The organism is Methylobacterium sp. Leaf125 (genome assembly GCF_001423085.1).
In the GTDB taxonomy this organism is placed as follows: Bacteria; Pseudomonadota; Alphaproteobacteria; order Rhizobiales; family Beijerinckiaceae; genus Methylobacterium.
Genome location: NZ_LMNU01000008.1, coordinates 1 through 57249 on the forward strand (window position 1 = coordinate 1; position 57249 = coordinate 57249).

The following is a 57249-nucleotide window of genomic DNA, read 5'->3' on the forward strand; positions in this document are numbered from 1 at the left end:
CGCTTGCGCCATCACGCGCAGGCTGCCTAACCTCTCACCCCAGATGGACCAGAGCCTCCGCTCCTGAACACCGCTGAATGTCCCAAATCATCTGACGACGGACAGGCATGACCAAGCGTCTGGAGTATCTCCTCACAAATAAGCCTCAGATCGTTTTGCTCTCGTCTCCCGGCTTCAACACCCTGAACACGGGCGACCCGAACGTCTCCAACTCCGAGCCGGCGATCGGAGATTACATCATCGCGCAGATCGACACCGAGCTGAAGAAGATCCGCGCCGCTGGTGTCTGGGCGATCCTATCCACCCTCTATCCAACGCTCGGGTTCAACTGGGCCACCACGGACTACCGCTATGCGGCCCTGACCCGGATCAACACGTGGATCAAGGCGCAGGCCGGCCGCGACGGCGTTGCGGCGATCATCGACTGTGATGACCTCCTCGCCCCCGGCGGCATCATCGACCAATCGATGTTTTGGACCGACGTTGGGTCGAAAATCCACCTGAACACCAAGGGTGCGCTGCTCGTCGGTATCAAGAAGTATGCACCCGCCATCGCCGCCTGCGTCTCGGCCGGTAGCGCCTTCAACCAGGACCCTACCGTGTCGTCGCTTCTGCCTGTGTCGGATGGTCAGATGCTCGGCTCGGGTGGTGGACGGTCTGGCGCACAGACGGGAGCCGTAGCCACGGACTTCATCGTCCGTAAGAGCACCTCGGTTCACACCGTCACGCCTAGCAAGATCGGGACGGCCGGGATCACAAAGCAACTGCTTACGGTGGTCCCGACAGGGGCCGGCAACACGTCGCTCCAGCTTATCCAGTATGAGTTCCCGCGCATCACCCTACGGCCGGCGTCGGAACTCACGCCTATCGACACCCGGTGGACCAATCCTGTCGCGCCCAACGGCGGTGTTATGCCGGTCGCGGGTGACTGGCTTCGAGCGCACATCCTGGCTGAGTTCGCGGGCGACGCCCCCGAACTCTCGACGCTCAATGAGCTGGATCTCATCGTCTACGACACCTCAGCAGGGTCGAAGACGATCCTCAGCCAGAACCGGGCGTTCTGGCAGTCGAACGGGGACAGCGCCGATCCGAAGAGCATGAACGCCCCCTCGACGGCCGAGCTGGGCGGCACGGCGCGTAAGCACTGGTTCTCGACGCCGCCTTTGCAGATCCCGGCGGGCGTCAATCCGGACCTGATCGAGGTGGTGTTCCTCAACTACATGCGGGCGCCCGAAGGAGAGGCGCGGGGCTACACAGTGACCTTCGAGCGCCCCATCCTCCGCAAAATCTCGGATCCGCGTCCGGCCTGGGGGTACTGACGGCCGAAGTCCCGGACTTTGGTCTCTCTCAAAATGCCTTCGATCTTGACCTAAACCGGCGGCAAGCCGTCCCGAGGTGACTATGACCATCATCACCGAACACACCGACGGCCAGCGCGTCACGGAGGATGGCCACGGTGTACGGTTCATCCTGCCGGCACGTCGGCACGATCGCCCGGTGACACGAGGCGTCTGCACTGACCGGCTGTTCAACGGTCGGAAGGTGCGGACCTTCAGCATCCAAGCCGGTGATGTGTCCTCGGAGGAGGCGCGAAACTATGCCGGCCGCCTAGAGGACGCGCCGGCTCGGGCGATGGCGGTGTTCGACACGAGCAAGGCCGACGTGCGCGGGCCTGGCCAAAAGTTGCGGGCCAGCTTTACGGTGAACGTGCGGCCCGGCCTACTCATGACGCACGATTGGTGCGGGATCTGCCAGTACAACGCGCGTCCCAACCCTGCAGAGCGTTGGCGGAACCCACCCTTCGCGATCGGCATGAAGCCGAGGGGCCGGAACTCTCGGGAGGAAGTGTTCTACGTCGACCTGGCGACTTTCCCGACCGCCGGCTCACAGGAGCAAGGGCGCCACGTCGACCTCGGGCCGAAGGCCATCGTTCCGTTCAAGCGAGATCGCCCCTACGCCTTCGAGATCGAGTTCATGGACGGGGCTGGCGGCGACGGCCTGCTAAAGGTCAGCGTCGATGGCTCACCCATCGTCGATTACGTCGGCCCGACTGGCTACGCCAACTATGCGGGGTGTTTCTTCGCCTACGGGCTCTACCGCTCCTGCTGGTGTCCCGGCTGTGAGGGGCTGACTGCGAATTTCGAGCACGTCACCGAGGGCGCTGTCAGCTAGAGCGAGGGGTGTCCCTGCAGGGGATCAATCAGGCACGCAGGCCGCATTCTCGGTGATAATATCGTTGTGGCGAAGACGGCACCTGAGCGCCTGCGGCTTCGCTGGGTCGGATAGCCCACTGAACTCTCGTTTCTGCGACCGTGTTTTAGGACGGAGGGGCAGATCAGGCGCAGTGGAGTGGCCAAGTGGCTCGATACTTCTTTGACATCCACAACGGCGACGAATTTTTCCGAGACCCAGAAGGCATCGAATGCAGCGATGCTGGCAGCATTCGAACCGAGGCGATGCGCACGCTTCCAGAGATTGCTCGGCACACGATCTTGGCCAGGAAAGCCGATGTCCAAGCGCTGACCATCCTTGTCCGAAATCAGGATCAGCGAACCGTCTACGCGGCAACGCTGACCTTTTCCGGTCTTTGGGTCGATGAGCCATTAGGAAGTTAGGTCAGGTCTATGGCCTAGCCATTGACATCGCGATCCGCTGCAACCCTGCAGTCGAGCCGTATGCGGCTACGACCTGAAAGCCAATTCAAGGGCTCTTCACGCGCCGTGCAGTGATGACATTTGAACCTGCGCGCAGTGCCATTCGATTTTGCGCGCTACACTTCGCGTGGAGCGGCTCCCCGGCGCCCGGCGGGTTCTGGGCGAATCTTCCCGCCGGCACCTCCGTCACCCTGTTCGTGGCCGGGTTGCTCGCCATGCTGCTGCCGGCGGCCCTCGGCTGCGTCCGGCGCGGCTGGTTCGACCTCCTGACCGCCGTGCCGGGGATGCCGGTCTATTTCCTGCTGATCAGCCTCGCGGCCTGGTCGGGGCTGTACGAACTCGTCCGCGCGCCGAACCGCTGGAACAAGACCGAGCACGGCCTCGCCCGCACCTCCCGGACCGGCGCGCTGCGTCCGCAGTGAGGGCGATCCGGCTCAGCCGAGCTCCAGCGCCGCGAGCGTGTCGGCCACCTGCCGGCGTGCCTCCCCCGCCAGCGGCAGGATCGGCCGCGGCGGCACCGTCCGGCAGAGGCCGAGGAGATCGGCGCAGGCATAGATCACCCGCAGGCTCGAATAGGTCCGGAACAGGCCCCAGAGCGGCTCGAGCCGGGCGTTCAGGCGCTGCGCCTCGGCGGCGTCCCCGGCCTCGACCGCCCGGACGATCGCCAGGGCGGGCTGCGGGAACAGCCCGGCGAAGACACTGTACCAGGCCTCGCCGCCCGCCAGCAGGGCCGCGAGCGCGTTCCAGTCGCCGCTATAGCCGAGGGAGAACCCGGCCGGCACCACGGCGCGCAGCGTGTCGAGATGCTCCGCCGCCCCGGCGGGCTCGGGGGACGGGCTCTTGATCGCGACGATGCCCGGAACCTGGGCGAGGCGACCGACGAGGGCCGGGGTGAAACGGAAATGGGTGGTGCCGGGATTGTCGTAGAGGCAGAGCGGCAGGCCGGATTCCCGCGCCACCGTTTCGCAATGCACGAAGACCTCGTCCTCGGTGAGCGGCGTGTAGGACATCGCCGCCAGGAGCCCGGCCTCGGCCCCGGCGCCCTTGGCGTCCTGGGCCATCCGCACCGCCTCGTCGGTGCGCAGGGCACCGACCCCGACGAGGATCGGCACGCGGCCCGCCACCGCCGCGACGGCGGCCTCCACGGCCCGGCGGCGCTGGTGGCGCGCCAGGAACGCATAGGTGCCGGTACTGCCCAGCAGGCCGATCGAGCCGACCCCGGCGGCGGCCAGGGGCTGCAGGAGGGCCTGCAGGGCGCCGAGGTCCACCTGACCGTCGGCGTTCGAGGGCGTGATCGGGAAGGCCGACAGGATGGGCATGGTCGCTCCGGGGCGGACGGTTCGGGGAGGCATCGGACCCCGTCCTCGTCAGGGCCGACGGCCCGGGGCCGCGTGGCGCCCGGAGCGACCCGACCCTTACGGCATCCTGCCTAAAGCATCGTCTGTCCGACCGCATCTCCCTGCCCGGAGCATCTCCTTGCCTAGAGCATCTTTCTGCCTAGAGCATCTCCTTGCCTAGAGCATCTTGGCGAGCTCGGCCGCCGCCTCCTCGGGCGGGCGGGCGAGATTGAGCGCGTTGAGGAAGCGGTTCTGGCCATTCATCACGTAGACCAGGGCGGTGTGCTCCATCGTGTAGTCGCCGTCCTTGGTCGGCACCTTGCGGACATAGGCGCGATAGGCCTTCACCGCCGCGTTCACCTCCTCCGGCGAGCCGGTCAGGCCGACGATGCGCGGGTCGAAGCTCGCCAGGTAGGTCTTCAGGGCCGCGGGGGTGTCGCGCTCGGGATCGACGGCGATGAACAGCGCCCGCACGTCCCGCCCCTTCGGCCCGAGGGCCTGGAGCACGTCGCCGATCTGCTGCAGCGTGGTCGGGCACACGTCGGGGCAGTGGGTGAAGCCGAAGAACACGAGATGCGTCCGGCCCGCATAGTCGCGCTCGGTGACGCGCTGCCCGTCCTGGTTGGTCAGGGTGAAGGGGCCGCCGACGCTGCTCGTCCCGGCCTCCTGGGTCTTGGGCGCCAGCACCACGAAGGCGGCGACGCAGAGCCCCACGAGGCCGACCGCGAAGGCGAGGAGGGGCAGGAGCGTGCGACGCATGGGAAACGGCCTTGCGGTCCAGGGATCTGGCGGCTTCAGACCATAGGCGCCGCCGCCCGGCAATCCACCAAACCGTCGCCGGTCCGGGCCGGGACAGCGCCGATACGGCGGCGGAACCTCCGGCCGCCACCTCAGCCCGGCTGCGGCTTGTCCGCGCCGGGCTTCGTCTTGGTCCGGCTCCCTGCGGCCCGACTCCCGGCCAGGGCCGCGCTCTCGCGCCGGATCGGGCGGGCGATCGGGCAGGCCTCCTGCACGAAGCCGTTGAGCGTGTTGAGGAGGTTGTCCTCAACCTGCCGGTAGAACACGAACTGCCCGCGCTTCTCACCCGCGATCAGCCCGGCCGATTCGAGCACCGAAAGGTGCTGCGAAATCGAGGGTTTCGACATGGAGAAGCGTCCTGCGATCTCCCCCGCGCTGAGCTCGGTATGGGCGAGGTAGGCCAGGATTTTCCGGCGCACGGAGGACGACAGGGCTTCGAAGACGCGCTGCATGGTTTCTCGGACAGCTGAAGGCGCACCGGGTCACGGGGCCCCTCCATTTAGGCGATAAGCTAACCGTTGACAAACTCTGCGATTTGATAATTAGGTAATTCACTAAATAAAGCAGGGAAGCGTCATGGCATGTCTCTCCACCCCACGGCTCCGCATCGATTCCGCGACCTCCGCCACCGAAGGGCACGTGGCCTGGGCTCCTGCTCGCTCCCTCTGGGTCGGCGGCATGACTCTGGCGACGCTCGTCCTCGCCCCGCTCTACGTCACGCCAAGCGCGGTGGCGCTGTTTCTCGTCACCAGCGCGGTCACGCTCTGCGCCGGACATTCCATCGGGCTGCACCGTCTGCTGATCCATCGCAGCTTCTCGGCACCTCTCTGGGTCGAGCGCGCGCTCGTCTATCTCGGCACGCTGGTGGGCATGGCCGGCCCGCTCGGCATGGTGCAACTCCACGACACCCGCGACTGGGCCCAACGCCAGGCCGCCTGCCATCCGCTCCATGCGCACCGAACCACGCTGCTGCGCGATGCCTGGTGGCAGATGCATTGCCGCCTCGTGCTGACGCATCCTCCGCGCTTCGCGCCGGAAGACCGGCTGTCCCGGGACCGCGTTCTGGCCTTTCTGGAAGCGACATGGATGGCTCAGCAGCTACCCTGGGCGCTCCTGTTCTTCTGGATCGGTGGCATGCCGTGGCTGGTCTGGGGCGTGCCGGTGCGAATCGGCGTGAGTCTGACCGGACATTGGCTCGTCGGCCATCTCACCCACCGACGGGGGCCACAGGGCTGGGTCGTCGACGGCGCGGCGGTCCAGGGCCATGACCTGCCGGCGGCCTCGCTCGTCACCTTCGGCGAGGCTTGGCACGGCAACCACCACGCCTGGCCGGACTCGGCCCGGCTCGGGTTGGAGCCCGGCCAGCACGATCCGGGCTGGTGGCTCCTCCTGACTCTGCGGCGGCTGGGGCTGGTCTGGGACCTCAAGCAGCCGGCCGACCTGGAGCCGCGCACCGGCCTGCGGCGGGTCGCGCCGGCGGGCGCAACCCGCTAAGACGAGCCCCGTGCCTTCAGATCGCCAGCTTGTCGGGCTCGATCACCGCGAGGGCCGCCGTGGCGCCCAGGCGGCGCAGCGCCTCGCCCACCATAAGGAGCGCCGGTCCCTCGTGGCCCGAGGCCTCGACGCGGTCGGCAAGGTCGGCGGCGCTGGCTTCCACCACGTGCTGGTTCGGCCGGGTGGCGTTGAAGACGAGGAGGGCCGGGGTCGTCGGCGCGAGCCCCTCGGCGATCGCCCGCTCCAGCAGAACGCCGAGGGTCTTCTTGGGCATGTAGACTACGGTGGTGACGCTCGGATCGGCCAGCGCGCCCCAGTTCAGGTCCTCGGGCAGGGCCCCGCGCCGGTCGTGGCCGGTGACGTATTGCAGCCGCCGCGCCGCGTCGCGGTGGGTGAGCGAGACGCAGAGCGAGGCCGCCGCTCCCTGGGCTGCGGAGACGCCCGGCACCACGCTGACGGGAATGCCGGCCGCCTGGCAGGCATCGATCTCCTCGCCGGCCCGGCCGAACACCAGGGGGTCTCCTGATTTCAGGCGCACCACCTGCTTGCCGGACTTGGCGAGCTGCACCATCAGCGCGTTGATGTCGTCCTGCCGGCAGGACGGACCGTGCCCGGTCTTGCCCACCAGCATGGTCCGGGCCTCGCGGCGGGCGTAGTCGAGGATCTCGGGCGCCACGAGGTCGTCGTACAGGATGACGTCGGCATTGCGCAGGGCCCGCAGGGCCTTGAGGGTGAGGAGTTCGGCGTCGCCCGGTCCGGCACCCACGAGGGTCACGGCCCCGCCCTTCGGGGCGGATTCGGTCTGTCCCAGAAGTTCGGCGAGGTCCCGGTCCGTCGGCACCCGGTCGGGCTCGGCGAAGGCGCGATCCGTGAAACGCTCCCAGAAGGCGCGACGGTCCGAGAAGCCGTGGAAGCGGCTCGTGACCTCCTCGCGCCAGTCGCGGGCCGCGCCGATCCAGGCCTTGAACCCGCGCGGCAGCATGCCCTCGATCCGCGCGCGCACGGTCTGCCCGAAGACCGGGGCGGCGCCCTCGGTGGAGATGCCCACCACCATGGGCGAGCGGTTGACGATGGCGCCGAACTTCACGTCGCAGAGATGCGGCCGGTCGACCGCATTGACGATGGCGCCGGTCGAGCGGGCGGCGGCCACGAAGGCGACGCAGTCGTCCTCGTCCACCATGGCGCCGATGCAGAAGGCGGCGCCCGCGAGGTCCTCGGGCTGCCACTGGCGCAGGTGCAGGGCGACGGAGCCCGCGACGATCTCGGCCGGCACGGCGCGAAGCTCCTCGCTGGGCTCGGGCGCGTAGACGTCCACGTGGGCCCCGGCGGCGGCGAGCAGCTTCACCTTCCAGGGGGCACCCCCGTTCGAGCCGGCCAGCACCGCCCGCTTGCCGTGCAGCGGTACGAAGACGGGCAGGACGGCCAGGGGCTCGAGGCCGGCCTGGGCGCCGCCACGCGGTGTTTCAGAGCCGGCGGGCCGGGTTTCGCGGGGGATGCGGGGCGTGCTCATGAGGCTCGGAGATGGGGGTCGATTTGGCCGAAAGTGAGCCTATGCGGCGTTGCGCGCAAGCGTCTCGGGCAGCAGCTTGCGGATCTCTGGGATGCACGAGCCGCAATTCGTGCCGGCCTTGCAGGCCGCGCCCACCGCCTCGACGGTGCCGGCCCCCGCGGCGATGGCTCCCGTGATGACGTCGAGGCCGACGCCGTGGCAGGCACAGACGGTGGGCCCGGCCGAGGCGGTCTCGGCCCGGCCCGTCAGGAGGGCGCGTCGCGCCGAGGCCGTGGGCTCCAGCTCCGCGAACAGGGCCTTGGCCTCGTCCCAGCCCGGGCGGGCCTCGGCGGGGCCGAGGGCCAGGCATGCGACGAGGCGGCCGGCCTCGTAGACGGCGCAGCGGTAGCGTCCGCGGGCGTGGTCGGCGTATTCGGCGAGCTCGTGGCCCTGGAACAGGCCGCGCATCATCAGCGCCACGGCGCGGGAGCTCTCCTGCGTGGCGAATTGCAGGCCCGAGCCGCCCGCGATCGTGGCGCGGGCCCACCACCAGCCCTCGGGCAATCCCTGCGCGCCGCGGGTCAGTAGGAAACCGCGGTTGCGATAGGGCACCGGCGCGATGCCGACCGGGGTCGCCTTCAGCTCGGGCTGGCCCGAGACCGGATCGGGTACGCCGCGCACCAGGGCGCCGACGCGGGCATCCGAGGCGGTGGCGGCGCTCCAATGGAAGGCGGCGAACAGGTTGCCCGGTCGGACCGCGTCGGTGACCATCGCCTCCAGGGTCGCCGTGCCGTGCGGCGTGCTGAGGCGGGCGAGATCCCCCTCCTTCAGCCCCAGCGCAGCGGCGTCGTCCGGGTGGATCTCCACGAAGGGCAGCGCACGGTGGGCCGAGAGGCGCGGGCTCTTTCCCGTCCGCGTCATCGTGTGCCAGTGGTCGCGGACCCGGCCGGTGTTGAGGACGTGGGGGAAGGCCTCGCTCACGCCCTCGGCGAGGGCGGGGGCCTGCACGGCCACGAAGCGGGCGCGCTTATCGAAGGTGTAGAACTGCCCGTCGGCGAAGAGCCGGGCGCGTGCCTTGCCGCGCTTCGGCAGCGGCCATTGCAGGGGGGCGGTCGTCGCATAGGCCGCATCGGCCATGTCGCTGACAGCTCCGAGGTCGAAGTCGCGGGTGCCGTTGTTCTCGAAGGCCGAGAGACCGGCATGCTCGCGGAAGATCGCGGCGGTGCCCGAATAGGCGAAGGCCTCGCCGTGGCCGAGGCGCTTGGCGACGTCGCAGATGATCTGCCAGTCGGCCCGAGCCTCGCCGGGGGCTTTCAGGAAGCTGCGCTGGCGCGAGATCCGGCGCTCGGAATTCGTCACCGTGCCGTCTTTCTCGCCCCAGGCCAGGGCCGGGAGCAGCACGGTCCTGCGTCCCGTCGCCCGGGCGCTGTCGCTGTCGGCCACCGCCTCCGAGACGACGTAGAGGTCGAGGGCCTTCAGGCTCTCGCGGATGCGGTCGGCGCGGGGCATCGACACGATGGGGTTGGTGCCCATCACCCACAGGGCCTTGATCTTGCCGCGCTCGATGGCCTCGAACAGGGCGACCGCCTTCATGCCCTCGCCCGTGATGATGTTGGGGGCCGACCAGAAGCGGCGGACCCGGTCCACCTCCTCGGGAGTGAAGTGCATGTGGGCGGCCAGCATGTTGGCCAGTCCGCCGACCTCGCGCCCGCCCATGGCGTTGGGCTGGCCGGTGAGGGAGAACGGCCCCGCACCGGGCAGGCCGATGCGGCCGGTGGCGAGGTGGCAGTTGATGATCGCGTTGCCCTTGTCGGTGCCCTGCGCCGACTGGTTCACCCCCTGCGAGAAGGCGGTGACGACGCGCTTCGTCCGGGCGAAGAGCTCGAAGAACCGGGCCACGTCGGCTTCCGACAGGCCCGTGGCGGCGGCGGTGGCGGGAATCGTCGGCGCGAGGGCCCGCGCCCGCTCCAGGGCGCCGTCGAAGCCGCTCGTGTGGTCGAGGACGAAGCGGTAATCGAGGGAGCCGGTGCTGGCGAGGTGCACCAGCAGGCCCGCGAACAGGGCCGTGTCGGTGCCGGCCTTCAGGCCGAGGAAGAGGTCGGCCTCCGCGCCGGTCTGGGTGCGCCGGGGGTCGATCACCACCAGCTTGGTGCCGCGTTTCGCCCGCGCGTCGATCATGCGGCGGAACAGGATCGGGTGGCACCAGGCGGTGTTCGAGCCCACCAGGACGATGAGGTCGGCCTCCTCCAGGTCCTCGTAGCAGCCCGGCACGGTGTCCGAGCCGAAGGCGCGCCGGTGGGCGGCGACCGCGCTCGACATGCACAGGCGTGAGTTGGTGTCGACGTGCGGCGTGCCGAGGAAGCCCTTCGCGAGCTTGTTGGCGACGTAGTAGTCCTCGGTCAGCAGCTGGCCCGAGAGGTAGAACGCGATCGCGTCCGGCCCGTGCTGCTCGGCGATCCGGCGCAGGGACCCCGCCACGGTGCCGAGGGCCGATTCCCAGCTCGCGCGGAGGCCGTCCACCTGCGGGTGGAGCAGGCGGTTGTCGAGGGAGAGCGTTTCGCCCAGCGCCGAGCCCTTGGAGCAGAGCCGGCCGAAATTGGCCGGGTGGGCGGTGTCGCCCGCGATGGCCGCGCCCCCCTGCCCGTCCGGCGTGGCGAGCACCCCGCAGCCGACGCCGCAATACGGGCAGGTGGTCTTGACGGGGGCGGCCGGTGCCTGGACGTGCGCGGTCATGGCGGAATCCTCGGCGAAGTGCGGGGTCGTGGGTCGGAGCAAGAGTCGGGCCCGGGGCGCGGGGCGGGACCTGGGGCGGGACCTGGTCCACCCGCTCCGTGACCCGTCTCCCGTGCGGAGGACGCGCGCCTCAGGGCACGCGCCTCAGGACACGCGCCTCAGTACACGTCGGCCTGGTAGCGGCCGGTCTTCTTGAGGTGGGCGAGGTAGGCCACGGCCTCGTCGGGGTTCTTGCCCCCGAACTGGCCGGCGACGTCGATGATCGCCCGCTCCACGTCCTTGGCCATGCGCTTGGCGTCGCCGCAGACGTAGAAATGCGCGCCGCCCTCGAGCCACTTCCAGAGTTCCGCGCCGTTCTCGCGCATGCGGTCCTGGACGTAGGTCTTCTCGGTGCCGTCGCGGGACCAGGCCAGCGACAGGCGGGTGAGCACCTTGCGGTCCTTCAGGGCGTTGAGCTCGTCCTTGTAGAAGAAGTCGGAGGCCTGCTTCTGGTGGCCGTAGAACAGCCAGTTGCGACCGGGCGCCTGCGTGGCGTCGCGCTCGCGCAGGAAGGCGCGGAACGGTGCGATGCCGGTGCCGGGCCCGACCATGACGACGTCCTTCGACAGGTCCTCCGGCAGGGCGAAGCCGTGCGCCTTCTGCAGGTAGACCTTCACCGTCCTGCCCTCGGGGATGCGCTCGCCGAGATGGGTCGAGGCGACGCCGAGGCGCAGGCGCGAGCGGTGGCTGTAGCGCACCGCGTCGACGGTGAGCGAGACCCGGCCCGGATCGGCCTTCGGCGAGGACGAGATCGAGTAGAGCCGCGGCTGCAGCTCGTCGAGCGCCTCCAGGAACACCTCCGCGTCGGGGCGCGCCCCGGGGAACTTGTGGAGCGCGCCCAGCACGTCGAGATGGGCGGCGTCGCCGTCCGGGTCCTCGCCGGCGGCGAGCGCCTGCGCCTTCCGGCGGGCCTCGCCCGAGGTGAGCAGCGAGAGGAGCTGGTAGAGCCCATCCGGCGCGCCGCCCAGGGCGTAGTCGGTCAGCAGCCGGTCGCGCAGGGTCCTGCCGCCGATCCTGCGCTCGGGCCGGGCGCCGAGCTCGGCGATCACCGCGTCCACCAGGGCCGGGGCGTTGGCGGGGAACAGCCCGAGGGAATCGCCGACCGCGTAGTCGATCGGCGTCCCGGTGAGATCGATCTCGACGTGCCAGGTCTCCTTCTCGCCGCCCGGCGCGTTGAGGCGCGTGCGCGAGACGAAGGTCGCCTCCACGGGGTTCTCCCGGCAGAAGCCGAGGGGGCCGAGCGCGGGGGCCGCCTTGGGCGCGGCGTCCTCGGCCTTCTTCGGCGCGGCGCCGCCGGCGGCACCGAACTCCTCCTCGAGCTTCTTCAGCATCCGGAGCGTGTCCTTGCCGCCGGGCTGGCAGAGGTTCAGGCGCTCCTCGTTCCTGAGGAAGATCGCGTTGGCGTAGTCGGCGCAGTTGTAGCCGCACTGGCCGCAATCCTGCTGCGCCATGGCGGCCATCAGCTTCTGCGCCTCCGGCCGTTCCTTGGCCATCTCCATCCGCTCGGGCAGCGGCAGGGAGGGGTCGTGCCAGGGGGCATCGTCGTTGTCGGCGAGCGCCGGCCCGCCGGCCGGCGCGTCGCCCGGCGCCAGGGCCGTGGCGCCCTCGACCGCGGGGCCGAGGAGCGCGGCGAAGTAGCCCGAGAGCCAGGCACGCTGGTCCGGGTCGAAGGGGGCGGTCTCGGGGATGAGGACCAGGGGGGGCGTGACGTGCTCGCTCATGCGGCGGCCTTCAGGACGGGTTGCTCTTCGGCGATGTTGCGCAGCGACTCGGGGCCGGTGCGGCTGGTGAAGGCCTGGAAGCTCTCGGCGGGGCTCGTCCGCCGGGCGAGGTAGCTGCGCAGCAGCGCCTCGATGCGGGCCGGGCAATCCTCGGCCTTCACGGCCTTCCAGATCTCGGTGCCGATCTTCGGCGCGTCGCCGAAGCCGCCACCGACGACGATGTCGTAGCCCTCGACGGTGTCGCCCTCCTCGGAGACCACGACCTTGGCGCCGATGAGCCCGATGTCGCCGATGTAGTGCTGGGCACAGGAGTGATGGCAGCCGGTGAGGTGGACGTTCACCGGCACGTCGAGCTCCGTAAGGTTCGCCTCGATGGTGTCGGCGATGATCAGGGCGTGGCCCTTGGTGTCGGAGGCGGCGAACTTGCAGCCGCGGCTGCCCGTGCAGGCGACGAGGCCGGCGCGGATGCTGGAGGCCTCCGTGGTGAGCCCGAGGGCGGCGACCCGTGCCCGGACCTCGGCGACCTTGGCATCCGGGACACCGGAGAACAGGAAGTTCTGCCACACGGTCATGCGGATGGCGCCGTCGCCGCATTCCACCGCGATCTTGGCCAGATCCCGCATCTGGTCGGTGGTGAGCTTGCCCACGGGCAGGACCACGCCGATCCAGTTGAGACCGGGCTGCACCTGTGCGTGCACGCCCACATGGGCGAAGCGGTCCATCGCCCCGCGCGGGGCGACGTGGGCGGGATCGACCCGGTCGAGGGTGCGGCCGAGCACCTCCTCGACGGCGGCGAGGTACTTGTCGAAGCCCCAGGCGTCGAGGACGTACTTCATCCGGCTCTTGTTGCGGTTGGTCCGGTCACCGTTCTTGATGAAGACCCGCAGGATGGCGTCGGCGACCCGGTTGCAATCCTCCGGCCTGAGGACCACGCCGGTGTCGCGGGCCAGATCCCGGTGGCCCGAGATGCCGCCCAGCACGAGACGCATCCACACGCCCGGGGCGACGCTCGCCCCCTCCAGCACCCGCACGGCCTGGAAGCCGATGTCGTTGGTCTCCTCCAGCACCGGCATCACGCCGCCGCCGTCGAAGGCGACGTTGAACTTGCGCGGCAGGCCGAACAGCGAGCGATCGTTGAGGATGTGGTTGTGCCACGACTTGGCCAGCGGGCGGGTGTCGAGCAGCTCCTGCGCGTCGATGCCGGCCACCGGCGAGCCCGTGACGTTGCGGATGTTGTCCGCCCCCGCGCCCCGCGCCGTGAGGCCGAGGTCGATGAGCCCGTCGAGGAAGGGCTGGCCGTGCTCGGGCGTGATTTCGCGGACCTGCAGGTTGGCGCGCGTGGTCACGTGGGCGTAGCCGCCCCCGTGGGCGTCGGCCAGGTCCGCGATGCCGGCGAACTGCCAGTAGTGCAGGATGCCGTTGGGGATGCGCAGGCGGCACATGTAGGAATTCTGGGCCGGCGCCACCCAGAACAGGCCGTGGTAGCGCCAGCGGAAATTGTCTTCCGGCTTCGGCGCCTTGCCGGTGGCGGCCTCCGCGATGAGGCGGTTGTGGCCGTCGAAGGGGTTCTCCGCGCGCTTCCACTTCTCCTGCTCGCAGAGCTTGCCCCCGGCCTTGATGGTGGCGTCCTGCGCCTTGACGTGGATCGCGTCCGGGCCGATGGGCTCGGCCGGCGGGGCGGCGCCCGGTGCGGCGGCGAGGCCGCCGGTCATGCGGGCGGCACTGATCCCGGAGGCGAAGCCTTCGAGGTAGCGCTTCTGCTCGGCGTTGAATGCGTCAGCCATGGGTAGCCTCCTCACGCTGCGAGGGGTTGGGATGCGGGCGCGGGGCGCCCGAACAGGAGGTCGTCGCGGTGCTCGGCGATCGAGGCGCCGGTGCGGATCAGCTCCTTGCACCAGCCCTGCTCGGCGATGTCGCCGACGAAGACTGCCCCGAGGAGCCGGTCCTCGGCGACGACGAGCTTGCGGTAGAGGCCGAGGCCGGGATCCGACATCAGCACGGTCTCGGCTCCCTCGGGCGCCTCGATCTGGCCGGCGGAGAACACCGGCAGGCCCGAGACCTTGAGGCTGGTGGAGAGGGCCGTGCCGAGGTAGCTCGCCGCCTCGCCGACGAGGTGGCGGCTCAGGGCCTCGGCCTGCTCGTAGGCGGGCTCGACGAGGCCGTAGACCTGGCCCCGGTGCTCGGCGCATTCGCCCAGCGCGTAGATGCGGGCATCCGACGCCTGCATCCGGTCGTCGACCAGGATGCCGCGCGCGGTCTCGATCCCGGCATTCTGGGCCAGCGCCACGTTGGGCCGCACGCCCACCGACAGCACCACGAGGTCGGCCGGCAGCACGGTGCCGTCGGACAGGATCAGGCGCTCGACCCGGCCCTCCCCCTCGACCGACGCGGTGTCGGCCTTGAGCAGCACCTTGACCCCGCGCGCCTCCATGGCCCGCTTCACCAGGCCGGCGGCGGCGTGGTCGAGCTGGCGCTCCATCAGGCGGTCCATGACGTGCAGGAGCGTGGTGTCGACGCCGAGCCGCGCGAGACCGACGGCGGCCTCCAGGCCGAGGAGCCCGCCGCCGATCACGATGGCGCGCGCGTGCTCCACCGCCGCCTGGCGGATGGCGGCGACGTCCGCGAGGTCGCGGAAGGTGAGGACGCCGGGCAGCTCCATGCCGGGCTTCGGCAGCCGGATCGGCAGGGAGCCCACCGCGAGGACGAGCTTGTCGAAGGGCAGGACGTGGGTCTCGCCCACCATCACGAGGCCGTTCTCACGGTCGATCTCGGTGACCGGCGCGCCGGTGATGAGGCGGATGCCGTGGGCCTCGTACCAGTCGAGGCCGCGGAAGGCGCAGCCCGCCTCGTCGACCTCGCCTCCCAGCAGGGAGGACAGCAGCACGCGGTTGTAGGCCGCCCGCGGCTCCGCCCCGACGACGCTAACGTCGTACAGGCCCGGCGCCCGCTCGGTCAGGCGCTCCAGGAAGCGCAACGACGCCATGCCGTTGCCGATGACCACCAAACGCTCCTTCATCGCCAGAGCCCGTTCCTCAGGCCGCGATGGCGGGCTTGGCGTGGCGCGCGTAGAGGAATTCGAGCACCTCGGCGCGGGCATGCGTGTAGGTCGCGTCCTCCACCAGATCGAGGCGGCGGCGCGGCCGCTCCAGGTCGACCCTCAGGATCTCGCCCACGGTGGCCGAGGGGCCGTTGGTCATCATCACGATGCGGTCGGAGAGGAGCACCGCCTCGTCGACGTCGTGGGTGATCATGATCACGGCGTTCTTCAGCCGGGCATGGATGTCCATCAGCGAGTCCTGGAGATGGGCGCGGGTGAGCGCGTCCAGGGCCCCGAAGGGCTCGTCGAGGAGCAGCACCTTCGGCTCCATCGCCAGGGCGCGCGCGATGCCGACGCGCTGCTTCATGCCGCCCGAGATCTCGCTCGGGCGCCGGTCGGCGGCGTGGGTCATGTTCACGAGCGACAGGTTGTGGTCGATCCAGGCGTTGCGCTCGGCCTTCGACTTCTTGCCCTTGAAGACCTTGTCGACGGCGAGCGCCACGTTCTCGCGCACGGTGAGCCAGGGCAGCAGCGAGTGGTTCTGGAACACCACGGCCCGGTCGGGGCCGGGGCTGTTCACCTCCTTGCCTTCGAGGAGGACGCCGCCGGTGGAGGCCTTGAGCAGGCCGGCCACGATGTTGAGCACCGTCGACTTGCCGCAGCCCGAATGCCCGATCAGCGAGACGAACTCGCCCTTGTCGATCTTCACGCTAACGTCGCGCAGGACCTCGTTGGTGCGGCCCGCGCGGGTGAAGCTGATGCCGACGTTCTCGATGCTGAGATAGCTCATGGGAATCCCTCCTCAGGCGGTCGCGGTGCCGCGGGTGACCAGGGTGCCGACGAAGGCGACGAAGCGGTCGAGGATGAAGCCGATGACCCCGACATAGACGAGGGCGACGATGATCTCGGAGATGTGGGAGGAGTTCCACGCGTCCCAGATGAAGAAGCCGATGCCGACGCCGCCGATGAGCATCTCGGCCGCCACGATGGCGAGCCAGGACAGGCCAACGCCGATGCGCAGGCCGGTGAAGATGTAGGGGGCCGCCGAGGGCAGCATGATCTTGGCGAAGAACTCCAGCGGGTTCAGGCGCAGCACCGCCGCCACGTTGCGGTAGTCCTGCGGGATGTTCCGGATGCCCACCGCCGTGTTGATGATGATCGGCCAGATCGAGGTGATGAAGATCACGAAGATCGCGCTCGGCTGGCCGTCCCGGAAGGCGGCCAGCGAGAGCGGCAGCCAGGCCAGCGGCGGGATCGTGCGCAGCACCTGGAAGATCGGGTCGAGGCCGCGCATGGCCCATTCCGACTGCCCGATCAGGGTGCCGGTGAGGATGCCCGCGACGGTGGCCAGGGCGAAGCCGAGGGCCACGCGCTGGATGCTGGCGGCGATGTGCCAGAACAGGCCCTTGTCGGTGCCGCCGTTGTCGTAGAACGGGTGGGCGATGATGTCCCAGGCCTCGGTGACGACGCGCGAGGGCGGCGGCAGGCCGGCGCCGGGACGCGAGCACAGCATCTCCCAGATCACCAGGAACGCGATCAGCACCACGACGGGCGGGATCAGGTTTTTGGCCAGGTTCTTCCCCACGCAGTTCAGGGTGGCCATCGTGACCAGGGGCGCCCGCTTCGGCTTGGCTGACGCGGCGACGCCCGGGCCGGCGGCGATGGTGGGGGTGTTGGCCATCACGCGATCCTCTTGATGCCGAGGCTGGACAGGTAGGCGGCGGGATCGGCCGGATCGAAGACCTTGCCGTCGAAGAAGGTCTCCTTGCCGCGGGAGGTGGAGGCCGGGATCGCGGTGACGCCGAGGGCCTTGGCGGCCTCGCGCCAGAGGTCCTCGCGGTTCACCTTGGCGATCAGCGCCTTGGTGTCGGTCTGCGCGTCGAACTTGCCCCAGCGGATGTCCTCGGTGAGGAACCAGAGGTCGTGCGACTGGTAGGGATACGAGGCGTTGTCGTTCCAGAACTTCATCACGAAGGGGCTGTTCTCGACCACGCGGCCGTCGCCGTAATCGATCGTGCCCTTGATGCGCCCGGCGACGTCCGCCACCGGGACGTTCATCCACTGGCGCTTGGCCGCGATGGCGGCGACCTCGTCCTTGTTCTCCGGCTTGTCGCACCATTGCTGCGCTTCGAGCACGGCCATCAGCAGCGCCCGGGTGGCGTTGGGGTACTTCTCCGTGAAGGAGGCCCGCATGGCGAAGGCCTTCTCCGGGTGGTCCTTCCAGAGCTCGCCCGTGGTGAGCGCGGTGTAGCCGAGGCCCTGCTGCACCAGCTGGGCGTTCCACGGCTCGCCGACGCAGAAGCAGTCCATCGTGCCGACCTTCATGTTCGCCACCATCTGCGGGGGCGGCACGACGATGGTCTCGATATCCTTGTCCGGGTCGATGCCGCCGGCGGCCATCCAGTAGCGGAGCCAGAGGTCGTGGGTGCCGCCCGGGAAGGTCATGGCCGCCTTCACCGATTTGCCGGCGGCCTTCTTCTTCTCGACCGCCGCCTTGAACACCTTCGCGTCCAGGGCGACCTTCTGGTCGAGGTACTCCTTGGCCACCGAGATGCACTGGCCGTTGCTGTTGAGCCGAGCCAGGATGTGCATCGGCACCGGGACGTTGTTCTGCGTCACTCGTCCGGCCGAGATCAGGTAGGGCATCGGCGTCAGGATGTGGGCGCCGTCGATGCCGTTGCCCTCCGAACCGAGCACGAGGTTGTCGCGGGTGGTGCCCCAGGAGGCCTGCTTGAGCACCTCGACGTCGGGCATGCCGTGCTTGGCGAAGAAGCCCTTCTCCTTGGCCACGAAGAGCGGGCTCGCATCGGTGAGGGCGATGAAGCCGAGCTTGGCCCCCTTCACCTCGGGGCCGGCGCCCTGCGCGAAGGCGCCGCCCGGCAGGGCTGTGCGGGCGAGCGCTGCCAGGGACAGGCTCGCGGCAGCGCCCTTCAGCAGATCACGGCGGTTGTTGCGGAAACCGTCAGTCATCGAACCCGACATCCTCGAAAGCAATGAGCATCCGCCAAAGAAAAAACCGCCGACCAAGCACATCCATCGAACGCAAGATCTGCGTTCCGTGGGGGACTCGGGTCAGCGGCTCTGCCGACGGATAAGGCTCGTCATCGTTGGCGAGCCCGCGATGCCCTGCACGGGGCGTGCCAAGTCCGGCCGGCCGGCCGGATCAACGCGCTGCGGTTCCCTTCGGAATCGTTCCAAGCTGTTCGTCGGGCAGGCTTTTCGCGTGGATGCCTCACCGCGCGGCGGCGCGCGCCAGGCCCGTGGGTGCGTCCCAGACCGCCCGGGACCGGCCAGTCCGGGGGTATGCCTGCCGCATCGCGCGCCGCCGACCGCACTGCACAATCCGCGGGCAGTCTGCCGGTGCGGACAGCAGCCCCGTCGCTCAGTCCGCCAGCGCTGCCGCGTAGAGGTCGGGCCGGAGGATCGCCCGCGCGCGCTCGGCCAGGGCCGGGTTGGGCACGATCTGCCCGGCGGCCCCCATCTGCTCGAGGATCCAGTCGGCCTGGTCGGGCCGCGGCGGCTCGGCCTCGGCGCCGAACACGACGAAGCGCGCCGCGCGCGACTCGGTCCCGTCCGCATCGCGCACCACGGTGCCGGCCAGGGCCCGGCGGATGAGGCCCGGATCGATCCCGAGATGGCTCGGATGGGCGAGCAGGCTCGCCAACTCGCCCCGGTTCTCGGGGGCCGCGCACCAGCGCCCGGCCCGCCGCACCGCCCGGACCAGGGCGGCGCTCGTCTCCGCCGCATAGGCCGGCAGGGCCAGCACCTTTTCCGGGCAGTCCGGCGCCAGGTCGCAGCCGAGGGCGACGATGCGGCCGTAGCCCTCGGCCACCGCGACGCTGTTCCAGGGACTGCCGGCGCAGAACCCGTCGATCTGCCCGGAACGCAGGGCCTGGGCGATCCAGGGCGGCGGGATCACCACCAGCCGGGTGGCGGCGTCGAGGTCGAGCCCTCCGCGGGCGGCGAACATCCGGAGTTGATAGGTGTGGCACGAGAAGGGGTGCACGGTACCCAGCGTCAGGGGCCGACCCTGTGTGACCCGCACGCGTGCGACACGGGAAAACGCGCGTGCAATCGTGTCGAGATCCGGGCCCTCCGGCGCCATCTCGGCCCAGAGCGGGCGTGAGACCGTCACCGCATTGCCGTTGAGGCTGAGCCCGAGGGGCACCACCAAATCGGTCTCGGGCCCGCTGATGCCGAGGGCGCTGGCGACGGCCAGGGGCGCCAGCATGTGGGCACCGTCGAGGTGTCCGAGCGCCAGCTTGTCCCGGAGCGTCGCCCAGGAGGGTTCGCTGACGAGATCCACCGCCAAGCCCTCGGCGGCGGTGAAGCCCCCTTCCACGGCAGCGATCAGGGGCGCCGCGTCGATGAGCGGCACGTATCCGAGGGCGAGTCTCATCCGGGCAGGCCCCTCATCCCAGGAGATCCGCCGCGGTCACGATGGCGCGGGCGATGTCGGCGATTTTCCGCTTCTCGTTCATGGCCTTGCGTCGCATCGTCCGGTAGGCCTCCTCCTCCGAGAGGCCCTTGGCCGTCATCAGGATGCCCTTGGCCCGCTCGATCAGCTTGCGGTCGGCGAGCTCGCCCCGCGCCTCCGTCAGCTCGCGCTGCAGTCGCGCGAAGGCGTTGAAGCGCAGGATCGCCACGTCGAGGATCGAGCGGATGCGCTGGGGCTGCAGGCCGTCCACCACGTAGGCGGAGATGCCCGCATCCATCGCCGCCTGCATCATCGGGACGTCGGAGCGGTCGACGAACATCGCCACCGGTCGCTCCACGTGCCGGGACAGGCCCGACATCTGCTCGAGGATGTCCCGGCTCGGACTCTCCAAGTGGATCACGACCACGTCCGGATTCAGGGCCGCCACCCGGGCCGGCAGGTCGGCGGTGTCCGGCAGAACCACGACGCGGGTGAAGCCCGATGCCATGAGTCCCTCCTCGAGGATCGCGGCGCGGGCACGGCTCGGGTCGATCACGGCGACGGTCAGGGTCGGCTCGGTCATCGGTGTCCGGGGACGCGAATCGGGGTTGGGGCGATCTCGGCAGGTCGCATGCCGGTCGAGGGAATGACAAGGCACATGATGCGGTGGGCGTGGGCGCGCGGACGTCGCCAAACAGGAGGGTGTCACCGGGAAGGCAAGCCGCATGCCCGACGAAACATTACCGTTTGGAGAGGAAACAGCCCAGGTTCCGCCGCAAACGGCCCGGCTAATGGCGCCGGCGATCGGACCGGTTGCTGAATTGCACAGCGAGGTGCTCCGGATGTCAGGCTGCACGCCCCCCGATCAAGCGGCGTTCGAATCGGGTTCCGCGCGTGGCGTGACGCCGCCCCTCCTGCCGACGCTGGCGATGGCGGCAATCCTCGGGGGGGCCTCCTATCTCTGCCAGGAGCCAGCCATCGTGGCACCGGCCTCGGTTCCGGCGACCGCCGTGGCGGCCGCACCGGAGGCTACGGCAGAGACGCCCTTTATCCCGGCACCGCTTGCCTTCCAGGCCCAGTTCCCCCTGGTCATCGTCGCTCAAGCCGAGGCCACCGCCCAGGTTCATAGGACTGGGCCTCGGCCCGCCCGCCTCGCCGCTCCCCGCCGGTTCGAGAATCCGCGCCTTGCAGTCGCCAAGGTTGCGCCGACCGCCGACAAGGCGTCGCAAGGCTCCGAGAAGGTGCCGCAGGCCTTTGCGAGGCCGCCGCAGGGACGAGAGAAGGCACTCCCCTTCGTGGCCGAGGCCGAGGTCTCGCATGCAGCGGCCGAGGGGGACGAGGGCGTGCTGCCCGGGATCGGCCTGCCCGACGTGACTTTGCCCGACATCGCCCTGCCCTTCGCGCCGACGATCCGCGCGGTGACCCAGGCGGGCGCCGCTGCCGGCGCCTTCATGGGCGCCAAGACCGCCGCCGCCGGTACCTTCGTGAGCGCCCAGGGGGCGGCCCTCGGCGCGGGGACCGCAACCCTCGGTGCCGCCGTCTCCGGCTGGGTCGGGCGCCTGCGCTAAACGCATTCGCAGCGTTGGCCGACCACCAAAAGCACCCCTGACCCTGGACCCTGCCGCGTTCGAAGACTACGTGGTCGCTCAGCGATGCTGCGCGGCCCCGTGACGGTCGACGTCGCGAGGACGAGGACCTGATGGCCGGACGGATCGAGGATTACGCGCTCGTCGGCGATGGCCGCACCGCCGCGCTGATCGCCCGCGACGGCAGCGTCGACTGGCTCTGCTGGCCCCGCTTCGATTCTGCCGCCTGCTTCGCCGCGCTGCTTGGTACCGAGGATCACGGCTACTGGAAGCTCGGTCCTGCGGATGCGGCCACCACGACGCGCCAGTATCGCGAGGGCAGCCTTGTCCTGGAGACCCGGCACGAGACCGGCGCCGGTGTCGTGCGGGTGACCGACTACATGCCCGCCAACGATGGCGCGCACCTCGTCAGGATCGTCGAGGGGCTTGAGGGGGCGGTGCCCATGCGGATGTGCCTTCGCGTCCGCTTCGATTACGGATTGGCGGTGCCCTGGGTCTCGCACAACGAGCTCGGCGATCTCCGCGCGATCTCGGGCCCGCACAAGGTGGTGCTGCGCACCCTCGTGCCGACGTTCGGCCAGGACCAGACCACCGTCTCGGAATTCACGGTGGAAGCCGGGCAGAGCGTGGCCTTCACCCTGAGCTACGGGGCATCCCACGAGGACGACCCGGCGCCGATTCAGCCGCGCAAGGTGCTGTTCGAGACCGATCGCTACTGGCGCGACTGGTCCAGCCGCGCGGCCGCCGGTACCCCCTGGGACGCAATCCTGAAGCGGTCGCTGCTGACCCTGAAGGCGCTGATCTACCAGCCCACCGGCGGCATCGTGGCTGCGCCCACGACATCCCTGCCGGAGGATCTCGGCGGCGTACGCAACTGGGATTACCGGTTCTGCTGGCTGCGCGACTCCACCTTCACCCTGATCGCCCTGATGGATGGCGGCTATCTCGACGAGGCGCGCGCCTGGCGCGATTGGCTGGTGCGCGCCGTGGCCGGCAATCCGGAGCAGGCCCACATCCTCTACGGCATCGCCGGGGAGCGTATGCTGCCCGAGATCGAACTCGACTGGCTCCCGGGCTACGAGAACTCGAAGCCTGTGCGCATCGGCAACGCGGCGGTGGAGCAGTTCCAGCTCGACGTCTACGGCGAGATCTTCGACGCGCTCTACCAGGCGCGCCAGCGCGGCCTTCAGGGCGACGCGGATGGCTGGCGGGTCGGCGAAGCGCTGCTGCGCCACCTGGAGAAGGTCTGGTGCACACCCGACGAAGGCATCTGGGAGGTGCGCGGCGGGCGTCGCCATTTCGTGCATTCGAAGGTAATGGCCTGGGTCGCCTTCGACCGGGCTATCCGTTCCTTCGAGGAGGCCGAGACCCGCGAACAGGACGAGATCCGCACCACCGGCATCAGTCATCGGCCCAAGCAGGCCCGCGAGGTCCCGGTGGCGCGCTGGCGCGAGATCCGCGACCAGATCCACGCCGAGGTCTGTGCCAAGGGTTTCGATCCGGAGCTGAACAGCTTCGTGCAGTCCTACGGCTCGAAGCGCCTCGACGCGAGCCTTCTTCTCATCGCCCATATGGGATTCCTGCCCCAGGACGACCCGCGGGTGGTCGGCACCGTGGAGGCCGTCGGGCGTACTTTGATGCGTGACGGCTTCGTGCTGCGCTACGACACCGAGAACCAGACGACCGACGGGCTGCCCGGCGACGAGGGCGCGTTCTTGCCCTGCTCGTTCTGGTACGCCGACAACCTCATCGGCCTCGGGCGCTGCGGAGAGGCGCGTGCGCTGATCGAGAGGCTGATCGGCGTCTGCAACGATGTCGGATTGGTGGCGGAGGAGTATGATGTGAAGGCCCGGCGCCTCGTAGGGAACTTCCCGCAGGCTTTCAGCCACGTCACGCTGGTGAATACCATTCTCAACTACAGCCGGGCCAAGGGGCCGGCCAGGGAGCGGAGCAGCGGTTCCGCGCAAGCCAAATCCCCGGGTGCGACCCCGCCCGCACCCCAACGGTGCGACGCCTGAGCGTTTCGGACGCTCAAGGCGAACAAGCCCACAGATGAAGGACGACGAGAGATGAGCGGAGCAGAGACCAAGCCGAACGCGGCCCCGAGCGAGCTCGACAAGCTCAGCATCGACACGCTTCGGACGCTCGCGATCGACGCGGTGCAGAAGGCCAATTCCGGTCATGCCGGCGCCCCGATGGCCCTGGCACCGGTGGCCTACACCCTCTGGAACCACTACCTGCGCTATGACCCGGCGCACCCGCACTGGCCCAACCGCGACCGCTTCGTCCTCTCGGCCGGCCACGCCTCGATGCTGCTCTACGGCCTGATCCATCTCGCGGGCGTGACCGAGAAGGACGGCGGGAACGCCCCGGCCCTCACCATCGACGACCTCAAGAACTTCCGCCAGCTCGACAGCCGGACCCCCGGCCACCCCGAATATCACTTCACCACCGGCGTCGAGACCACCACCGGCCCCCTTGGCCAGGGTGTGGCGAACTCCGTCGGCATGGCGATGGGGGGGCGGTTCCTCGGCGAGCGCCTGAATCGGCCCGATCTGCCGCTGTTCGACTACAACGTCTACGCCATCTGCTCGGACGGAGACCTGATGGAGGGGGTCGCCGCAGAAGCCGCTTCCATCGCCGGGCACCTGCGCCTGTCGAACCTGTGCTGGATCTACGACAACAACACCATCACGATCGAGGGCCACACCGAACTCGCCTTCTCCGAGGAGGTTGCGGCCCGCTTCCTCGCCTATGGCTGGCAGGTCCTGCGCGTGGCCGACGCCAACGACGTCCATGCGGTCTCGTCCGCCCTGGAGACCTTCCTCCAATCCAGCGACCGACCGACGCTGATCGTCGTCAACTCGATCATCGGTTACGGCGCGCCCAAGAAGCAGAACACCGCCAAGGCCCACTCGGACCCGCTCGGCGAGGACGAGGTCAAGGGCGCCAAGCGCGCCTATGGCTGGCCGGAGGACGCGCAGTTCCTGGTGCCCGACGGGGTCTACGACACCTTCCGCAACGGCATCGGCAAGCGGGGTGCCGAGCTCTACGCCACCTGGGAGGGCTTCTTCCACGAGGCCAAGGCCGCGGACCCGGTGCACGCCGAGGAACTCGATGCCTATCTCGAGGGCCGGTTGCCGGCCGGCTGGGACAAGGACATCCCGGTCTTCGACGCGGACGCCAAGGGTCTCGCCACCCGCGAGTCCTCCGGGAAAGTGCTGAATGCCATCGCGCAGCACGTGCCGTTCATGCTCGGCGGCTCGGCCGACCTCGCGCCGTCCAACAAGACCAATCTCACCTTCGAGGGGGCCGGCTCTCTGACACCCTTCGAGCCCGGTGGTCGCAACATCCACTTCGGCGTGCGCGAGCACGCGATGGGCTCGATCGTGAACGGCCTCGGCCTCGTGGGCCTGCGCGCTTACGGCGCCACCTTCCTGGTCTTCGCCGACTACATGCGTCCGCCGATCCGCCTTGCAGCATTGATGGAGGTGCCGGTCTTCCACGTCTTTACGCACGATTCGATCGGTGTCGGCGAGGATGGTCCCACCCACCAGCCGGTCGAGCAGCTGCTGACGCTGCGGGCGATCCCGGGCCTCGTGACCCTGCGCCCGGCGGATGCCAACGAGGTTGCGGAGGCCTATCGGGTCATCATGAGTCTGAAGGACCAGCCGGCGGTGCTGGCGCTCAGCCGCCAGCCGCTCCCGACCCTGGATCGGTCGAAGTATGCTGCCGCCTCCGGCACCGCCAAGGGTGCCTACGTGCTCGCCGATTGCGCGGGAACCCCGGAGGTCATCTTCATCGGTACGGGCTCGGAGGTGCAGCTCTGCGTCTCGGCCTACGAGGCCCTGACGGCCGAGGGCGTCAAGGCCCGCGTCGTCTCGATGCCGTCCTGGGACCTCTTCGAGCGGCAGGATGAAGGCTATCGCAACAGTGTACTCATCCCCGAGGTGCTGGCCCGCGTCGCCGTCGAGCAGGGCTCGGTGATCGGCTGGGACCGCTACGCGGGTTCGGCGGGCACGATCATCGGCATGCACACCTTCGGCTCCTCGGCGCCGCTCAAGGACCTGCAGACGAAGTTCGGCTTCACCCCCGAGAAGGTGCTCCAAGCAGCGCGCGATCAGATCGCCCGGCACAGGGAATAGGCTGCGCGACCGCTCTCCCTCCTCCGGGGGAGGGCCACCGGCTGGGCCGGTGCCGCCAGCCGCAGCAGCCGGAGCGTGCCCGGCCACCCTACCCTCCTCTCCTCCCTTTCGTCGGGGGGAGATGTGCATAACCGGTGATGGATGTCGGCGACGTGGCTCCCCGCCCGGCGCCCGGACGACGAGGAGTTTCCCATGAACCCGCTCAAGGCTCTCTTCCCCGAACAGGGTCAGGCCGTGTGGCTCGATTTCGTTGCCCGCGGCTTCGTTGCGCAGGGCAAGCTGAAGGCGTTGGTGGACGAGGACGGCCTGCGCGGCGTCACCTCGAACCCCTCGATCTTCGAAAAGGCCATCGGCGGCTCGTCGGAATACGATGACGCCCTAAAATCCGTGATGGACCAAGGCGATGCCCGCGTCATCGACCTCTACGAAGGTTGCGCAGTGGCCGACATCCAGGCTGCTGCCGACGTGCTGCGTCCGGTCTACGACGGATCCGACGGAGCCGACGGTTACGTCAGCCTGGAGGTCTCGCCCTACCTCGCCCTCGATACCGAGGAGACCCTCGCTGAGGCCCGCCGCCTCCACAAGATGGTGGCCCGAGACAACCTGATGGTGAAGGTGCCGGCGACGCGCGAGGGTATCCCGGCGATCCAGGCCCTGACCGCGGACGGCATCAGCATCAACGTCACGCTGCTGTTCTCGGTCGGCACCTACGAGGCGGTGGCCCGCGCCTTCATCGCGGGCTTGGAGGCCTTCGCGGCCAAAGGCGGTGATGTGTCGAAGGTCGCCAGCGTCGCGAGCTTCTTCATCAGCCGGATCGATGTCGCGGTGGACAAAGCCCTGGACGAGGCCGGTGGCTTCGACGACCTCAAGGGCAAGGTCGCCATCGCCAATGCCAAGCTCGCCTATCAGCGCTACAGGGCCATCCACGCCGAGCCGCAATGGCAGGCCCTCGCGCGAAAGGGTGCCAAGGCGCAGCGCCTGCTCTGGGCCTCCACGGGCGTGAAGAACAAGGCCTATTCCGACGTGCTCTACGTCGAGGAACTGATCGGTCCCGACACCGTCAACACCATGCCGCCGGCCACCATGGACGCGTTCCGCGACCACGGCACCGTCAAGGCTGGCATCGAGAGCGACGTTGCGGGCGCGCAAGCCGTGATGGCGCGCCTCGCCGAGGCCGGGATCAACATCGAGACGGTCTCCGACACCCTGGTCGACGAGGGCGTGCAGCTCTTCATCGATGCCGCCGACAAGCTCCTCGGCGCGGTGGCCACCAAGCGCATCGACTTCCTGGGGCCGAAGCTCGACGCTCAGACCCTGGTGCTCGGCGACTCTCTGGGTGCCGTTGCCAAGAAGGCGGTCGAGGAATGGCGCGCGTCCGGCAAGATCCGTCGACTCTGGGCGCACGACAAGACGGTGTGGAGCGGGTCCGACGAGGACCGCTGGCTCGGCTGGCTGCGCATCGTCGAGGACGAGCTCGAGCATGTCGCCGACTACGAGGCCTTCGCCGAGGACGTGCGGGCGGGTGGCTTCAGTGACGTTGTCGTACTCGGAATGGGCGGCTCGAGCCTTGGCCCGGAAGTGCTCGCCGAGACCTACGGCAGCCACGAGGGCTTCCCCCAGCTGAGGATCCTCGACTCCACCGATCCGGATCAGGTCCGCGAGACGGAGGCCGCGATCAGCCTGCCGACCACGCTGTTCATCGTCGCGAGCAAGTCGGGCTCGACCCTCGAGCCCAACGTCTTCCGCGACTATTTCCTCGGCCGGATGAAGGAGACGGTGGGTGCCGACAAGGCTGGAGCCCACTTCGTCGCCGTCACCGACCCGGGCTCGGCCATGGAAAAAGCCGCCCAGGCCGATAATTTCCGGAAGATTTTCTACGGTGTGCCGCAGATCGGCGGGCGCTACTCCGTACTCTCGGCCTTCGGCCTCGTGCCGGCGGCGGCCTCGGGCATCGACGTGAAGGCCTTCCTCGACACTGCCCGGATCATGGTCCGCTCCTGCGGCCCTGCCGTGCCGCCTGCCCAGAACCCGGGCGTGCTCCTCGGCACCGCCATGGGAGCGGCGGCGCTGAACGCTGGTCGCGACAAGGTCACGATCATCGCCTCCCCGGGCATCGACACCTTCGGCGCCTGGGCCGAGCAGCTCATCGCCGAATCCACCGGGAAGGAGGGCAAGGGCCTCATCCCCATCGACGGCGAGCCCGTCGACGTGCCCGCGGTCTACGGCCGTGATCGTTTCTTCGTCTATCTGCGCCTTGATGGCCGTGCCGATCCCCACCAGGATGAGGCGATGCGCAATCTCGAGCGTGAGGGCCACCCGGTGGCGCATATCACCCTGGCCAACGCGGAACAGCTGCCGCAGGAATTCTTCCGCTTCGAGATCGCCACGGCAGTGGCGGGCGCCATGCTCGGTATCAATCCCTTCGACCAGCCCGATGTCGAGGCGAGCAAGATCGAGACGAAGAAGCTGTTCGACGCGGCCGAGAAGAGTGGCGCCCTGCCGGGCGAGACGCCCCTATTCGCCGACGAGACGATCGCCCTCTACGCAGATGCGGCCAATGCCGGCGCCCTACCCCAGGCCACGCGAGGGCTCGAGGGCGCCATCGCCGCCCATCTTGCGCGGGCGAAGGACGGCGACTACGTCGCGCTCCTCGCCTATGTGGCGCGCAATCCCGGTCATCATGCGATCCTGCAGGAGGCCCGGGTGGCGCTGCGCGATAAGCGCCGCCTCGCAACCTGTCTCGAATTCGGGCCGCGCTTCCTGCACTCCACTGGCCAGGCCTACAAGGGCGGGCCCGATACCGGCGTGTTCCTGCAGATCACTGCCGATCCTTCGGCGGATCTCGCCATTCCCGGGCGCAGCCTCGGGTTCGGCACGGTGGTGGCGGCCCAGGCCCGGGGGGATTTCGCGGTCCTGGCCGAGCGCCGGCGCCGGGCCCTGCGCGTCCATATCAAGGGCGGTCAGGTCGAGGCCGGCCTGAAGCGTATCGCCGCGGCGATACGCGCTGCGCTCTAGCCTCGGCTCCCGGGGACCCCGGCGGGAAACCTAACGAACCGTCCGCTTCCGACTGGGAGCGGGCGGCTCTTTGCCAAGAGACCTGATCCGGAGCGGCCGCAGCACCGAGCTACGACGCGAAGCCGTTGTCCCGTCCCCAGATGATCGCCTCGCCGCGGCGATGAATGCCGAGCTTGCGATAGAGCGCGGCCGCGTGGTTGCGCACCGTGTTGGGGGTCAACCCTAAGCGCGTGGCGATGGCGCCGTCGCCGAGGCCCTGACAGATCAGGCGGAGCACCTCGCCCTCGCGGCGGGTGAGATCGGGCCTGATCGGTGCGGGCTCCGACGAACTCGGATGACGCAGGCTGCCGAGCTTGTCGATCAGGCCGCGGCTGAACCATGAGGTGTCGGCCATCACGGTCTCGATCGCGTCGAACAAGTCGCGCTCGGAGCGCTTGCGATCGCTGATGTCCTGCAGCACCGCGAGCAGACAGGGTTCGTCGCCGATGGTGACGCTCTCGGCCGAGACCAGGCAGTCGAGATCGACCCCCTCCCGGCTCCGCAGGCAGGCCTCGAAGCCGAGAACACTGCCTTGCGCGGCAAGGTCATGTCCGAAGCGCTCGCGCTGAGCGGCGTTGGCCCAAAGGCCGATCGCGTCGAGTTCGTGTCCCAGCACGGCGTCCTCCGCATGACCGAAGGTCCGTGTAAAGGCATGGTTGATCCCGATCAGGGCGAGGCCATCGGCCCGACACAGCAGAGTCGGCACGGGCGTGAGGCGGAATGCGGTGGCGAAGCGCTCCTCGCTGTGGCGCAGGGCCGTCTCCGCCTTCTTGCGCAATTCGAGATCGGCGAAGGTGAAGAGCATGCAGGGCTCGTCGCCCATGTCGATGGGTTGGCCTGCCACGATGACGAAGCGGGTCCCACCGTTGGGCAGACGCAGGCAGGCCTCCATCTGCGGAATCGTCTCGCCCGCGTTGAGGCGTGCGATGGCCAAGTCCCGGCTGCGGGCGTCGTTGAGCACGTCGACCTCGTAGACGCTGCGCCCGATGATGTCCGCGCTGCGATAGCCCGTCATTTCCAGGAAGCCGAGATTGACCTTCACGTGGCGCAGGTCCGATAGCCGGCAGATCACGGCCGGTGCCGGGTTGGCGCTGAACGTCTTTTCGAAGCGTTCCTCGGCCTGGAATTGCGACGTGACGTCCGCAAGGATCAGCACGAGGCAATCGGGCTGGCCCGCCGCATCCCGGATGATGAGGCTGCGGATGCGCTGCATCACATCGAAATCCGGCCTGTCCGTTCGTCGGACATTGACGATGACCTCATCGAAGGTCTCGCCGGCCAGAACGCGCTCGATCGGGGTGCGCGTGATGACGTGGTTGTTGCGGTAGCGCAGGACGAAGGTCTCGCGAAAGGCCGAGACCGTTCCGCCCAGTTCGGCGAGATCGGCCGCTCCGTGCATCGCGAGGGCCGCCGCGTTGGCCCAGGTGATATGCTGATCGGGCTCGATGAGAATTACGCCCTCGGAAAGCCCGGCGATGATTTGGTGCAGCTGGGAACGGTCGACGCCCGTCGTCAAGGGTTTTGGCATCCTGTGTACAGAAGCAGCGCCGGCACTGGAGAGAACGCCCGGGTGCGTCGGCGCTCCTCACGCAAACGAAGCCGTTCGCTCGAGGAACAAACGCAGGAGCGTCCGACTCGTTGCCGAAATGTCCCGGCCCCGGAAGCGTGGCCGCTGCTTTGCATGCAATATTCCTGCTGAATGGGTTAGGCGGGAGATCGCGATGTGCCAAGGTGACGATCCGGGTTGTAGCCACTTTACGGAGCATCGGCGGCGCCTGCTCGGCGACCTCGAACCGGAGCGGCGCGCCTTCCTGAAGAGCGGGTTCGTTGCCTCGGGTGGTGCTGCGGCTCTGATGGCCGGTGGCCTCACGTTGCCTGGTGCGGCCCTTGCCCAGACGAGCGCACAGCATGGTCCGAAGCGGACGGCGCATTACCACCTGCCGGCCACGGCCGAGACTGTGCATTGGGGCTATTTCAGCCGCAGCCTGAAACCGCAGGTCGAGATTGACTCCGGCGACTACGTCACCATCGAGACCCTGACGCACCACGCCAACGACGATGCCGAGCGCATGGTGACCGGCGATCCCGGCGCGGAGAGCGTCTTTCTGTGGACCAAGGAGAAGAAGGGCGTCGCTCGGCGCGGGGCCGGGCCGGAGGACACCAAATTCGGACCCGGGGGCGGCCTCGGCGTGCATATCTGTACCGGCCCGGTGGCGATCCGCGGAGCCGAGCCCGGCGATGTCCTCGAGGTCCGCATCCTGGACGTGATGCCCCGCCCCTCGGCCAACCCCACCTTCAAGGGCCGCACCTTCGGCAGCAATGCCGCCGCGAACTGGGGTTACCACTACAAGGACATGATCACCGGAGATCGACCCCGCGAGGTCGTGACGATCTACGAGGTCGATGCCACCGGCGCGCGCGACTGGGCACAGGCGGTCTACAGCTTTCGCTGGCCGGGCGTGACGGACCCGTCCGGTGTCGACCACCCTACCATCGATTATCCAGGCCTGCCGGTGGATCACACCCGCACGAAGCGCAACTTCGATGTGCTCAAGGGCTTCCGCGTGCCGATCCGACCGCATTTCGGCACGATGGGCTTGGCACCCAAGGAAGCCGAGATGGTGAACTCGATTCCGCCGAGCTACACCGGTGGCAACATCGACAACTGGCGCATCGGCAAGGGCGCGACCCTCTACTATCCTGTCGCAGTGCCGGGTGCCCTTTTCTCGGTGGGCGACCCCCATGCGAGCCAGGGCGATTCCGAACTCTGCGGCACTGCCATCGAGTGCTCGCTCACCGGCACCTTCCAGTTCATCCTGCACAAGAAGGCGGATCTTCCCGGTACGGCTCTCGAGACCCTCGATTTTCCGATGATCGAGACGGCCGACGATTGGGTGCTCTCAGGCTTCAGCTACCCGAACTATCTGGCCGATCTCGGGCCCGACGCACAGAACGCGATTTTCGCCAGATCTTCCATCGACCTCGCCATGCGGGATGCATTCCGCAAGATGCGTCAGTTCCTGATGCACGGACACGGACTGACCGAGGACGAAGCGATCTCCCTCATGTCCGTCGCGGTGGATTTCGGCATCACCCAGGTGGTGGATGGGAATTGGGGCGTCCACGCCATCGTGAAGAAATCGATCTTCCCAGTGCGCGCGACCTGATCCGCGGTTGGCACCCGGGTCAGACGCGGCCGGCGCGCAGCGATAAGGGCCAGCGGATGGTCCTCCGCGCGTCGGGGGCGCCCCAGGTCGCGGCCAGGGTCTCCTGGAAGGCCAGGATCGGCCCCCGGCCCAGCGCGGTCTCCAGCGCCCGGGCCGCCGACCAGGTCTCCGTGTAGCCAATCAGGTCGGAAAGTCCCCAGGACTGCGTGATGGCGAGTTCCGGCATCGCGACGGCCGGGAAGGGGAACAGGAGCGTGCGATACCCATCCTCCACATGGCGGCGCTCGGGCGGCCAGTAGGGGCCGAGGGTTTCTCCGTAGAAGCGCTGCATCACGGCATCGAGGGCCGCATCATCGATGTGCAGCACCCCGTAGGTGATGAGGGCCAGGATTGCCCCGGGACGCGCGACCCGCCGGACGTCAGCGTAGAGGGCAGGGAGTTCGAGCCAGTGGGCTGCCTGGGCAACCGTGACGAGGTCGACGCTCGCCGCCGGCAGATTGCTCTGCTCGGCAGGCGCTACGCTGTATACGACGCGGGCATGAGGCCTCACATGGGCAATCTGCGCGGCACTCGCGTCGGTGGCGACGACGTGCTCGAACCGATCGGCGAGCAGGACCGAGAGTTGTCCGGTGCCGCAGGCGCAATCAAGGGCCAAAGCGCGCGCCGGCGCGGCATCCGCGAGCGCATCGACCAGGGCCCCCGGGTAGGTCGGCCGGTGCGCCGCATACCCGGCCGCCTGGGTCGAAAAATGATCCTTGAAACGCATCGGCGCTGCCAGGCCGTTCCTGCTTGAGGGGCCGCCCCGATCCGCCGGGGCGCAGGTCCGAGTCGCGAGCGCCGCGTTTCGAAGCCGAGAATCCTCAACCTGCGACCCGTGAACGCCCGCGGCTGCTCGCCTTCGTCAGGGAAGACCCAGCCGGACACGGAGACCCATCATGCGAAGCGGCACCACGGCTATCGCTGCGGCCCCGCATTGAGGCTCTTCCGGCGACCCAATCCCAAGCCTGGACTCGATACCGGGACCGGCGTCTCGGAGAGGTCGCCCCGAGTTGCCGGCCTCGGTCGCGCACGTCAGCAGCTCAGACGACGACCTTCGCGGCGACCGAACACGCGATAATGCGCGGCGCCGGATTCCATCTGGCCGCGATTGACGGCTCGCCTGACATCGGGATTGCAGCGCAGGTACTCGCCCTCATCGAAGCCGTAGTCCCGCCGGCCATAACCGCGGCCGCGATCCCGGAAATCGCCGTCGCGGTCGCGATAGCCGTCGTCCCGGCCCCGATATCCCTCGTCGCGGCCGCGATAGCCGTCCTCGTATCCACGGTAGGGCTGGGCCAGAACAGGGCTTATCGAGCCGAGGACCGTCAGCCCCAGAACCGCTGCTGCACAGAGTGACTTCATGTCCGTAAATCTCCTTGCCGGACGCGGAAAACGGTTCCGCTTGCGTTTTGGTTCAATCCGCCTCGACGATCCGGCCTTCGAGTCCGAACAGGCGACCGAGCCCGCGCACCCGGTTGAGGATCCGATCGCCGGGGAGTGAGCCCTGGTCCGCCGGAAGGCTCAGTGTCACTCGACCCCCCTCGATGGTGACGGGAATCCGTCCGAGGGCGCCCGCCATGCCGGCCGAGAGCGGAAAGGCGAGGCGCAGCAGGGCGCCGAGGAGACGGGCGCGCTCGAACAGGCGGGGGCCCGCGAGGTTGCGCAGCATCGGGCTCGCCTTTTCGGGGGCGATTCCCTCGTGGCGGAAGTAGATGGCCAGCGCCAGATAGGCCCGGCCCGGATGGTCGATCCCGACGAAGGCTGCATGCGTGATGACGTTGACGCTCTGCTCGCCGCGGTAATCCGGGTGCGCCCGCCAGCCGATATCGGACAGGAGGCAGGCTGCGTGGCGCAGGCGACGTTCGTCGGCGGTCTCGGGCTGATCGAGGCTGGCGATGAAGCGGTCGCTCCAGGTGATGAGATCCTCTGCATGGCCCGGCGAGCGAGCACGCAGAGTGTTCAATTCGGCCGCCGCCGCCAGCAGCGGGTCGGCAAGGCGAGCATGACGGTCGAGTTGCTCGTAGAGCAGGCCCTCGCGCACGCCGCTGGCCGAGATCGCAAGCTCGCGCGGGCGTCCGATCCGGATGATTTCCTCCAGCACCACCGCGCCGTAGGCGAGGAGCGGACGGCGCGCCTCGGACACGCTCTCGACATCCTGCAGCAGGGCCGCGTCGGTGCGCTCCACCACCTCGAGGAAGTTCAGCTCGTCCGAGGGCTCGACGCTGTAACCGTGCATGACGTGAAGCGGATAGCCCCGGGCCGACTGATGCAGCCGCGCCAGGGCTCGCCAGGTGCCGCCCACCGCGTAAAAGCTGCGCCCGCGCAGGGTCTCCAACTGCGGCGCGGCCTTCTTCAGGTTCTCGCGGACGATCTTGAGGGCCTTCTTGACCGAGCCGCCCGAGAGATCCTGGAGGGCGAGGCCGCCGAGCGGCATCGTCACGCCCATCCCGACCGTGGCCCCGCGTACATCCACCAGTTCCAGGGACCCCCCGCCGAGGTCGCCCACGACGCCGTCGGGTGCGTGGAAGCCCGAGATGACGCCCAGCGCCGAGAGTTCGGCCTCGCGCCGGCCGGAGAGCAGTTCGATGCGCTGGCCGCAGGCGGCTTCCGCCGCAGCCAGAAATTCCTGGCCGTTCTCGGCGTCGCGTGCGGCAGCGGTGGCCAGCACGAAGGTGCGCGACACGCGCATGGTCTCGCAAAGCACGCGGAAACGCGCGAGCGCTACGAGCGCCCGGCGCACCGCCTCCTCGTTGAGGCGGCCCGTGGAGAGCACGTTGCGACCGAGGCCGCACAGCACCTTCTCGTTATAGAGCGGGGTGGGCGCCCGGGTCAGGCCGTCATAGGCGACGAGCCGCACCGAGTTCGAACCGATGTCGATGATCGCCACCGGCTCGATGTGGTCCCCGGCCCCAGACAAGGGGGGGCCCTGGATGGGCGCGGGGCGGGCTGGGTCGAGGCCCATGCGGGCTCCTCTGGACGGTCCGTCAGCCACGCTGCGCGCGTCGGCTCAGGGCGCGCGGGCTCGACTTCTTCGACGACTTGCCGCGCCCGGACAGGCTTGGATTCGTCATGAAATACTTGTGCGCATTGAAGGGCTCCTCCCCTTCGGCAGGTTGGATCCGTTCGCTGGCACCCGACGCCAGTACACGCCAGCTTTGGCGGTTGTCGAGGAGATTGGCCAGCATGATCTGATCCAGCACCTGCTGATGCACCGTTGGATTGGTGATCGGCAGCAGCGCCTCGACCCGGCGATCGAGATTCCGGCTCATCAGGTCGGCTGACGAGATGTAGACGACAGCCTTGGGGTGGGGCAGCCCAACGCCGTTGCCGAAGCAGTAGATGCGCCCGTGCTCAAGGAAGCGCCCGACGATCGACTTGACGCGGATCGTCTCCGACAGCCCCGGGATTCCCGGTCGGAGGCAGCAGATGCCGCGGACCACGCAGTCGATCTGCACGCCGGCCTGGGAGGCGTCGTAGAGCGCATCGATGATCTGCTGGTCGACCAGCGAGTTGCACTTGATCCAGATCGCGGCCGGCCGTCCGGCCTTGGCGTGGGCCACCTCCGCCTCGATGTTCTCCAAGAGGCGCGGTTTCAGAGTCAGCGGCGAGACCGACATCCGCTCCAGCTCGGCGGGCTCCGCGTAGCCGGTGATGAAGTTGAAGATCCGGCTGACATCCCGCGCCACGGCGGGATCGGCCGTGAAGAAGGAGAGGTCGGTGTAAATGCGCGCGGTGATCGGGTGATAGTTGCCGGTTCCCACGTGGCAGTAGGTGACGAGGCGGTCGCCCTCGCGCCGGACCACCATGGACAGCTTGGCATGGGTCTTCAGCTCGATGAAGCCGAACACCACCTGCGCGCCGGCCTTCTCCAGGTTGCGCGCCCAGCGGATGTTGGCTTCCTCGTCGAAGCGGGCCTTCAGCTCGACCAGCGCCGTCACTGACTTGCCGAGCTCGGCGGCTTCCGCCAGCGCCGCGACAATCGGGGAGTTCGAGGAGGTGCGATAAAGCGTTTGCTTGATCGCCACCACGTTGGGGTCGCGGGCAGCCTGAGCGAGGAACTGTACCACCGCGTCGAAGGATTCGTAGGGGTGGTGGACGATGAAGTCCTTTTGTCGGATCGCCGCAAAGACATCGCCGCCGCTCTCGCGGATGCGCTCGGGGAAGCGGGGGTTGTAGGACTTGAATTTCAGGTCCGGCCGGTCGATGCCCACGATTTGCGACAGCTCGTTGAGGGCCAGCATCCCCTCCACGAAGATCACCGCGTCGCTGCCGATCTCGAGTTCGTCGGCCACGAAGGCACGCAGGTCCTCGGGCATTCCGGCCTCGACCTCCAGCCGGATGACGACGCCGCGGCGGCGCTGCTTCAGGGCCGTCTCGAAATGCAGGACGAGGTCCTCGGCCTCCTCCTCGATTTCGAGATCCGAGTCGCGGATGACGCGAAACGCGCCCTGTCCGCGCAAGGCGTATCCCGGGAAGAGCCGCCCGGTGAACAGCACGATGACCTGCTCGATGGCGATGAAGCGGGCGGTCGAATCGTTCTCGGCATCCGGCAGGCGCACGAAGCGGTCGAGCACCGCCGGCAGGCGGATCAGCGCGCGCAGGGTGCGGCCGTCTCGGGGGCGCACCAGCATCAGCGCGATGGTCGAGCCGAGATTCGGAATGAACGGGAACGGGTGCGCCGGATCGATGGCGAGCGGCGTCAGGACCGGGAAGACATGGTTGAGGAAGTAGTCTTCCAGCCACGCCTTGTGATCCTGGGTCAGGCCGGCGGGCTCCATGAGTTCGATGCCGACGCCGAGGAGTTCACCGCGCAATTCGCGCCAGCGCGCCTGCTGATCGAGGGCGAGCCGCGAGACCTCGGTGCCTACGCGTGTCAGCTGTTCGGCCGGGGTCAGGCCGTCCTGCGAGGGTAGAACGAGACCGGCACGGACCTGATCGTGCAGGCCAGCGACGCGCACCATGAAGAATTCGTCGAGGTTGTTCGCCGAGATCGACAGGAAACGGACCTGCTCCAGGAGAGGGTGGTTGGCGTTCGAAGCCTCCTCCAGCACCCGACGGTTGAACTGAAGCCAGGACAGCTCGCGGTTGACGAAGCGCTCGGGGGAGTGGCGCAGGGCGAGCCCCGCCTCCCGCACGGAATCACGCGCCTCCGCGCCGAGGGGGGCCTCGGCGGGAGGCGGCGGCAGCTCTCCCGGGGGCGGCAGGTCGAGATCGGCATCAGGCAGGGCATCGGAGACGGGTTCCCTGGCATCCGGAAGCACATCCCGCACCGTCTTCCCCGGCTGGGGTTTCGAGGCCACCGCTGCGGGCTGCCCGACTCGCCGGGCGGCGGGCCGGGCGGCCCGCGTACGGCCCTCGGTGGCACGCGGGGTTCCGACATCCGCTGCCGACGCGTCCGAGTCCATGTCCGCCAAGAGTTCGTCTCCTACAGGTCTTCGAGGGTCGGCGTCGTAGCACGGGTCGGGCCGGCGTTTGTGACGGTTGCATGACGATCTTTGGCACGATCATCGGTCGTCCGTCGTGTCGGCATGCCGTCCTCAGCGCGGGGCATGATCCTCGGGATCCGCCTCGTCCTCGTCTTCCGGTTCCCCGGCTCCGAAACCGAGGCGTTCCAGCACCGCCAGTGCCAGCGGTTTGGTGATACGTCGGCCCCGGCTCAAGGCATCCCGGTCCAGGGCGGTGACCACCTCTCGGGCGCGCCCGAGGGAGCGGTCGATTCGAAGCGCCAGAGCCTCAACGATCGCGAGATCCACCACGAGTTGTCGGTCGACGAACAGCTTGACGAGGACCGCGCGCAACAGGGCGTCGTCCGGGGGCAGGATGGTGGCGCCGGGGGCGAGGCGCAGGCGGGAACGCAGGTCCGCCGTCGTCAGGCCAAGCCCATCCACTGAGGTGGCGGAGGTGACGAGGACTGGGCAGGCGCGCTCGCGTGCGAGGTTGAGGAGGTGGAACAGGGCCGCCTCGTCGCGGGGGACGCCCCCGTCTGCGCCGATCCGGTCGATGTCCTCGATCACCAGGGCGCCGTTGGAGAGGAAGTGCGGCACCGTTGCTGCGGTAATCTCGGAAGCCTGGGCCGTCCAGGCATGGGAGCGAGTCGCCCAAATCGAGGCGAGGTGACTCTTGCCGCTGCCCGGTGGTCCGGTGAGCAGGCACACCGTGTCGGGCCAATTCGGCCACGCCTCGATCAGCGTGTAAGCGGCCTCGTTGGCCGGTCCCACGAGGAAGTCCTCGCGGCCATAGCGCGGGTCGGCCGGCAGGTCGAAGGCCAGCTGCTTCGGCGGAACGGTGTCGCGGATTGCCATTCAGGGTTCGGGCTTTGACAGGAGCGCGGGTGCGTCCGCGTAGTAGAGCGGACTTCGGAGGTAGCGCTCCAGGACGAAGCGGACCAGCACGCCGATGGACGCCGCCACCGGAACGGCCAGCAACAGCCCGAGGAAGCCGAACAGCGAGCCGAAGGCGAGGAGCGCAAACATGAGCCAGACCGGATGAAGGCCGACCGATTCGCCCACGAGCTTGGGTGAGATGATGTTGCCTTCGAGGAATTGTCCGACCACGAACACCCCGATGGTGAGGCCGATATGCAGCCAGTCGGAACCCGGCCAGAACTGGGCAAGGGCAACGCCGACCGAGAGCAGGAAGCCGGTCAGCGTCCCAACATAGGGGATGAAGGTGAGGAAGCCCGCGATGAGGCCGATGAGGACACCGAAATTCAATCCGACGAGGAACAATCCGACGGCGTAGAAGGTGCCGAGAATGAGGCAGACCAGGGTCTGCCCGCGGACGAACCCCGTCACTGCCCCGTCGATCTCACGCCCGAGGCGCCGTACGACCGGCCGATGCCGGGGCGGTACCCAGCCATCGAGGGTCCCGATCATCCGGTCCCAATCGACGAGAAGGTAGAATGCCACCACGGGCGTGACGACGAGGAGCGACGCAATGGAGATCAGCGCCTGGCTGCCCGACCACAAGGACTTCAGGAAAGTCAGGAACCAGGTGCCGCCCTGCCCCACCAGGGTGCCGACCTGCGACTGCAGGTCGGTGAGCACGTCGGCGCCACCCACCCGCTGCAGCAGCGGGCCCGCCCGCTCGGCGAGGATCCCCTGCAGTCGCGAAACCATGCCGGGCAGGGTCGCCACGAGGGCGGAGACCTGGTTGGCGGCGAGCGGCACCACGAGCAGCAGGACCACCACGAGCCCAACCACGAAGACCGCGAGAATCAGGAGCGAGGCCGAGAGCCGCCCGAGCCCGAGGCGCTCGAGCCGGTCCGCGATCGGGTCGAGGAGATAGGCCAGCGCGAGGCCCGCCACGAAGGGCAGCATGACGTCGGCGAGCAGATAGAGCAGGAGGGCGAAGCCCACGAGGGCCATCAGCCCGATCATCGCCCTGCCGCGCATCGGCCGTTCCCTGCCCCAATCGTCGTGTGCGCGACGTCGCCGTTCACGGATCAACAGTGGGAACGCGAGGGACCGCGGTCAAGGCTGCGGGGCGCATGCCGACGTTTCGCGCGCCCCGCTGGCGGAGCCCAGGCCGGGGACCTCGCTGCGAATACCCGCTAACCCACTAGGTGCGACCTGCAAGGACGGACTCGCGAAGGCGCGCGGGAGCGGTTAGAGGTCGCGGAACACGGACCTTCGGAGAGCGGCGCGGATGACCGGCGAGCCCAGACACGGAATGACCTACGCGGAAGCGGGCGTCGACATCGATGCCGGCAACGCCATGGTCGAGACGATCAAGCCGCTGGTGCGTGCCACCCGCCGGCCGGGGGCCGATGCCGAGATCGGCGGGTTCGGCGGCCTGTTCGATCTGAAGGCCGCGGGTTTCAAGGATCCGATCCTGGTGGCGGCCAATGACGGCGTCGGCACCAAGGTCAAGATCGCCATTGAGACGAACCGGCACGACACCATCGGCATCGATCTCGTGGCCATGTGCGTCAACGACATCATCGTGCAGGGCGCCGAGCCGTTGTTCTTCCTCGACTATTTCGCCACCGCCAAGCTGGTGCCAGGCGTGGGCGCTGACATCGTGCGAGGCATCGCGGCCGGGTGTCGGCTCGCCGGCTGTGCGCTCATCGGTGGCGAGACTGCCGAGATGCCGGGCCTCTACGACGGATCCGACTACGATCTGGCCGGTTTCAGCGTCGGGGCGGCCGAGCGTGGGACCCTGCTGCCACGCGGCAACATCGTGCCCGGCGACGTCGTCCTTGGCCTGCCGTCCTCGGGGGTCCACTCCAACGGCTTCTCGCTGGTGCGCCGCATCGTCGAGAAGAGCGGCCTGTCCTACGACGATCCTGCGCCCTTCGAGCCTGCCCGGACCCTCGGCGAAGCCCTGCTGGAGCCGACCCAGATCTACGTCAAGCCGTTGCTGGCAGCCCTGCGTACCACCGATGGGATCAAGGCGCTCGCCCACATCACCGGCGGCGGTTTCCCTGACAACCTGCCTCGGGTGCTGCCCGACGGCGTCGGCATCCGCATCGACCTCGACGCGATCATCCCGCCACCGGTCTTCGGCTGGCTGTCGGACGTCGGCGCGGTCGCCGAATCCGAGATGCTGCGCACCTTCAACTGCGGCATCGGCATGGTCGTGGTGGTGGCGCCCGAGAGCGTGAGCGCGGTGTCCAAGGCCCTCGACCTCGGGGGCGCATCCCCGGTCCGCCTCGGCCGCATCACCCCGCGCGGGACCGAGCCCGTGACCTTCGAAGGCCGGCTCGCCTTCTGATGGCGGCCCTACCGACATCGTCAGCTTCGGTTGGCCGCAAGGCCCGCGTCGCGATTCTCATCTCGGGGCGCGGCTCGAACATGGCGTCGCTGATCGCTGCGGCCGAGGCGCCGGATTACCCCGCCGAGATCGTGCTGGTGGCATCCAATCGCCCCGAAGCGCCTGGCCTGACCTACGCGTCCGAGCGTGGAATTCCGACTCGTGCCGTCGATCACAAGGCCTACCCGAGCCGAGAGGCCTTCGATGCCGCGCTGCACGCCGAATTGGAGGCGGCCGGCATCGACCTTGTGTGTCTCGCCGGCTTCATGCGGATCTTCACCGCCGGGTTCGTCGAGACCTGGGCCGGGCGGATGATCAACATCCATCCCTCCCTGCTGCCGCTGTTCAAGGGTGTGCACACCCACGAACAGGCGCTCGCCGCCGGGGTGCGGCTGCATGGCTGCACCGTGCACTACGTCGTGCCCGAACTCGATGCCGGCCCGATCATCGCGCAGGGTGCCGTGCCCGTCCGGCCTGGCGACGATGCCGACGCCCTCGCCGCCCGCATCCTGGTGCAGGAGCACCGGCTTTATCCGCAGGCCTTGGCCCTCGTCGCGGGCGGCCAAGCCCGCCTCGATGGCGCGCGGGTGGTCTTCTCTGAAGAAGTGCTGGGAGCGGAGGGGGCGCTGCTCAGCCTCTAGGCGGCCAGACGCTACAGTCGTCTCACGCGTTCGGCAGATGCGTCGCCAGGGCTTCCAGCACCGCCATGCGCACGGCCACGCCCATCTCGACCTGCTCGCGGATGAGCGACTGCGCTCCGTCGGCGATCTCCGAGGAGATCTCGACGCCGCGGTTCATCGGGCCCGGATGCATCACCAGGGCATCGGAGGCCGCCAGCCGCAGCTTGTCGGCATCGAGCCCGAAATAGCGGAAGTACTCCTTCACGGAGGGCACGAAGGAGCCGTTCATGCGCTCACGCTGCAGGCGCAGCATCATGACGATGTCGCAGCCCTCCAGACCCTTGCGCATGTCGGTGAAGACCTCGACTCCGAAGCGCTCGATGCCGGTGGGCAGCAGGGTCGAGGGGCCGATCACCCGGACCCGGGCACCGAGAGCCTGGAGCAGGATGAGGTTCGAACGGGCCACGCGGCTGTGCAGGACGTCGCCGCAGATCGCGACCCGCAGGCCTTCGATCCGGCCCTTGTTGCGCCGGATGGTCAGCGCGTCGAGGAGCGCCTGCGTGGGGTGCTCGTGGGCGCCATCGCCGGCATTGACCACGGCGCAGTCGACCTTGCGGGCCAGGAGGTGCACGGCGCCTGCCGCGTGGTGGCGCACCACGATGATGTCGGGGCGCATGGCGTTGAGGGTTGCAGCGGTGTCGATGAGGGTCTCGCCCTTCTTCACCGAGGACGAGGCGACCGACATGTTCATCACATCGGCTCCGAGGCGCTTACCGGCGAGCTCGAAGGAGCTCTGCGTCCGCGTCGAGGGCTCGAAGAACAGGTTGATCTGGGTGCGACCGCGCAGGGTTGTGCGCTTCTTCTCGACCTGACGCGAGAGCGCGACGGCATCCTCCGCTCGGTCAAGCAGGATTTCGATGTCGGGTCGGGAGAGCCCCTCGATCCCGAGCAGGTGCCGGTGGGGGAAACTGGGAGGCGCGGCTGTCATGCTGGGTCCAGGGCTATAGGCTGCCCTGCAGGGGCCGGCAAGCGCGCGCGCCGCGCCGGCCGGCCCGGCGCGGTCAGGCCCCGGGGGCCACCAGCGGCCGCAGGGATTCTGCCAGATCCGTGAGGCTCAGTCCGCCCTTCTGCAGGACCCGATCGGCACGCCCCGCGAGCCGCCTGCGGTCATCGGCCGTGATGTCCTTGGCGGTGAGCACGACGACAGGGATATCACGCCACTCGGCTCGCTCGCGCAGGGCTCTCAGGAAGCCGAAGCCGTCCATCTCCGGCATCATCAGGTCGAGGAGGATGAGGCAGGGCTTCTTGGCGGCCGTCGCCTCCAGGCCGGCCACGCCGTTCTCGGCGGAGGCGACACGCCAACCCTCGCGCGTCAGCATCGCGGACAGTCGCTCGCGGGCATCCGGATCGTCGTCGATGATCAGCACCGGGCCCTTGTGTTCTGAGGGCTTGAACCGCTCCATGGCCGACTTGAGCTGGCCCCACTCGATCGGCTTCTGCAGGTAGTCGGTGGCGCCCAGCGAGAAGGCGAGGTTCTGCTCGTCGAGCACCGTCACCATGATGATCGGCGTCGCTCCAAGATCCGGGTCGGCCCGCAAGGTGCGCAGCACCGACCAGCCATCCATACGCGGCATGGTGACGTCGAGGAGGATGACCCGGGGCTTGAGCTCGCGCGCCCGCTCGAGACCCTCGCGCCCGTCACGCGCCGTGGCCACGGCGAAGCCGTCGCGTTCCAGGAAGCGCGCGAGGAGGTCGCGCGTTGCCGAGTCGTCGTCGATGATCAGGACATGGCCGCCTGCGATCGGTCGTGCCTCCCCGGTCCGGTGCAGGGCATCATGGTCGTGATGAGCCGCCTCGACCGGGTTCGGGGGCACGTAGGTCGCGGGCACCGCCAGGGTGAAGGTCGTTCCAGCGCCCTCCTCGCTCTCCACCTCGATGCGGCCACCCAGCATCTCGGCGAAGGCGCGGGTGATGGCGAGGCCGAGGCCGGTGCCGCCGAACCGGCGGGTGGTCGAGGCGTCGGCTTGGGTGAAGCGCTGGAACAGCTTGGCCTGCTGCTCCGGATTCATGCCGATACCGGTGTCCGTCACGCGGAAGACGAGCCAGTCGGCCCCCTCGCGTGCCGTGCGGTTGACCGCCAGGGTGATGCGCCCGGCTTCCGTGAACTTCGCCGCATTGCTCAGGAGATTGATGAGGCACTGGCGCAGTTTGGTCTGGTCGGTCTGCGCCTCGCCGAGGTGGTCCGCGATCTCGAGGGCGAGGCTGTTGCCCTTCTTGTCGACCAGCGATTCCACGGTGGCGGCGACGTCGCGCACGGTCTCGGCCACCGGGAAGGCCTCGGCATAGATCTCCATGCGCTCGGCCTCGATCTTCGAGAGGTCGAGGACATCGTTGATGAGGCCCAGCAGGTGGCGGGCGTTCGCCTCGATCTTGCGCATGTCGGCGAGGAGCCCCTCCTCGCCGAGATCCTCGATCTCCTCCTGCAGCATCTCGGAATAGCCGATCACCGCCGAGAGCGGGGTCCGCAACTCGTGGCTCATGTTGGCCAGGAACTGGCTCTTGGCGCGGTTGGCTTCCTCCGCCGCCTCCTTGGCGGCCTCCAGAGCGAGTTCCGCTTCCTTGCGCGCGGTGACGTCGGAATGGGTGCCGACCCATTCGCGGATGCTGCCGTTCTCTTCCAGGATCGGGACGGCGCGGGCCGACATGATCCGCCACACCCCGTCCTGGCGGCGGACGCGGTGCTCGATCTCGTAGGGCGAGAGGGTTTCCAGGGCCTGGAGCCAGGCCGCGTTGGTGCGTTCGCGGTCGTCGGGATGAATCGAGCCCAACCAGCCGGCTCCAGCGGCCTCCTGCGGCGTCTGACCCGTGAAGCGGGTCCATTCGGAGGGGGTAACCTCGAAGCCGCCCTCGGGGTTGGTCGTCCAGACAATGGCGGTGGTGGCTTCGGTGAGGGAGCGGAAGCGTTCCTCGCTGTGGCGCATGCGCTCCTCGGAGAGCTTGCGAAGGGTCTCGTCCGAGACCACGAGGCCGACGCCGTCGGCTTGGACGCCGCCGGCGCGCGCCGAGCCGGTCCGTCCGCGCAGGGGATAGAAGCTCATCTGGAAGTGGCGCACCCCGCGTGGTGCGCTCGGGGTCGGCACCGCCACGTCGACGTTGGTGGTCACCAGGCCCTCGTCGCGGGCGGCCTTGAGCTTCGGAATGAGCTGCTCCTGCAGCGTCGGCACGTTCGCCCAGATCGGCGCACCGAGATCGGCGCCGAAGCCGCGCTCATTCATGGTGGCGAGCGCCCGGTTCATGTGCTGGATCGTCAGGTCACGGTCGAGGAAGCCGAGGCCGACGGGTGCGTTGGCGAAGACGCCGTCGAGGAGAGCGGCCGTGCGCTGCTCGTCGCGACGGCGCACCAGGGCGAGGCGCCCGAGCAAGCCAACCGCACCCAGGGCCGCGGCGATCGACACCAGCAGCAGCACGAGCGAAAGCACCCGGTCCCGCTCCTCGCTGGTGGCAAGGACGGCGTTGGCGTGGTTTTGGACACCTTTGGCGGCCGCCCGCACCCCGTCCATGGTGCGCTTGCCCTCGCCCATGCGCGCAAGCGAGACGGCCGCGTCGTAGCCCTGGTTCCGGCGCAGGTCGATGACGTGGGCGGCGTAGCTCCGCTTCGCCTCCACGAATCGGCGCAGGTTGCGCATGTGCTCGGGCGCCTGGGCATCGGTCTGCTTCGTCAGGGCCTCGATGGTGTCGAGCTGCCCGTCGATGGTGTTCTGGGCAGCCTGATAAGGCTCGAGGTAGGGGTCCTCACCGAACAGCACGAAGCCGCGCATGCCGGTCTCGAGCTCGACCATGTTCGACAGCAGGCGTTCGCTCTCGCTGAGGATCGCGTGCTGGCGCGCCGCTTCGCTGCGGCTGGCCTCGCCGGCCAGGTAGTTTCCGATGCCGGCCGCTATCGCGATGCCGATGAGCACCAGAGCGAGAGGAGAACTTGGCAGGCCCGCGAGGACGCGGGGCTTGCGCCAACCCCGATCGGGACGCTTCGGGTAGTCGCTGGTCATGCGATGCGGTTCACGGGGTTGACGCCCGGGCGGGCGGGAGGAGGGGCCGACGTGGGCACGGCGGTGAAGGGGTTCCGCACCGGCTCCAGTACGACGGGATCGGAGGAGCATGATCACGGCTCCGACGCTCGCAAACGCGCCGGCACCATTTCCGTTCATACTGGAGCTCGCCGCGCCGCGTGCGATGTGCGCTCAATCGGCACCTTCGTCCGGAATGGCGAGACGCGTGCCGCAGGCCTTGCAGTGGACCGCGTCGCTGTCGTGCCGCTGCAGGCCGCAGGCCGGGCAGGGAAATCGCACCTTGGGGGGGCGGAAGAGCACCTGTGCGAGACGCAGAAACAGCGTCACGCCGAAGATCATGACGGCGACCGAGATCAGGCGCCCGGTCGGCCCCGGGAGGGTGATGTCGCCGTAACCGGTGGTCGTGAGCGACGTCACCGTGAAATAAAGCGCATCGACGGCGTTGCCGATCGCCGGATTGCTGCCGTGCTGCGTGGCGTAGACGATCCCGGTCATCACGAAGACGAAGACCGCGAGGTTGGTGGCGGCCAGGATCGCATCCTCGTTGGCGCGAAAGACCGTGCTGTCGGCGCGGAGGCGATCGAGGAGCTGATAGGTGCGCAGGAGGCGGAGGGTCCGGAGAATGCGCAGAAAGCCGACCCCCTCCCCCACGACCGGCGCGAGGAACGACACCACCGCGGCGATGTCGGCCCAGGTGGAGAGGTGCAGGAATTCCTGCGCCCGGTTCCGGCTGATCGCGAGGCGCGCCAGGAAGTCGAGGAGGACGACGAGGCCGAGGACGACGTCGATTCCCTCGATCCAGGGGTACCGCGGCAGGAATGAGGTCACCACGACGTAGGCGACGGTGGCCACGTCGAAGACGAGGAGGCCGTAGCGGAAGCGATGCGCCCCGTCGGTATCTCCTTCGTAGAGTCCGGCGAGGCGTGCGGCGAGCGAGGTCATGGCGGGAGAACGGTCGATCGGGGTTGGTCGATCAGCGCCGCAGCCGATTGCCGAGAACGAAGCCGAACAGGCCCATCAGGATGATGCCGGCCGCGCCTTCGATGCCCACCAAGAGATTGGTGACGCGGCCGACCGGCTTCACGCCGATCTCGGGAGGATTGGCGGTCATCATGTTGAGGGCGCTGTAGCTCACCAGATCGAGGGGGTTGTAGGTCGCCCGTCCGTCGCCCCCTTCCGGGATCAGGCCGCCGGTCAAGCCATAGAGAACCGCGAAGACGAAGATCAGAATGACGAAGGCGCGGGCGATGCGCGACAGGCTCTCGCCATAGTCGCAGAGCCACTCCACGAAGCGATCCGCAACCCATTGATAGCCGTGGCGGGCAAGGTCCGGGCCCACGCGTTTCTCCCAGGCCGTCCGGGCCTGGGCCCCCGCGTGGAACCGGCCCATCCGGCGGCCGCGCTTATAGGCCCAACTCGCCGCATCCTGGCTGCCGATGCTCTTGAAGTTCTGTTCCAGGGCGAGGTAGCTCGCCTGCGCGGCGACGTAGTCCCGGGCGATCTCCTCGCCCACCGCGCCGCCGAGTTGGTCCACCCGCATCCGGGTGCCGTTGAGCCAAGCTCCGGCGAAGCGAGCATGGCGCAAGTCGCAGGTGGAAAGATTGAGCCGCACCAGGCTGGTCTCGGACAGGTCAGCCCCGGACAGATCAGCCCCATCGAGCTTCACCCCGGTGAGATTGGCGCCTCGCAGGCGTGACCCGCTCAGCTGGGTCTTCTTCAGGCTGGCGCCCTCGAAATCCGCGTAGGTGAGGTTGACGCCCACGAGCTTGACCTCGTCCAGGCGAGCGCCGCGGAAATGCGTGTAGTCGGCATCCGCATCGGTGAAGTCGGCGCCCCAGAGGTCTGCACCATCGAAATTGGCGCCGTCGAGAAGTGCCCGGCGGAGCTTGGCGAAGCGCATCGCAGCCCCCCCGAAATGGGCATCCTCCAACATGGCGTCGTCGAAGTTGGCCTCGCCGCCGGCAATGCCCGTGAAGCGGGCGCCGCTGAGATCGGCGCCGGCGAAGTTCGCTTCCTCCACCGTGGCACCGGCGAAGCGCGCGGAGCGTCCGAGGGCTCCCGCGAGATTGGCTCCCGCAAGATTGGCGCCGCTGAGATCCGTGTCCTCCAGGTGCGCATCGGTGAGATCCGCTCCCGCGAGGGCAAAACCCGCCTGCTTCGGGTCCCACCAAGCCGGTGGGTCCAGGGCCTCGCCGAGCCGGGCCGCCAGGGCTTCCCGCCCCAGGGGCAGGCCGCCCAGGTCGCGGGCTTCACCATCGAAAAAGCCCGTGAAGGCTGCGGAGCCGAGGCGGGCGAGGAGTACGTCGACCCGCGCGCGCGCTGCGGCGGTCGCCTCTGCGTCAGGCTCCATGTCCAGCCTCCCGGCAGGTCATGCTGGCACCATTCCGAACCTGGGACGTTCCGCAACGCTTGGCCACGACGTGCCGGCGTCGGCGCGAGAGGTGAAGTGTGGCGGGGACATGGATGGCACTCGGCCTGAAGGCCTTCGGCGTGCTTCTGGTGGCGGCGACGCTGCTGCCGTTCGTTCCCAGCAATTCCGGCTTCATCCGCACCTTCGATTTCCCGCGACTGCAGATAGCGGCCCTGATCGTGCCGGTGATCCTGAGCCTGCTGCTCGTCGCCCGCGATGCCGCGGGGCTGACGCTCGCCGCGGGCCTCGTGGCAGCCCTAGCCTACCAGCTGTTCTGCATCTACCCGTTCACGCGTCTGGTCTCGCCGCAGGCCGTGGCCGCGGAGAACGGCGCCTGCCGCTCCACGTCCGGCGTATCGATCATGATCGCCAACGTGCTCGAGTCCAATCGTGCCTACGCGCCGATCCTCGATCTCATCGCCGCGCAGGATCCCGACCTGCTGCTGCTGGTCGAGACAGATCTGGCCTGGGCGCAGGCGCTCGAGCCCCTCAGGGCCCGTTATCCCCATGTGCTGGCCCAGCCTCAGGGCAACACCTACGGGCTGATGTTCTATTCGAAGCTCCCCCTGACCGAGCCGCAGGTCCGCTTCCTCCTGCAGGACGACGTCCCCTCCGTCCGCACGGGCGTGACCCTGCGCACCGGCGAGACCTTCACGTTCTTCGGCGTGCATCCGCGCCCGCCCCATCCCGGCCAGAGCAGCGCCGCGCGCGATGCCGAGCTCGTCCTGGTGGCCCGCGAGGTGAAGGCGGAGGGGCGTCCCGCGGTGGTGGCGGGCGATCTCAACGACGTCGCCTGGTCCAAGACCAACGACCTCTTCCAGCGGATCAGCGGACTCCTCGATCCGCGTATCGGACGCGGTCTCTATCCGACCTTCAACGCGAAATGGCCACTGCTGCGCTGGCCTCTGGATCATATCTTCTTCAGCGACGACTTCCTGCTCGGCCGGATCGAGCGCCTGAGCCATATTCAATCCGACCATTTCCCGATCCTCATCAGCCTGTGCCGCAGCGATCGGGCTCCGCACCTGCAGGAGGCACCGGAGGCTACGGTGGACGATCACGCGGACGCCCGGGAAGCCCTGGAGGCCGCGCCCTGATGTTTCGTCGCCGCCGGCGCGCTCAATGCTGGGCGACGCCTGCCGCCATGTTGATCGCAAGTGCCAGGACGCTGGTGTTGAAGAAGTAGGCGTAGATTGTCTGCACCGTCGCGATGCGGCGCATCGCCTTGCTGGTGATGTCGGTGTCCGAGGTCTGGGACGTCGCCCCGATGGTGGCGGAGAAGTAGAAGAAGTCCCAGAAATCCGGGTTCTCGTCGCCGTTGAAGTCGAGTCCACCGCGGGAGGTGTCTCTATCGGCGCCGTAGTAGAGGTGCGCGTAATGCACCGTGAACACGACCTGCACGAAGAGCCAGGCACAGATCATCGTGGCGGCCGCGAGGGCAAGGTGGGTCAGGCGATAGGCTTCGCTGCCGTTTCCTCCGAGAACCAGCATGGCTACGGCGCCGAAGCTTGCCGCCGCCGCCAGGATCGCGAAGAGCGTGACGGTGAAGGCACTGTCATCGAGGCGCGAGGCCTCGGCGCGAAGGGAATCCTGCGACTGACGCACGGCCTTGCCGACGATGAGCCCGCAATAGACGAGAACCCCGAGGCACCAACCGATGAGAAGCCGGACCGACAGGTCGGCGAAGGGCAGGATGAGGGCGAGCACCAGGGTAAGCCCGACGCTGACGAGGAGGCGCGGCCGAAGCCAGAAAGCCTGGATGGGATTGAGCATGCGCCGCCTCGAAGGAGTGAGCTCCGTCCCTGCTCCTGCGCCCGCGCGTGCCCTATCCGCAAGCCTTGTCGCAGCGTGGTCCACCGCTCCGAACGCGCCGGGCGATCCAGGGCCGCAATGGCAGGAAGAGGCGGTAGGCGACTTCGCCGAGGCCGAGCACGCCCGGCAGGCGAGCGAGCCGCGCGAGGAGACGCCAGCGCGGCAGGACGGCCCAGAGCGCAGCAAATCCGGCGGCCCCTGAGACCAGGGTGCCATCGGGGCGCCGGACGTGGAAGCGCGCCCGGGCCGCACCCCGCGTGAGGCCCGGTCCGAGCTCCGCAGGGCCTTCGGGCCCCACATCGACCCAAGCGATGCGCTCGGCCTCCTCGGAGCGCCGGTACAGCCGGATCTCCGCGGCACAGAGAGGACAGGCGCCGTCGTAATAGACGGTCAGCGCGGCGCGCGCGGTCTGGAAAGTCGACATAGACAAGACATAGGGCGCACCCGTAACGAAACACGGCCGCGAATCGCTTCGCGGCCGTGTCGGAGTCACTCAGAGGCGTTAAAGGCGCGCTCGCCAGGCTTCAGCGGCGTGCGAGCGCCTTCAGGGCGTTGCGGCCAGCATAGAGCGCCTGCGAGCCAAGGCCCTCCTCGATGCGGATCAGCTGGTTGTACTTGGCCAACCGATCCGAGCGGGCGAGCGAGCCGGTCTTGATCTGTCCGCAGTTTGTCGCGACCGCGAGGTCGGCGATGGTCGAGTCCTCGGTCTCGCCGGAACGGTGCGACATCACGGCGGTGTAGCCGGCGCGCTGGGCCATATCGACGGCCGCCAGCGTCTCAGTCAGCGACCCGATCTGATTGACCTTTACGAGGATCGAATTCCCGGTCTGCTCGGCGATGCCCCGCGACAGGCGCGTCACGTTGGTCACGAACAGGTCGTCACCCACCAGCTGGCAGCGATCGCCGACCCGGTCGGTGAGCAGCTTCCAGCCCTCCCAGTCGTCCTCGGACATGCCGTCCTCGATCGACAGGATCGGGTAGGCATCGACGAGGCCAGCGAGGTAGGCGACCTGCGCCTCGATATCGCGCGTCTGACCCTCACCCTCATAATGGTAGGCGCCGTCCTTGAAGAACTCCGTGGCGGCGCAGTCCAGGGCCAGGACCATGTCGGTGCCGGGCTTGAAGCCAGCGGCCTGGATCGATTGCATCACGAAGTCGAGGGCGGCCTCGGCTGAGGGCAGGTTCGGGGCAAAGCCACCCTCGTCGCCGACGTTGGTGTTGTGGCCCGCCTTCTTCAGGGCGCCCTTCAGGGTGTGGAACACCTCGGCGCCCATGCGCACGGCCTCGGCGAGCGAGGACGCGCCCACCGGCATGATCATGAATTCCTGGAAATCGATCGGGTTGTCGGCATGCGCCCCGCCGTTGATGATGTTCATCATCGGCACGGGGAGTACCCGGCCCTGCGTTCCGCCGATGTAGCGATAGAGCGGCAGGCCGGCGGTCTCGGCAGCGGCCTTGGCGACCGCGAGCGAGACGCCAAGAATCGCGTTGGCGCCGAGGCGGCTCTTGTTCGGGGTACCGTCGAGCTCGATCATCGCCTCGTCGATGGCGATCTGGTCCTCGGCATCCATGCCGCCGATCGCGTCGAGGATGTCGGATTGCACGGCATTGACCGCCTTGCGCACGCCCTTGCCGCCGTAGCGACCCTTGTCGCCGTCGCGAAGCTCCATCGCCTCGTGCGCACCGGTGGACGCCCCCGAGGGCACGGCTGCGCGGCCGAAGGAGCCGTCCTCGAGCAGCACGTCGACCTCAATGGTCGGGTTGCCTCGGCTGTCGAGGATCTCACGGGCGGCGATGTTGGTGATCGCGGTCATGCAGGCGCCTTCCGGACGTTTCGGCTTGTCGAGGCCTCAATCGTGTGAGGCCGGGTCCCTCCTGGAGGCAGCCATGAAGCCACCTCGGGGATGGGGTGATCCCGCCGAGGCTTATCCGCCAACGCCTCGCGTCCGGCAAGCGCCCTCAGTAACCGGTCGCCTTCAGGCCGACAGATTCTCTGAACCTAGTCCAGGCCGGATCGCGTCAGCGGTCTCCAGCGCCCGACAGCAGCAGTTCAATCTGGGCCATCCCGTTCTCGCGCGCCTTGGCCTCAGTGGGATGATTGCGGTCGGAACGCTGAATCAGCTTTCCCTTCCGGCGAATCGCCCACTGGTATGGACTGCCCGGCGCCTTGGGCGGCTGGATCTCCAGGGTGTAGGGGTAGGTAGCCGTGTTATCGTCGCTCATATCCCCCATATGGCACGCGGACCCCGCGCCTGCCACTCGCCGGGGGCACATGGCTGGCGAAATGGTTGGATTTCGTCATAAAGCCTGATGCCTGCGACGCGGTTCGCTCCCCGTCTTCGGAAGATTTTGCCCATGACGCTACCGCCTTCAGGCGCCGAGAGCCTGCAACTTGGCCAGATGACCCCCCTGCCGGGCAGCCCGGACGAGGCCCGCCTCGACCGGGTGCCGAACCCCCATCCGGGCACCGACTATCTTGCCCGCTTCACCGTGCCGGAATTCACCTCACTCTGCCCAGTCACCGGCCAGCCGGATTTCGCGATCCTGGTGATCGACTACGTGCCGGATCAGTGGCTCGTCGAATCGAAGTCGCTCAAGCTCTATCTCACGGCCTTCCGCAATCATGGAGCTTTCCATGAGGATTGCACGGTGGGGATCGGCCTGCGCCTCACCGAGCTGCTGGGGCCCCGTTACCTGCGCATCGGCGGCTTCTGGTACCCACGCGGAGGCATTCCCATCGACGTGTTCTGGCAGACGGGCGAGCCGCCGAAATCCGTGTGGCTTCCGGATCCCGGCGTGCCACCCTACCGGGCTCGCTGAGATCCGCTGCCCTTGAGGGCGGCCTCGGCTCAGGCCGCCACCATCATCTGCGTCTCGATGCTGGGCCAAGCTGCCTGTGTGGCCAGACGCAGGCGTAAGCCGCTCTCGATCCGGCCGCGCGCGGCCTCGACAATCGGACCGTCGAACGCCACCGGGCGGCAGCGGCCGGGCCGTGGACTGGCGATCCCATCGACGTCCCTCCCCCAGCCCTGCATGGCGTCGCCGCCGAACCAGGCGCGCGCGCCGCTTTCGAAGTACGATTCGGCCGGCAGGCCTTCCGCCAGGAGGATGTCATGCTGGTCGAGTTCCACGTGCCAGTAAGTCACCTGGTCCACGGCTTCTCGACAGATGGCGATGCCGTCGATGAGGTTCATGATGGGCACCAGCACCCCGCCCGCGTTCTGCGCATCGGCGCCAACCAGGACCGGGTGTCCGGGCGACAGGCGGAGGTTCCGTGCCGGGACGGCCTGGCCGCGGGCATCCGTGCCGAAGGCGCCCGCCAGGATACGCACAGGCCACTGCGTCGCAGGCACGGGATAGGCGTCGGGCCGGACCTCGCGCCGGCCGATCCAGCGGATCGTGCGGTGTTCGCCCGTCGCGGTCACAGCCACATCCCCCACGCGCAGATTCTGGATAGCGACGTCGCCGGCGATGCCATCTCGAACCGCCACAATGCGTGTTCCCGTGGTGAAGCAGACCGGCGCGGCGAACTGGATCCTATCGATGTTTGTCAGGGTATCGGCGGCGCCCGTGGTCTTGTCGGTCACGGTGGTGACCGTGCTCGTCTTGTCGATCGTGAAGTTCGTGCTCGAGCCCGTGACGATGAAGGTGTTATAGCCACCGCCGCCGTCGACCACGTTGCTGTTGCCGTTGCCGATGATCACATCGTTGCCGGCGCCAGTAATGGCCTTGTCGATCTGCGTGCCGAAAGAGATGCCGATGTTGTTCGTGACGGCGTTGTTAGCGCTGGCGGTACTGAAGGTGCCTGGGTTCAGGTTGATTCGGGCGCCCGTGCTGAAGCCGGAGACATCGAGCGTGTTGCCGACTCCGCGATTGTAAAGGGTAACGAAGGGCGTGCTATTTTTGGTAAAATCGAAGTAATCTCGCGATGCGCCCGTGATGTTCGTATTGAAGCCGTAGGTCTGGCCGCCAGCGAAGGTGGTGGTCTTCGATTCGCCGTAGAAGCGCTGGATGGCCAGGATGTCGATGGGCATGGGTGTCTGAGCCCATCCTCCCTGCCAATCCGCCACGACGGGGCCCTCCGAGGTGAAGGGCGAGGCCGGGTCGCTGTTTCCGTAATAGGACATCAAGGTCCAGAGGTTCTGATCATACGGGCCTCGCACCCCCTCCACCGTATCGCCGTTGTACGGTCCGGAGTGTCCAAGGCCTATAAGATGGCCCGTCTCATGGGCTGCCGTTCCCATGACGTTAGAGTTCTCGAGGCGAAAGTTGTCTCCGGGTGGTAAGTCCGCAAGCCCGGAAATGTTGATTTGGGCTTGACCCCCCGCGGCATTGGGCGAGGTCTGCGAAGGGATGTCTGCACCCCCGATCGGCTGGCGGCCGTTGTTCGGGAAGAAGGTGACGCCAGCCCCCTCGGTCTGATTGCCCAGCACAGCATTTGCTGACTCGGGCGTTGGAATGTACTGAAATGTGATGTCTGCGATATCGGACCACAGCGTCAGAGCAGAAGTATAAGCAGCTTGGCCCTCGGCCGACAGGCCCGCACTGAAAGAGTAGGTGACTGTTCCGCCAGGTGTACCAGCTTCGCTTGTGGATGCGCGAGGAACGCCCTCGCCGTCGTTATAGAACTTGTTCATCCAAGTTTGTGTCTTGCTGAAATCCCCGTAGTTCCAAGTGAACCAAGAATCCTGAGCGATCCGGCCATCCTCATCCAGGCCGGACAGGTACGTGACTTCGTCGCGCTGTCCCGCACTGAGGTCTGTCAGGTTGGCCATTCCGTATTCCCCGCAGGTGTGGGGATCGATGTGAACCCCTCTGCGAAGCTTGTGGGACGAGGCGCAACAATCGATACGGCCGCGAGCGGGTAACGCAGAGCGGTTCGAGGGACAGGCGCGGGGTCCAAACGCAAACGGGGCAGCCAACTTTCGTTGGATGCCCCGGATCGCCTTCGCACAGTGTCTTATGCGCTAGATGAGTGCGCTAGATGAGAACCGGCTCAGTAGCCATAACCGTAAGCGGGGGCGCCGTAGCCATAGGCGGGACGGCCATAACCGTCACGAGAATAGGCGTCACGGGCAGCCCCCGCAGCGATCGCGCCAGCAGCAAGACCCGCAATGCCGAGGCCGACAGCAGCACCGGTCCCGATCCCACGACGACGGCCACCATACGCGTAGCCGCGGCCGTATCCGCGATGGCCGTAGGCATGGCCATGGCCGTAGCCCCCATGACCGTAACCATAGCCACGCGGGCCAGCCTCGGCGGAGGTTGCAGCGGCAAGACCGCCAAGGGAAAGGGTCAAGGCGGAGATCAGAGCAAGCTTGCGCATGGTATCCTTCAGCGTTCGAGAACGAATTGGATAATCCAACGTCAGGATGTTCTGATCGTTCCCATCAACATTCTCGGACGGGGGGACGCGCGGCTCAGTTCATCAAACTTGGTGAATCGCTCCAGCCGTCCGGCGCTGAAGAGCCCTTGCTCAAACTTGCTCGGTTTGAATCGATGCTTTGACCGGTCTCAGGCTTTCTGCCCAGCTGTCCGCGCTTTGGCGAGGCGATCGAAGGCCTGTAACTCGGCGAGCAGGGCCGGCATCGCCCTCAGGGGCACCATGTTCGGTCCATCGGAGGGGGCCTGGTCCGGATCCGGATGCGTCTCGATGAACAGGCCGGCGACGCCAACCGCTACGGCCGCGCGGGCAAGCACGGCAACGAATTCTCGCTGGCCGCCGGAGGTGGCGCCCTGCCCGCCCGGTTGCTGTACGGAGTGGGTTGCATCGAACACCACCGGAGCGCCGTGCGTGACCTGCGCCATGATCGGCAGGCTGCGCATGTCGGAAACGAGGGTGTTGTAGCCGAACGAGGCGCCGCGCTCGGTCACGAGCACGTTGGGGTTACCTGCCCTGGTCACCTTCGCAGCAACGTGAGCCATGTCCCAGGGTGCAAGGAATTGACCCTTCTTCACATTCACCACCCGACCAGTGGCGGCCGCCGCGAGGAGGAGGTCGGTCTGCCGGCAGAGGAAGGCCGGGATCTGGAGCACGTCGATGACCTCGGCCGCAGCCGCGCATTGCGCCGACTCGTGCACGTCGGTCAGGACAGGCAGGCCGAAGCGCTCCTTGATCTCAGCGAAGATCGGCAGGGCCTCGGCGAGACCGAGGCCGCGCGGGGTGGTGCCGGAGGTCCGGTTGGCCTTGTCGAACGAGGCCTTGAACACGAGACCGATCCCGAGGCGGTCGGTCATCGCCTTCAGGGCATCGGCGATCTCGATGGCATGGTCGCGACTCTCGAGCTGGCACGGGCCGGCGATCAGCGCGAAGGGCAGGTGGTTCGCGAAGGCGACCGAACCGGCCGTCACGATGGGAGCAGTGGAGGTCACGGACTCGGACGAAGCGATCTCAGGCATGCCGCCGGTCTAGCCCGCCCGCGCTCCCACGGGAAGACCGGCACGTCGGCGAAGCGCGGCCCGGATGCTGGGGATCAGCACGCAGCGGGTCCGGGGAGATGCGAACGGGTCGGTATCGGGTGCCGTCTCGCAACGGAGCGCTGCGCGTCCGGCAATGCCCTCCTGCGGGCGTCCCGTGCCCAGGGCGCTTTGGTGCAGGCGAAGGGCGAGGGTCTCGATAGTCTCGGGCTTCGCACCGGTGAGCGCACCGGCGGCGAGGCCGATCAGCGCGTAGTACCGCCGAGCCGGCTCCCGCTCCAAGGCAGAGAAGATCATCCGGCGCGCCCGGCAATCGAGGCTCATCCGCTCCGCATCGGACGAGCGGAAGACGGCGCGTGTCCCGTCGCGACCGGCCAGGGATGCCCCGGTGGCGCGGATCATCCGTGCGGAGAGGGCGTCGCAGCCATCCGCCGCTGCTGCAGGAGTCGCAGCGTACAGCGTCGGGAAGAGCAGAATCGCGGCGAGCCGAGGGAAGAGCATCATCGGTCTGATCTAGCGCGGGGGACGGACGACGCCCACCACTTACCGCCGCGGAGTCAGCGAACCCGTGGTGTCGCCGTGGCAAGCCTCATGAGCATGCGAGCGCAAGACCCGCGGCAAGGACACCGGATGTGCGCCGGCCTCGTCCTCGAAGGTGCCGGTGAGGGCATCTGCGCCAGCGACGCCCTCGAAGTGAAGCGGCCCGGCCTCGGTCTCCACCGCGAAGTGGATCGTATGAGTGGCGTTGTCGAGGGTGATGTCGGCGGCGGTGCGGGGGCCGCGCTGCTCGGCCCCCTCGTAGGTCAGCCCGTCCCCGTTCGGTGAGCGTCGCAGGGTGATGCGCTGGCCGCTACGCGCTCCGGTCTCCGGCAGGGTACAGAGATCGGCATAGACGAAGGTGCCGGATGCCCAGGCGGTGCGCGCCTGGGCCGGAGTTACCTCGGTCATGAGCATACAGAGAGTCAGGCCGGACCAAACATATGCGCCGGCGCGCTGCAGCATTCTCGAAGTCGCCGTCCTCAGGGCTGCCATCGCGTTGCCTCCCGGATATGCGCCGCATCATCCGGCGCACACGTTTCTGGATTGCGACAGAGGATTCAGGCCGCTGAGCGCGCGCGGGCCCTGTGCTCGGCCTCCAGCGATGCAAGAAGGATGCAGAGGGCGATGCCCTCCGCCGCCATCGTCACGTCGCCGAGGCTGGGAAAGGTTGGCGCAAGGCGAAGGACGCTGTCCTTCGGGTCGCGGCCATAGGGCGACGTCGCTCCGGCTGGGGTCAGGGCAATGCCGGCCTCCTTAGCGAGCCGAACCACCTCGGTCGCGGTGCCTTCGCGGGCTTCGACGGTGATGAAGTAGCCACCCTCGGGCCGGGTCCAACGAGCGGCCCCGGTGCCGGCCAAATGCCGGTCCAAAGCCTCCTGCACGGCCGCGAATTTCGGCGCGATGAGGGCGCGGTGGGCGT

The 57249-nt window shown here is 68.4% G+C and carries 47 protein-coding genes and 1 pseudogene (1 of these 48 only partly in view); 14 read left to right on the forward strand and 34 right to left on the reverse strand.

Annotated elements, in window-relative coordinates:
- Positions 1–107 precede the first annotated feature (107 nt).
- The 4 genes and pseudogenes from ASF58_RS09875 to ASF58_RS25750 all read left to right on the forward strand — a co-directional run.
- Positions 108–1319: an SGNH/GDSL hydrolase family protein gene (locus ASF58_RS09875; RefSeq protein WP_055951022.1), complete on the forward strand. Its 1212-nt coding sequence runs from the start codon at positions 108–110 to the stop codon at positions 1317–1319.
- An 82-nt stretch (positions 1320–1401) separates the two neighbouring features.
- Positions 1402–2172 carry a hypothetical protein gene (locus ASF58_RS09880; RefSeq protein ID WP_055951024.1) on the forward strand — a complete coding sequence of 257 codons (771 nt, stop codon included), beginning with the start codon at positions 1402–1404 and terminating at the stop codon, positions 2170–2172.
- A 185-nt stretch (positions 2173–2357) separates the two neighbouring features.
- Positions 2358–2615, forward strand: coding sequence for a hypothetical protein (locus ASF58_RS24880; protein ID WP_082512972.1), 258 nt, complete (start codon positions 2358–2360; stop codon positions 2613–2615).
- Between the two features lie 221 nt (positions 2616–2836).
- Positions 2837–3076 (forward strand): annotated as a pseudogene (locus ASF58_RS25750) (glycosyl transferase); the annotation flags it as partial.
- A 12-nt stretch (positions 3077–3088) separates the two neighbouring features.
- Here the strand turns inward: ASF58_RS25750 and ASF58_RS09890 are convergent.
- From ASF58_RS09890 to ASF58_RS09900, 3 genes are all read right to left on the reverse strand, one after another.
- Positions 3089–3973, reverse strand: coding sequence for a dihydrodipicolinate synthase family protein (locus ASF58_RS09890; RefSeq protein ID WP_055951028.1), 885 nt, complete (start codon positions 3971–3973; stop codon positions 3089–3091).
- 195 nt (positions 3974–4168) lie between these two features.
- A complete protein-coding gene (locus ASF58_RS09895; RefSeq protein ID WP_055951030.1) occupies positions 4169–4750 on the reverse strand; it encodes an SCO family protein in 582 nt (193 codons plus the stop codon).
- A gap of 131 nt (positions 4751–4881) precedes the next feature.
- Positions 4882–5241, reverse strand: a complete 360-nt coding sequence (locus ASF58_RS09900; protein WP_055951032.1) for a metalloregulator ArsR/SmtB family transcription factor — start codon at positions 5239–5241, stop codon at positions 4882–4884.
- A 124-nt stretch (positions 5242–5365) separates the two neighbouring features.
- On the opposite strand from ASF58_RS09900, the gene ASF58_RS09905 reads away from it, so the two are divergent.
- The gene (locus tag ASF58_RS09905) at positions 5366–6283 is read left to right on the forward strand and encodes an acyl-CoA desaturase (protein ID WP_055951034.1); all 918 of its coding nucleotides are present in this window, start codon (positions 5366–5368) and stop codon (positions 6281–6283) included.
- Between the two features lie 16 nt (positions 6284–6299).
- Here ASF58_RS09905 and cysG read toward each other — a convergent pair whose 3' ends face one another.
- From cysG to ASF58_RS09955, 10 genes are all read right to left on the reverse strand, one after another.
- Complete coding sequence (gene cysG, locus ASF58_RS09910) at positions 6300–7793, reverse strand: siroheme synthase CysG (protein ID WP_055951036.1); 1494 nt, start codon at positions 7791–7793, stop codon at positions 6300–6302.
- A 39-nt stretch (positions 7794–7832) separates the two neighbouring features.
- Positions 7833–10505 (reverse strand): nitrate reductase, encoded by a 2673-nt coding sequence (locus ASF58_RS09915; protein ID WP_055951038.1) that lies wholly within the window; start codon positions 10503–10505, stop codon positions 7833–7835.
- Positions 10506–10663: 158 nt separating this feature from the next.
- Positions 10664–12265 carry a sulfite reductase subunit alpha gene (locus ASF58_RS09920; protein WP_055951040.1) on the reverse strand — a complete coding sequence of 534 codons (1602 nt, stop codon included), beginning with the start codon at positions 12263–12265 and terminating at the stop codon, positions 10664–10666.
- A complete protein-coding gene (locus ASF58_RS09925) occupies positions 12262–14049 on the reverse strand; it encodes a NirA family protein (RefSeq protein WP_055951041.1) in 1788 nt (595 codons plus the stop codon). Before ASF58_RS09925 ends, ASF58_RS09920 begins: the two co-directional genes overlap by 4 nt.
- Before the next feature lie 11 nt (positions 14050–14060).
- Positions 14061–15281: an FAD-dependent oxidoreductase gene (locus ASF58_RS09930; protein WP_055951043.1), complete on the reverse strand. Its 1221-nt coding sequence runs from the start codon at positions 15279–15281 to the stop codon at positions 14061–14063.
- 16 nt (positions 15282–15297) lie between these two features.
- Positions 15298–16092 (reverse strand): ABC transporter ATP-binding protein, encoded by a 795-nt coding sequence (locus tag ASF58_RS09935; RefSeq protein WP_055951045.1) that lies wholly within the window; start codon positions 16090–16092, stop codon positions 15298–15300.
- Positions 16093–16104: 12 nt separating this feature from the next.
- Positions 16105–16983 carry a nitrate ABC transporter permease gene (gene ntrB / locus ASF58_RS09940; RefSeq protein WP_055951047.1) on the reverse strand — a complete coding sequence of 293 codons (879 nt, stop codon included), beginning with the start codon at positions 16981–16983 and terminating at the stop codon, positions 16105–16107.
- Entirely contained in the window at positions 16983–18272 is a 1290-nt protein-coding gene (locus tag ASF58_RS09945) for a CmpA/NrtA family ABC transporter substrate-binding protein (RefSeq protein WP_055951049.1), read from the reverse strand. The genes ntrB and ASF58_RS09945 overlap by 1 nt, the downstream gene beginning before the upstream one ends.
- 412 nt (positions 18273–18684) lie before the next feature.
- The gene (locus ASF58_RS09950; protein WP_055951051.1) at positions 18685–19701 is read right to left on the reverse strand and encodes a CmpA/NrtA family ABC transporter substrate-binding protein; all 1017 of its coding nucleotides are present in this window, start codon (positions 19699–19701) and stop codon (positions 18685–18687) included.
- Between the two features lie 13 nt (positions 19702–19714).
- Entirely contained in the window at positions 19715–20302 is a 588-nt protein-coding gene (locus ASF58_RS09955) for an ANTAR domain-containing protein (protein ID WP_055951053.1), read from the reverse strand.
- Between the two features lie 316 nt (positions 20303–20618).
- Here ASF58_RS09955 and ASF58_RS09960 point away from each other — a divergent pair, with 316 nt between their 5' ends.
- From ASF58_RS09960 to ASF58_RS09975, 4 genes are all read left to right on the forward strand, one after another.
- On the forward strand, positions 20619–21287 hold the full coding sequence (locus tag ASF58_RS09960) for a hypothetical protein (RefSeq protein WP_156375619.1): 669 nt from the start codon (positions 20619–20621) through the stop codon (positions 21285–21287).
- A 131-nt stretch (positions 21288–21418) separates the two neighbouring features.
- The gene (locus tag ASF58_RS09965; RefSeq protein WP_055951057.1) at positions 21419–23323 is read left to right on the forward strand and encodes a glycoside hydrolase family 15 protein; all 1905 of its coding nucleotides are present in this window, start codon (positions 21419–21421) and stop codon (positions 23321–23323) included.
- Between the two features lie 51 nt (positions 23324–23374).
- On the forward strand, positions 23375–25450 hold the full coding sequence (gene tkt / locus ASF58_RS09970; protein WP_055951059.1) for a transketolase: 2076 nt from the start codon (positions 23375–23377) through the stop codon (positions 25448–25450).
- Positions 25451–25642: 192 nt separating this feature from the next.
- Entirely contained in the window at positions 25643–28465 is a 2823-nt protein-coding gene (locus tag ASF58_RS09975; RefSeq protein WP_055951161.1) for a bifunctional transaldolase/phosoglucose isomerase, read from the forward strand.
- Positions 28466–28574: 109 nt separating this feature from the next.
- Here the strand turns inward: ASF58_RS09975 and ASF58_RS09980 are convergent, their stop codons facing one another.
- A complete protein-coding gene (locus tag ASF58_RS09980) occupies positions 28575–30020 on the reverse strand; it encodes a helix-turn-helix transcriptional regulator (RefSeq protein WP_055951061.1) in 1446 nt (481 codons plus the stop codon).
- A 205-nt stretch (positions 30021–30225) separates the two neighbouring features.
- Between ASF58_RS09980 and ASF58_RS09985 the strand changes: the two genes are divergently transcribed.
- Entirely contained in the window at positions 30226–31671 is a 1446-nt protein-coding gene (locus tag ASF58_RS09985; RefSeq protein WP_055951063.1) for an acetamidase/formamidase family protein, read from the forward strand.
- A gap of 19 nt (positions 31672–31690) precedes the next feature.
- Here ASF58_RS09985 and ASF58_RS09990 read toward each other — a convergent pair whose 3' ends face one another.
- The 6 genes from ASF58_RS09990 to ASF58_RS10015 all read right to left on the reverse strand — a co-directional run bounded on the left by ASF58_RS09990 (position 31691) and on the right by ASF58_RS10015 (position 39104).
- On the reverse strand, positions 31691–32437 hold the full coding sequence (locus tag ASF58_RS09990; protein WP_055951065.1) for a class I SAM-dependent methyltransferase: 747 nt from the start codon (positions 32435–32437) through the stop codon (positions 31691–31693).
- A 305-nt stretch (positions 32438–32742) separates the two neighbouring features.
- The gene (locus tag ASF58_RS09995) at positions 32743–33072 is read right to left on the reverse strand and encodes a hypothetical protein (RefSeq protein ID WP_055951067.1); all 330 of its coding nucleotides are present in this window, start codon (positions 33070–33072) and stop codon (positions 32743–32745) included.
- 52 nt (positions 33073–33124) lie between these two features.
- Positions 33125–34672: an exopolyphosphatase gene (ppx, locus tag ASF58_RS10000; RefSeq protein WP_082512973.1), complete on the reverse strand. Its 1548-nt coding sequence runs from the start codon at positions 34670–34672 to the stop codon at positions 33125–33127.
- A gap of 22 nt (positions 34673–34694) precedes the next feature.
- On the reverse strand, positions 34695–37115 hold the full coding sequence (locus ASF58_RS10005) for an RNA degradosome polyphosphate kinase (protein WP_055951069.1): 2421 nt from the start codon (positions 37113–37115) through the stop codon (positions 34695–34697).
- Between the two features lie 132 nt (positions 37116–37247).
- The gene (locus tag ASF58_RS10010; protein WP_055951165.1) at positions 37248–38006 is read right to left on the reverse strand and encodes a hypothetical protein; all 759 of its coding nucleotides are present in this window, start codon (positions 38004–38006) and stop codon (positions 37248–37250) included.
- Positions 38007–38012: 6 nt separating this feature from the next.
- Positions 38013–39104 carry an AI-2E family transporter gene (locus tag ASF58_RS10015; RefSeq protein ID WP_055951071.1) on the reverse strand — a complete coding sequence of 364 codons (1092 nt, stop codon included), beginning with the start codon at positions 39102–39104 and terminating at the stop codon, positions 38013–38015.
- Positions 39105–39357: 253 nt separating this feature from the next.
- Between ASF58_RS10015 and purM the strand changes: the two genes are divergently transcribed.
- Together purM and purN are read left to right on the forward strand one after the other, a co-directional pair.
- The gene (gene purM, locus ASF58_RS10020) at positions 39358–40425 is read left to right on the forward strand and encodes a phosphoribosylformylglycinamidine cyclo-ligase (RefSeq protein ID WP_055951073.1); all 1068 of its coding nucleotides are present in this window, start codon (positions 39358–39360) and stop codon (positions 40423–40425) included.
- Positions 40425–41105, forward strand: coding sequence for a phosphoribosylglycinamide formyltransferase (gene purN, locus ASF58_RS10025; RefSeq protein ID WP_055951074.1), 681 nt, complete (start codon positions 40425–40427; stop codon positions 41103–41105). The genes purM and purN overlap by 1 nt, the downstream gene beginning before the upstream one ends.
- Positions 41106–41127: 22 nt before the next feature.
- On the opposite strand, the gene ASF58_RS10030 is transcribed toward purN, so the two are convergent.
- From ASF58_RS10030 to ASF58_RS10045, 4 genes are all read right to left on the reverse strand, one after another.
- Positions 41128–42072 (reverse strand): aspartate carbamoyltransferase catalytic subunit, encoded by a 945-nt coding sequence (locus ASF58_RS10030; RefSeq protein ID WP_055951076.1) that lies wholly within the window; start codon positions 42070–42072, stop codon positions 41128–41130.
- Between the two features lie 73 nt (positions 42073–42145).
- On the reverse strand, positions 42146–45130 hold the full coding sequence (locus ASF58_RS10035) for a response regulator (RefSeq protein WP_055951078.1): 2985 nt from the start codon (positions 45128–45130) through the stop codon (positions 42146–42148).
- Positions 45131–45322: 192 nt separating this feature from the next.
- Complete coding sequence (locus ASF58_RS10040) at positions 45323–46093, reverse strand: potassium channel family protein (RefSeq protein ID WP_055951079.1); 771 nt, start codon at positions 46091–46093, stop codon at positions 45323–45325.
- 31 nt (positions 46094–46124) lie between these two features.
- Positions 46125–47501: a pentapeptide repeat-containing protein gene (locus ASF58_RS10045; RefSeq protein ID WP_055951081.1), complete on the reverse strand. Its 1377-nt coding sequence runs from the start codon at positions 47499–47501 to the stop codon at positions 46125–46127.
- A 113-nt stretch (positions 47502–47614) separates the two neighbouring features.
- Here ASF58_RS10045 and ASF58_RS10050 point away from each other — a divergent pair, with 113 nt between their 5' ends.
- Entirely contained in the window at positions 47615–48658 is a 1044-nt protein-coding gene (locus ASF58_RS10050; protein WP_055951085.1) for an endonuclease/exonuclease/phosphatase family protein, read from the forward strand.
- A 22-nt stretch (positions 48659–48680) separates the two neighbouring features.
- Here ASF58_RS10050 and ASF58_RS10055 read toward each other — a convergent pair whose 3' ends face one another.
- The 4 genes from ASF58_RS10055 to ASF58_RS10070 all read right to left on the reverse strand — a co-directional run bounded on the left by ASF58_RS10055 (position 48681) and on the right by ASF58_RS10070 (position 51596).
- Positions 48681–49334 (reverse strand): DUF1345 domain-containing protein, encoded by a 654-nt coding sequence (locus ASF58_RS10055; protein WP_055951087.1) that lies wholly within the window; start codon positions 49332–49334, stop codon positions 48681–48683.
- Positions 49335–49386: 52 nt separating this feature from the next.
- Positions 49387–49797 carry a DUF393 domain-containing protein gene (locus tag ASF58_RS10060; protein ID WP_055951089.1) on the reverse strand — a complete coding sequence of 137 codons (411 nt, stop codon included), beginning with the start codon at positions 49795–49797 and terminating at the stop codon, positions 49387–49389.
- Between the two features lie 100 nt (positions 49798–49897).
- The gene (gene eno / locus ASF58_RS10065; protein WP_055951092.1) at positions 49898–51187 is read right to left on the reverse strand and encodes a phosphopyruvate hydratase; all 1290 of its coding nucleotides are present in this window, start codon (positions 51185–51187) and stop codon (positions 49898–49900) included.
- Positions 51188–51392: 205 nt separating this feature from the next.
- Positions 51393–51596: a hypothetical protein gene (locus ASF58_RS10070; RefSeq protein WP_055951167.1), complete on the reverse strand. Its 204-nt coding sequence runs from the start codon at positions 51594–51596 to the stop codon at positions 51393–51395.
- A gap of 132 nt (positions 51597–51728) precedes the next feature.
- On the opposite strand from ASF58_RS10070, the gene queF reads away from it, so the two are divergent.
- Positions 51729–52193: a preQ(1) synthase gene (queF, locus tag ASF58_RS10075; RefSeq protein WP_055951094.1), complete on the forward strand. Its 465-nt coding sequence runs from the start codon at positions 51729–51731 to the stop codon at positions 52191–52193.
- A gap of 29 nt (positions 52194–52222) precedes the next feature.
- Here the strand turns inward: queF and ASF58_RS10080 are convergent, their stop codons facing one another.
- The 6 genes from ASF58_RS10080 to ASF58_RS10105 all read right to left on the reverse strand — a co-directional run.
- Positions 52223–54148: a Hint domain-containing protein gene (locus tag ASF58_RS10080; RefSeq protein ID WP_244477255.1), complete on the reverse strand. Its 1926-nt coding sequence runs from the start codon at positions 54146–54148 to the stop codon at positions 52223–52225.
- A 221-nt stretch (positions 54149–54369) separates the two neighbouring features.
- The gene (locus ASF58_RS10085) at positions 54370–54699 is read right to left on the reverse strand and encodes a hypothetical protein (protein ID WP_082512974.1); all 330 of its coding nucleotides are present in this window, start codon (positions 54697–54699) and stop codon (positions 54370–54372) included.
- Positions 54700–54887: 188 nt separating this feature from the next.
- Positions 54888–55772 carry a 3-deoxy-8-phosphooctulonate synthase gene (gene kdsA / locus ASF58_RS10090; protein WP_055951099.1) on the reverse strand — a complete coding sequence of 295 codons (885 nt, stop codon included), beginning with the start codon at positions 55770–55772 and terminating at the stop codon, positions 54888–54890.
- 9 nt (positions 55773–55781) lie between these two features.
- On the reverse strand, positions 55782–56294 hold the full coding sequence (locus tag ASF58_RS10095) for a hypothetical protein (protein WP_156375620.1): 513 nt from the start codon (positions 56292–56294) through the stop codon (positions 55782–55784).
- A gap of 39 nt (positions 56295–56333) precedes the next feature.
- Entirely contained in the window at positions 56334–56738 is a 405-nt protein-coding gene (locus ASF58_RS10100) for a hypothetical protein (protein WP_244477256.1), read from the reverse strand.
- A 149-nt stretch (positions 56739–56887) separates the two neighbouring features.
- Positions 56888–57249, reverse strand: the 3' portion of a protein-coding gene (locus tag ASF58_RS10105; RefSeq protein WP_055951103.1) for an aminotransferase class I/II-fold pyridoxal phosphate-dependent enzyme. The gene runs 934 nt beyond the window's last position; only the last 362 of its 1296 coding nucleotides appear in the window; the start codon falls outside the window, past its right edge; the stop codon is at positions 56888–56890.

Excerpts from the sequence above, each read along its gene's own strand:
- ASF58_RS09880 (WP_055951024.1), top strand. The coding sequence starts at position 1,402 with ATGACCATCATCACCGAACACACCGACGGCCAGCGCGTCACGGAGGAT.
- ASF58_RS09925 (WP_055951041.1), bottom strand. The coding sequence starts at position 14,049 with ATGGCTGACGCATTCAACGCCGAGCAGAAGCGCTACCTCGAAGGCTTC.
- ASF58_RS09905 (WP_055951034.1), top strand. The coding sequence starts at position 5,366 with ATGGCATGTCTCTCCACCCCACGGCTCCGCATCGATTCCGCGACCTCC.
- eno (WP_055951092.1), bottom strand. The coding sequence starts at position 51,187 with ATGACCGCGATCACCAACATCGCCGCCCGTGAGATCCTCGACAGCCGA.
- ntrB (WP_055951047.1), bottom strand. The coding sequence starts at position 16,983 with ATGGCCAACACCCCCACCATCGCCGCCGGCCCGGGCGTCGCCGCGTCA.
- ASF58_RS09930 (WP_055951043.1), bottom strand. The coding sequence starts at position 15,281 with ATGAAGGAGCGTTTGGTGGTCATCGGCAACGGCATGGCGTCGTTGCGC.
- ASF58_RS10005 (WP_055951069.1), bottom strand. The coding sequence starts at position 37,115 with ATGGACTCGGACGCGTCGGCAGCGGATGTCGGAACCCCGCGTGCCACC.
- purN (WP_055951074.1), top strand. The coding sequence starts at position 40,425 with ATGGCGGCCCTACCGACATCGTCAGCTTCGGTTGGCCGCAAGGCCCGC.
- ASF58_RS10035 (WP_055951078.1), bottom strand. The coding sequence starts at position 45,130 with ATGACCAGCGACTACCCGAAGCGTCCCGATCGGGGTTGGCGCAAGCCC.
- ASF58_RS09995 (WP_055951067.1), bottom strand. The coding sequence starts at position 33,072 with ATGAAGTCACTCTGTGCAGCAGCGGTTCTGGGGCTGACGGTCCTCGGC.
- ASF58_RS09990 (WP_055951065.1), bottom strand. The coding sequence starts at position 32,437 with ATGCGTTTCAAGGATCATTTTTCGACCCAGGCGGCCGGGTATGCGGCG.
- ASF58_RS10050 (WP_055951085.1), top strand. The coding sequence starts at position 47,615 with ATGGCACTCGGCCTGAAGGCCTTCGGCGTGCTTCTGGTGGCGGCGACG.
- queF (WP_055951094.1), top strand. The coding sequence starts at position 51,729 with ATGACGCTACCGCCTTCAGGCGCCGAGAGCCTGCAACTTGGCCAGATG.
- ASF58_RS09900 (WP_055951032.1), bottom strand. The coding sequence starts at position 5,241 with ATGCAGCGCGTCTTCGAAGCCCTGTCGTCCTCCGTGCGCCGGAAAATC.
- ASF58_RS10070 (WP_055951167.1), bottom strand. The coding sequence starts at position 51,596 with ATGAGCGACGATAACACGGCTACCTACCCCTACACCCTGGAGATCCAG.
- ASF58_RS09975 (WP_055951161.1), top strand. The coding sequence starts at position 25,643 with ATGAACCCGCTCAAGGCTCTCTTCCCCGAACAGGGTCAGGCCGTGTGG.
- ASF58_RS09985 (WP_055951063.1), top strand. The coding sequence starts at position 30,226 with ATGTGCCAAGGTGACGATCCGGGTTGTAGCCACTTTACGGAGCATCGG.
- ASF58_RS10015 (WP_055951071.1), bottom strand. The coding sequence starts at position 39,104 with ATGCGCGGCAGGGCGATGATCGGGCTGATGGCCCTCGTGGGCTTCGCC.
- ASF58_RS09890 (WP_055951028.1), bottom strand. The coding sequence starts at position 3,973 with ATGCCCATCCTGTCGGCCTTCCCGATCACGCCCTCGAACGCCGACGGT.
- ASF58_RS10030 (WP_055951076.1), bottom strand. The coding sequence starts at position 42,072 with ATGACAGCCGCGCCTCCCAGTTTCCCCCACCGGCACCTGCTCGGGATC.
- ASF58_RS10060 (WP_055951089.1), bottom strand. The coding sequence starts at position 49,797 with ATGTCGACTTTCCAGACCGCGCGCGCCGCGCTGACCGTCTATTACGAC.
- ASF58_RS10045 (WP_055951081.1), bottom strand. The coding sequence starts at position 47,501 with ATGGAGCCTGACGCAGAGGCGACCGCCGCAGCGCGCGCGCGGGTCGAC.
- purM (WP_055951073.1), top strand. The coding sequence starts at position 39,358 with ATGACCGGCGAGCCCAGACACGGAATGACCTACGCGGAAGCGGGCGTC.
- ppx (WP_082512973.1), bottom strand. The coding sequence starts at position 34,672 with ATGGGCCTCGACCCAGCCCGCCCCGCGCCCATCCAGGGCCCCCCCTTG.
- ASF58_RS10055 (WP_055951087.1), bottom strand. The coding sequence starts at position 49,334 with ATGCTCAATCCCATCCAGGCTTTCTGGCTTCGGCCGCGCCTCCTCGTC.
- ASF58_RS09875 (WP_055951022.1), top strand. The coding sequence starts at position 108 with ATGACCAAGCGTCTGGAGTATCTCCTCACAAATAAGCCTCAGATCGTT.
- ASF58_RS10100 (WP_244477256.1), bottom strand. The coding sequence starts at position 56,738 with ATGACCGAGGTAACTCCGGCCCAGGCGCGCACCGCCTGGGCATCCGGC.
- ASF58_RS09965 (WP_055951057.1), top strand. The coding sequence starts at position 21,419 with ATGGCCGGACGGATCGAGGATTACGCGCTCGTCGGCGATGGCCGCACC.
- ASF58_RS10080 (WP_244477255.1), bottom strand. The coding sequence starts at position 54,148 with ATGGCCAACCTGACAGACCTCAGTGCGGGACAGCGCGACGAAGTCACG.
- ASF58_RS10095 (WP_156375620.1), bottom strand. The coding sequence starts at position 56,294 with ATGATGCTCTTCCCTCGGCTCGCCGCGATTCTGCTCTTCCCGACGCTG.
- ASF58_RS09945 (WP_055951049.1), bottom strand. The coding sequence starts at position 18,272 with ATGACTGACGGTTTCCGCAACAACCGCCGTGATCTGCTGAAGGGCGCT.
- ASF58_RS09935 (WP_055951045.1), bottom strand. The coding sequence starts at position 16,092 with ATGAGCTATCTCAGCATCGAGAACGTCGGCATCAGCTTCACCCGCGCG.
- ASF58_RS10085 (WP_082512974.1), bottom strand. The coding sequence starts at position 54,699 with ATGCGCAAGCTTGCTCTGATCTCCGCCTTGACCCTTTCCCTTGGCGGT.
- kdsA (WP_055951099.1), bottom strand. The coding sequence starts at position 55,772 with ATGCCTGAGATCGCTTCGTCCGAGTCCGTGACCTCCACTGCTCCCATC.
- ASF58_RS09915 (WP_055951038.1), bottom strand. The coding sequence starts at position 10,505 with ATGACCGCGCACGTCCAGGCACCGGCCGCCCCCGTCAAGACCACCTGC.
- ASF58_RS09920 (WP_055951040.1), bottom strand. The coding sequence starts at position 12,265 with ATGAGCGAGCACGTCACGCCCCCCCTGGTCCTCATCCCCGAGACCGCC.
- ASF58_RS09895 (WP_055951030.1), bottom strand. The coding sequence starts at position 4,750 with ATGCGTCGCACGCTCCTGCCCCTCCTCGCCTTCGCGGTCGGCCTCGTG.
- ASF58_RS09950 (WP_055951051.1), bottom strand. The coding sequence starts at position 19,701 with ATGAGACTCGCCCTCGGATACGTGCCGCTCATCGACGCGGCGCCCCTG.
- tkt (WP_055951059.1), top strand. The coding sequence starts at position 23,375 with ATGAGCGGAGCAGAGACCAAGCCGAACGCGGCCCCGAGCGAGCTCGAC.
- ASF58_RS10040 (WP_055951079.1), bottom strand. The coding sequence starts at position 46,093 with ATGACCTCGCTCGCCGCACGCCTCGCCGGACTCTACGAAGGAGATACC.
- ASF58_RS09955 (WP_055951053.1), bottom strand. The coding sequence starts at position 20,302 with ATGACCGAGCCGACCCTGACCGTCGCCGTGATCGACCCGAGCCGTGCC.
- cysG (WP_055951036.1), bottom strand. The coding sequence starts at position 7,793 with ATGAGCACGCCCCGCATCCCCCGCGAAACCCGGCCCGCCGGCTCTGAA.